Origin of the sequence: Priestia sp. SIMBA_032, from assembly GCF_046535215.1 — a bacterium.
In the GTDB taxonomy this organism is placed as follows: Bacteria; Bacillota; Bacilli; order Bacillales; family Bacillaceae_H; genus Priestia; species Priestia aryabhattai.
In genome coordinates this window covers 288,357-346,027 of record NZ_JAWRXD010000001.1, presented here as the reverse complement: position 1 = coordinate 346,027, position 57,671 = coordinate 288,357, and the positions used below count along the sequence as shown (strand labels likewise).

Annotated in this window: 55 protein-coding genes (1 of these 55 only partly in view); 42 read left to right on the top strand and 13 right to left on the bottom strand. The window is 38.1% G+C overall.

The genetic code is table 11. The features are described from left to right. Nucleotides 1-37 precede the first annotated feature (37 nt). The gene (locus SB717_RS01715; RefSeq protein ID WP_098621427.1) at nt 38-355 is read left to right on the top strand and encodes a hypothetical protein; all 318 of its coding nucleotides are present in this window, start codon (nt 38-40) and stop codon (nt 353-355) included. A 342-nt stretch (nt 356-697) separates the two neighbouring features. Continuing rightward, nucleotides 698-1,222 carry a cupin domain-containing protein gene (locus SB717_RS01710; RefSeq protein ID WP_013056196.1) on the top strand — a complete coding sequence of 175 codons (525 nt, stop codon included), beginning with the start codon at nt 698-700 and terminating at the stop codon, nt 1,220-1,222. A gap of 33 nt (nt 1,223-1,255) precedes the next feature. On the opposite strand, the gene SB717_RS01705 is transcribed toward SB717_RS01710, so the two are convergent. The 3 genes from SB717_RS01705 to desA form a co-directional block, all read right to left on the bottom strand. Then, nucleotides 1,256-1,858 carry a response regulator gene (locus SB717_RS01705; protein ID WP_410903088.1) on the bottom strand — a complete coding sequence of 201 codons (603 nt, stop codon included), beginning with the start codon at nt 1,856-1,858 and terminating at the stop codon, nt 1,256-1,258. Continuing rightward, nucleotides 1,855-2,997, bottom strand: coding sequence for a sensor histidine kinase (locus SB717_RS01700; RefSeq protein ID WP_410903087.1), 1,143 nt, complete (start codon nt 2,995-2,997; stop codon nt 1,855-1,857). The genes SB717_RS01705 and SB717_RS01700 overlap by 4 nt, the downstream gene beginning before the upstream one ends. 112 nt (nt 2,998-3,109) lie before the next feature. Beyond that, nucleotides 3,110-4,153 carry a Delta(5) desaturase DesA gene (gene desA / locus SB717_RS01695; protein ID WP_028414002.1) on the bottom strand — a complete coding sequence of 348 codons (1,044 nt, stop codon included), beginning with the start codon at nt 4,151-4,153 and terminating at the stop codon, nt 3,110-3,112. Nucleotides 4,154-4,375: 222 nt separating this feature from the next. On the opposite strand from desA, the gene SB717_RS01690 reads away from it, so the two are divergent. The 9 genes from SB717_RS01690 to SB717_RS01650 all read left to right on the top strand — a co-directional run bounded on the left by SB717_RS01690 (nt 4,376) and on the right by SB717_RS01650 (nt 13,851). Continuing rightward, the gene (locus tag SB717_RS01690; RefSeq protein ID WP_410903086.1) at nt 4,376-4,771 is read left to right on the top strand and encodes a ribosomal maturation YjgA family protein; all 396 of its coding nucleotides are present in this window, start codon (nt 4,376-4,378) and stop codon (nt 4,769-4,771) included. 157 nt (nt 4,772-4,928) lie between these two features. Further along, nucleotides 4,929-5,480 (top strand): hypothetical protein, encoded by a 552-nt coding sequence (locus SB717_RS01685; protein WP_098621424.1) that lies wholly within the window; start codon nt 4,929-4,931, stop codon nt 5,478-5,480. Nucleotides 5,481-5,740: 260 nt separating this feature from the next. Next, nucleotides 5,741-7,243 (top strand): cardiolipin synthase, encoded by a 1,503-nt coding sequence (cls, locus tag SB717_RS01680; RefSeq protein WP_144645265.1) that lies wholly within the window; start codon nt 5,741-5,743, stop codon nt 7,241-7,243. A gap of 35 nt (nt 7,244-7,278) precedes the next feature. Further along, nucleotides 7,279-8,133 carry a DUF1206 domain-containing protein gene (locus SB717_RS01675; RefSeq protein ID WP_410903085.1) on the top strand — a complete coding sequence of 285 codons (855 nt, stop codon included), beginning with the start codon at nt 7,279-7,281 and terminating at the stop codon, nt 8,131-8,133. A gap of 75 nt (nt 8,134-8,208) precedes the next feature. Beyond that, nucleotides 8,209-8,430: a spore germination protein gene (locus SB717_RS01670; protein ID WP_045294391.1), complete on the top strand. Its 222-nt coding sequence runs from the start codon at nt 8,209-8,211 to the stop codon at nt 8,428-8,430. A 217-nt stretch (nt 8,431-8,647) separates the two neighbouring features. After that, the gene (locus SB717_RS01665; RefSeq protein WP_074678254.1) at nt 8,648-10,093 is read left to right on the top strand and encodes a glycosyl hydrolase family 18 protein; all 1,446 of its coding nucleotides are present in this window, start codon (nt 8,648-8,650) and stop codon (nt 10,091-10,093) included. Between the two features lie 287 nt (nt 10,094-10,380). Beyond that, complete coding sequence (locus SB717_RS01660) at nt 10,381-11,583, top strand: macrolide family glycosyltransferase (protein WP_098621421.1); 1,203 nt, start codon at nt 10,381-10,383, stop codon at nt 11,581-11,583. Nucleotides 11,584-11,627: 44 nt separating this feature from the next. Then, nucleotides 11,628-12,536 (top strand): UTP--glucose-1-phosphate uridylyltransferase GalU, encoded by a 909-nt coding sequence (galU, locus tag SB717_RS01655; protein WP_410903084.1) that lies wholly within the window; start codon nt 11,628-11,630, stop codon nt 12,534-12,536. A 103-nt stretch (nt 12,537-12,639) separates the two neighbouring features. After that, nucleotides 12,640-13,851, top strand: a complete 1,212-nt coding sequence (locus SB717_RS01650) for an MFS transporter (RefSeq protein ID WP_410903083.1) — start codon at nt 12,640-12,642, stop codon at nt 13,849-13,851. A 246-nt stretch (nt 13,852-14,097) separates the two neighbouring features. Here SB717_RS01650 and SB717_RS01645 read toward each other — a convergent pair whose 3' ends face one another. Further along, nucleotides 14,098-15,321, bottom strand: a complete 1,224-nt coding sequence (locus SB717_RS01645) for an MFS transporter (protein WP_074678246.1) — start codon at nt 15,319-15,321, stop codon at nt 14,098-14,100. A gap of 418 nt (nt 15,322-15,739) precedes the next feature. On the opposite strand from SB717_RS01645, the gene SB717_RS01640 reads away from it, so the two are divergent. The 7 genes from SB717_RS01640 (at nt 15,740) to SB717_RS01610 (ending at nt 22,586) form a co-directional block, all read left to right on the top strand. After that, on the top strand, nt 15,740-16,111 hold the full coding sequence (locus SB717_RS01640; protein ID WP_074678244.1) for a thiol-disulfide oxidoreductase DCC family protein: 372 nt from the start codon (nt 15,740-15,742) through the stop codon (nt 16,109-16,111). 154 nt (nt 16,112-16,265) lie between these two features. Continuing rightward, on the top strand, nt 16,266-17,186 hold the full coding sequence (locus SB717_RS01635; protein WP_410903082.1) for an oxidoreductase: 921 nt from the start codon (nt 16,266-16,268) through the stop codon (nt 17,184-17,186). 180 nt (nt 17,187-17,366) lie between these two features. Next, nucleotides 17,367-18,347, top strand: coding sequence for a DUF3231 family protein (locus tag SB717_RS01630; RefSeq protein WP_074678240.1), 981 nt, complete (start codon nt 17,367-17,369; stop codon nt 18,345-18,347). 140 nt (nt 18,348-18,487) lie between these two features. Further along, nucleotides 18,488-19,744, top strand: coding sequence for an alkaline phosphatase (locus SB717_RS01625; protein WP_410903081.1), 1,257 nt, complete (start codon nt 18,488-18,490; stop codon nt 19,742-19,744). 142 nt (nt 19,745-19,886) lie between these two features. After that, a complete protein-coding gene (locus tag SB717_RS01620; protein ID WP_410903080.1) occupies nt 19,887-20,627 on the top strand; it encodes a DsbA family oxidoreductase in 741 nt (246 codons plus the stop codon). Nucleotides 20,628-20,826: 199 nt separating this feature from the next. After that, nucleotides 20,827-21,786: a S8 family peptidase gene (locus SB717_RS01615; RefSeq protein WP_410903079.1), complete on the top strand. Its 960-nt coding sequence runs from the start codon at nt 20,827-20,829 to the stop codon at nt 21,784-21,786. Then, entirely contained in the window at nt 21,783-22,586 is an 804-nt protein-coding gene (locus SB717_RS01610; RefSeq protein ID WP_074678232.1) for an endonuclease I family protein, read from the top strand. The genes SB717_RS01615 and SB717_RS01610 overlap by 4 nt, the downstream gene beginning before the upstream one ends. Before the next feature lie 49 nt (nt 22,587-22,635). On the opposite strand, the gene SB717_RS01605 is transcribed toward SB717_RS01610, so the two are convergent. Then, nucleotides 22,636-23,097, bottom strand: a complete 462-nt coding sequence (locus SB717_RS01605; RefSeq protein WP_016763546.1) for a MarR family winged helix-turn-helix transcriptional regulator — start codon at nt 23,095-23,097, stop codon at nt 22,636-22,638. Between the two features lie 279 nt (nt 23,098-23,376). On the opposite strand from SB717_RS01605, the gene SB717_RS01600 reads away from it, so the two are divergent. From SB717_RS01600 to SB717_RS01585, 4 genes are all read left to right on the top strand, one after another. Further along, nucleotides 23,377-24,015 carry a biotin/lipoyl-containing protein gene (locus tag SB717_RS01600; RefSeq protein ID WP_013082429.1) on the top strand — a complete coding sequence of 213 codons (639 nt, stop codon included), beginning with the start codon at nt 23,377-23,379 and terminating at the stop codon, nt 24,013-24,015. A gap of 33 nt (nt 24,016-24,048) precedes the next feature. After that, entirely contained in the window at nt 24,049-25,674 is a 1,626-nt protein-coding gene (locus tag SB717_RS01595) for a DHA2 family efflux MFS transporter permease subunit (RefSeq protein ID WP_013082430.1), read from the top strand. A 62-nt stretch (nt 25,675-25,736) separates the two neighbouring features. Next, nucleotides 25,737-26,165, top strand: a complete 429-nt coding sequence (locus tag SB717_RS01590) for a MarR family winged helix-turn-helix transcriptional regulator (protein WP_074678230.1) — start codon at nt 25,737-25,739, stop codon at nt 26,163-26,165. A gap of 44 nt (nt 26,166-26,209) precedes the next feature. After that, nucleotides 26,210-26,407 (top strand): helix-turn-helix domain-containing protein, encoded by a 198-nt coding sequence (locus SB717_RS01585; protein WP_074678228.1) that lies wholly within the window; start codon nt 26,210-26,212, stop codon nt 26,405-26,407. A 29-nt stretch (nt 26,408-26,436) separates the two neighbouring features. On the opposite strand, the gene ytzI is transcribed toward SB717_RS01585, so the two are convergent. After that, entirely contained in the window at nt 26,437-26,571 is a 135-nt protein-coding gene (ytzI, locus tag SB717_RS01580) for a YtzI protein (RefSeq protein WP_098621414.1), read from the bottom strand. 128 nt (nt 26,572-26,699) lie between these two features. Between ytzI and SB717_RS01575 the strand changes: the two genes are divergently transcribed. Next, nucleotides 26,700-26,873: a YfhD family protein gene (locus tag SB717_RS01575; protein WP_410903077.1), complete on the top strand. Its 174-nt coding sequence runs from the start codon at nt 26,700-26,702 to the stop codon at nt 26,871-26,873. Nucleotides 26,874-26,969: 96 nt separating this feature from the next. On the opposite strand, the gene SB717_RS01570 is transcribed toward SB717_RS01575, so the two are convergent. The 4 genes from SB717_RS01570 to SB717_RS01555 all read right to left on the bottom strand — a co-directional run bounded on the left by SB717_RS01570 (nt 26,970) and on the right by SB717_RS01555 (nt 30,784). Further along, nucleotides 26,970-27,977 carry a FecCD family ABC transporter permease gene (locus SB717_RS01570; protein ID WP_410903076.1) on the bottom strand — a complete coding sequence of 336 codons (1,008 nt, stop codon included), beginning with the start codon at nt 27,975-27,977 and terminating at the stop codon, nt 26,970-26,972. Continuing rightward, nucleotides 27,974-28,984 (bottom strand): FecCD family ABC transporter permease, encoded by a 1,011-nt coding sequence (locus tag SB717_RS01565; protein ID WP_410903075.1) that lies wholly within the window; start codon nt 28,982-28,984, stop codon nt 27,974-27,976. The genes SB717_RS01570 and SB717_RS01565 overlap by 4 nt, the downstream gene beginning before the upstream one ends. 81 nt (nt 28,985-29,065) lie before the next feature. Next, entirely contained in the window at nt 29,066-29,989 is a 924-nt protein-coding gene (locus tag SB717_RS01560; RefSeq protein WP_410903074.1) for an iron-hydroxamate ABC transporter substrate-binding protein, read from the bottom strand. Then, nucleotides 29,990-30,784: an ABC transporter ATP-binding protein gene (locus SB717_RS01555; RefSeq protein WP_200508092.1), complete on the bottom strand. Its 795-nt coding sequence runs from the start codon at nt 30,782-30,784 to the stop codon at nt 29,990-29,992. A 189-nt stretch (nt 30,785-30,973) separates the two neighbouring features. On the opposite strand from SB717_RS01555, the gene SB717_RS01550 reads away from it, so the two are divergent. The 6 genes from SB717_RS01550 (at nt 30,974) to SB717_RS01525 (ending at nt 36,701) form a co-directional block, all read left to right on the top strand. Further along, nucleotides 30,974-32,023: an NAD(P)/FAD-dependent oxidoreductase gene (locus tag SB717_RS01550; protein WP_410903073.1), complete on the top strand. Its 1,050-nt coding sequence runs from the start codon at nt 30,974-30,976 to the stop codon at nt 32,021-32,023. A gap of 158 nt (nt 32,024-32,181) precedes the next feature. Next, on the top strand, nt 32,182-33,369 hold the full coding sequence (gene megL, locus SB717_RS01545; protein ID WP_043979296.1) for a methionine gamma-lyase: 1,188 nt from the start codon (nt 32,182-32,184) through the stop codon (nt 33,367-33,369). 213 nt (nt 33,370-33,582) lie between these two features. Beyond that, nucleotides 33,583-34,827, top strand: a complete 1,245-nt coding sequence (locus SB717_RS01540; protein WP_144645240.1) for a Bcr/CflA family efflux MFS transporter — start codon at nt 33,583-33,585, stop codon at nt 34,825-34,827. Nucleotides 34,828-34,944: 117 nt separating this feature from the next. Beyond that, complete coding sequence (locus SB717_RS01535) at nt 34,945-35,787, top strand: aldo/keto reductase (RefSeq protein ID WP_410903072.1); 843 nt, start codon at nt 34,945-34,947, stop codon at nt 35,785-35,787. A 141-nt stretch (nt 35,788-35,928) separates the two neighbouring features. Next, nucleotides 35,929-36,414 (top strand): PaaI family thioesterase, encoded by a 486-nt coding sequence (locus SB717_RS01530; RefSeq protein ID WP_050690702.1) that lies wholly within the window; start codon nt 35,929-35,931, stop codon nt 36,412-36,414. A 38-nt stretch (nt 36,415-36,452) separates the two neighbouring features. Then, entirely contained in the window at nt 36,453-36,701 is a 249-nt protein-coding gene (locus tag SB717_RS01525) for a hypothetical protein (protein WP_013082444.1), read from the top strand. Between the two features lie 152 nt (nt 36,702-36,853). Here SB717_RS01525 and zwf read toward each other — a convergent pair whose 3' ends face one another. Beyond that, complete coding sequence (gene zwf / locus SB717_RS01520) at nt 36,854-38,368, bottom strand: glucose-6-phosphate dehydrogenase (protein WP_410903071.1); 1,515 nt, start codon at nt 38,366-38,368, stop codon at nt 36,854-36,856. Between the two features lie 164 nt (nt 38,369-38,532). On the opposite strand from zwf, the gene hxlR reads away from it, so the two are divergent. The 11 genes from hxlR to SB717_RS01465 all read left to right on the top strand — a co-directional run bounded on the left by hxlR (nt 38,533) and on the right by SB717_RS01465 (nt 53,340). Continuing rightward, complete coding sequence (gene hxlR, locus SB717_RS01515) at nt 38,533-38,898, top strand: transcriptional activator HxlR (RefSeq protein ID WP_074678210.1); 366 nt, start codon at nt 38,533-38,535, stop codon at nt 38,896-38,898. A 199-nt stretch (nt 38,899-39,097) separates the two neighbouring features. Then, nucleotides 39,098-39,739: a 3-hexulose-6-phosphate synthase gene (gene hxlA / locus SB717_RS01510; RefSeq protein ID WP_013056245.1), complete on the top strand. Its 642-nt coding sequence runs from the start codon at nt 39,098-39,100 to the stop codon at nt 39,737-39,739. A gap of 362 nt (nt 39,740-40,101) precedes the next feature. Next, on the top strand, nt 40,102-42,525 hold the full coding sequence (locus SB717_RS01505; RefSeq protein ID WP_410903434.1) for a GcvT family protein: 2,424 nt from the start codon (nt 40,102-40,104) through the stop codon (nt 42,523-42,525). A gap of 30 nt (nt 42,526-42,555) precedes the next feature. Beyond that, nucleotides 42,556-43,716, top strand: coding sequence for an N-methyl-L-tryptophan oxidase (gene solA, locus SB717_RS01500; RefSeq protein WP_074678208.1), 1,161 nt, complete (start codon nt 42,556-42,558; stop codon nt 43,714-43,716). Nucleotides 43,717-43,782: 66 nt separating this feature from the next. Continuing rightward, nucleotides 43,783-44,931, top strand: a complete 1,149-nt coding sequence (locus SB717_RS01495) for an aromatic ring-hydroxylating oxygenase subunit alpha (protein ID WP_410903070.1) — start codon at nt 43,783-43,785, stop codon at nt 44,929-44,931. Between the two features lie 80 nt (nt 44,932-45,011). After that, complete coding sequence (locus SB717_RS01490; protein WP_410903069.1) at nt 45,012-46,265, top strand: quaternary amine ABC transporter ATP-binding protein; 1,254 nt, start codon at nt 45,012-45,014, stop codon at nt 46,263-46,265. Between the two features lie 2 nt (nt 46,266-46,267). Next, nucleotides 46,268-47,131, top strand: a complete 864-nt coding sequence (locus SB717_RS01485; protein ID WP_025749272.1) for an ABC transporter permease — start codon at nt 46,268-46,270, stop codon at nt 47,129-47,131. A gap of 21 nt (nt 47,132-47,152) precedes the next feature. Beyond that, entirely contained in the window at nt 47,153-48,034 is an 882-nt protein-coding gene (locus tag SB717_RS01480; protein WP_410903068.1) for a glycine betaine ABC transporter substrate-binding protein, read from the top strand. A 129-nt stretch (nt 48,035-48,163) separates the two neighbouring features. Further along, entirely contained in the window at nt 48,164-49,216 is a 1,053-nt protein-coding gene (locus SB717_RS01475) for a pyruvate kinase (protein ID WP_410903067.1), read from the top strand. 497 nt (nt 49,217-49,713) lie between these two features. After that, nucleotides 49,714-52,467: a CHASE3 domain-containing protein gene (locus SB717_RS01470; RefSeq protein WP_074678200.1), complete on the top strand. Its 2,754-nt coding sequence runs from the start codon at nt 49,714-49,716 to the stop codon at nt 52,465-52,467. 18 nt (nt 52,468-52,485) lie between these two features. Next, nucleotides 52,486-53,340 carry a CheR family methyltransferase gene (locus tag SB717_RS01465; RefSeq protein WP_410903066.1) on the top strand — a complete coding sequence of 285 codons (855 nt, stop codon included), beginning with the start codon at nt 52,486-52,488 and terminating at the stop codon, nt 53,338-53,340. A gap of 29 nt (nt 53,341-53,369) precedes the next feature. On the opposite strand, the gene SB717_RS01460 is transcribed toward SB717_RS01465, so the two are convergent. After that, nucleotides 53,370-54,512, bottom strand: a complete 1,143-nt coding sequence (locus SB717_RS01460) for a SpoIIE family protein phosphatase (RefSeq protein WP_098621396.1) — start codon at nt 54,510-54,512, stop codon at nt 53,370-53,372. Nucleotides 54,513-54,695: 183 nt separating this feature from the next. Beyond that, nucleotides 54,696-55,310 carry a LysE family translocator gene (locus SB717_RS01455; protein ID WP_410903065.1) on the bottom strand — a complete coding sequence of 205 codons (615 nt, stop codon included), beginning with the start codon at nt 55,308-55,310 and terminating at the stop codon, nt 54,696-54,698. Between the two features lie 289 nt (nt 55,311-55,599). Here SB717_RS01455 and SB717_RS01450 point away from each other — a divergent pair, with 289 nt between their 5' ends. Further along, on the top strand, nt 55,600-56,973 hold the full coding sequence (locus SB717_RS01450; RefSeq protein WP_043979177.1) for an amino acid permease: 1,374 nt from the start codon (nt 55,600-55,602) through the stop codon (nt 56,971-56,973). A gap of 164 nt (nt 56,974-57,137) precedes the next feature. Further along, nucleotides 57,138-57,671: the 5' portion of a Crp/Fnr family transcriptional regulator gene (locus SB717_RS01445; RefSeq protein WP_410903064.1), read on the top strand. Its footprint extends 159 nt past the window's final position; the window shows 534 of its 693 coding nt (coding positions 1-534); it begins with the start codon at nt 57,138-57,140; its stop codon lies beyond the right edge, outside the window.

The window sequence follows — 57,671 nt, the reverse complement described above, 5'->3', positions numbered from 1 at the left end:
CGTTTAATGGATTATTAAAATAACAGAGGGAGAGAAAATGAACGATTCTAAAGGTATATTTAACAATAAAGAAAGAAAGCTTGCTCGTTATTTGGAGACGTACACAACCGAGCAGATTTTAAACGAAGCAGGCATGTCTTCGTCTGCTGCGTTATATGAGTTGAAAAAAATAAGCTTACCGCGGGCAGTTGCTAATACGATTGTTTATTACGTACTGGCTACAAATAATCAAAAGCTGGTTATGTACAAACTGCTAATGTTAGCTGGCGTTTGTAAAAAGCTTGGCATTCAAGATGCACACGCAGCCCTCACTTTTATCAAAAAATATTACGTTTGTCATCAGCATTTACACTAAAAAGTACATCTTTCTGAGGGGGAAAAGAGATGAATATTGTCCCGTTTAAGCAGCGTTCATCTGTGGGGATTTATCAAGGTAGAGAAGAGCCGTTTCAGTGTTTCATTGAGGGGAATCGATTTCAGTTAGATTTGTATATGACATATTTATTTCATCGCTGCCATTCTACTAGCAGGTATAGATATAGCCGTGCTAACAGAAAGGGTAGGATGTAATGATAAGATACCAGTGGTAAGCGGCTTCATTTTTCCTCATGGAATAATGAAGCCGTTTGTTGTGTTAGAAAGAATGATTTACTATGATGTAGTTAATGATAAAAGAAAAAGGAAGGGAAGGAACGTAATGGATTTACATAAGTGGGAATATTGGATTTCAAAGCTTGAGCTGCAGCCTCATCCAGAAGGAGGGTTTTATAAACAAACCTATCGCTCCAATGATGAAATTTCTGATAAAGAAGTGTCATCGCAGTTTGATGATAAACGATTTCTATATACGAGTATTTACTTTTTACTAAGGTCTCAAGATGTATCGCATTTCCACCGACTGCAATCAGATGAATTATGGTACTATCATGGGGGAAGTCCTTTAACAATTCATATTATCTACCGCGATGGAACCTATCAAGAAGTAAAACTAGGTACAAACTTAGAAAATGGAGAAGTTCCTCAATTTTTAGTTCCAAGAGATACGATTTTTGGTTCCTCTGTGGCAAATGAGAATACGTTTTCTCTCGTTGGATGCATGGTCGCACCAGGTTTTGATTTCCGTGACTTTGAATTATTCACAAAACAGCAGCTGCTTGATGAATTCCCCGAGCATGTCGTGATCATCGACAAATTAGGGTACGATAAATTGCCAAATGATTAAAAAGCATGCATCGCGGTTTGATGCATGCTTTTTTCATTTAAACCAGCCTTTTTCCTTAAAGCGAGTAATGGCTTCAATGCGGTTCTTTACTTCGAGTTTGTCCAGAATGGTAGAAATATAGTTGCGCACTGTTCCAGTCTTAATAGATAGTTCATCAGCAATTTCTTTTGTGTTTTTTCCATCAGCTACTAGAGCTAATACTTCTTTCTCTCTTGCTGTAAGAGGACTGGTAGATTCACTATATAAGTCATCCACTAATTCTGGAGCATAGAGGCGCCTGCCTGCCATCACGCTTCGAATTGAATTTGCGAGTTCTTCACTTGGACTATCCTTTAGCAAGTATCCACTCACGCCTGCTTTCAAAGCTCTTTGAAAATAGCCGGAGCGAGCGAACGTTGTCAAAATGATGACTTTGCAGTTTAAATCTTTCAGTTCCTCTGCAGCTTCAAGTCCAGTTTTAAGAGGCATCTCGATATCCATTACGCATATATCTGGCTCATGCTGCTTAGCAAGTGATACCGCTTGTTCCCCATTGGAAGCTTTTCCGACAACTTCCATGTCATCTTCTAAATTTAACAAAGAGCCTAAAGCCCCTAACATCATTTGCTGATCTTCGGCAATGACAATTCGAATCATAATTGTTCCTCCTTAATATGTTTGACGATGTTTGGAACTGTAATATGAATAATCGTCCCCCCTTGACTGGAGATATCAAGATGGCCGTTTACAAACTCCAGCCGCTCTTTCATTCCTAAAAGACCGTTTCCTTCCCAGCAGGTTTTTTTCGTATTAATACCCACCCCATTGTCTTCTACCGTTATGCCTACTTCTTTTGCAGACTGATGTAAAGTAATCGTGCAAACGGTGGCTTGACTATGTTTGACCACATTGGTTACTGCTTCTTTTAAGCACATGCTAAGAATATTTTCAATTAGCAAAGACACATTCTCTAATGAAATGTCCTCTTCTCCTACAAACGTAATTTCGGCAGCTTCTAAAAGCTCTTGAACGCGTTTTAGTTCTTCACTAAGGCGGATTCCACGCATTTGAGAAACCATTTTTCTCACTTCATTAAGAGCCGTGCGCGCTGTTTGCTGGACATCTTTTAATTCTGATTTTGCTTTTTCAGGATCTTTTGCAATAAGTTTTCTTGCTAAATCACTTTTTAGACCGATAAGAGACAGCTTTTGTCCTAACGTATCGTGCAGGTCGCGAGCTATACGCTGGCGCTCTTCCTGTTTTACAAACTCAGAAATACGTTTATTTGCATCTTCCAGCTGTTCTTCCAGCCGGTCTCGCTTCTTCCGGTTATAAATGCTAAATGGCAGTACAATCACACTGATGGAAATTACAAAAATGAAAGGCAGCTGTTTTAAAAAGATCTCTTCTTGCATAACAACGTTAAAGTTTACCGAAATAACGGTGCTGATCAAATGAACAGCATACAAAGTGAAGAAAGCGAGCCGTTTTTGAATATTTCCAATAAAATAAGCGATAAAAAAAGCGAAGTAAAAGGCAAAGTAAATATAATTAAAAATGGTTGTTAGGGCTAAGGAAATGACGATTAATAAAGCCGTCCATACGTAAACGGACTTGTCTGTTGAAACAAATGCAAAACGATAGAAAATAAAAAATAAGATGGTGAGTAAAGAGCCAAGAATAATGTGATTCATGGATGAAGACTGTAAGATAAAATAAAATGGTAAAATGGCAAATACCGTCCATATGTAAGGAGATAGCCCAGTGATTTTTTGGAAAAACGTATATTTTTTCATAAAGAACCTCATTTGCTTGTTAAAATACACTATTAGTTTACCACAAAGTAGAATGAAATAAGTTTAGGCGGATAGATAAAACAGTCAAGCTTTTGAAAGCTTGACTGTTTTATTAAAGTTCTGCTTTTGTTTGAGATGAAATTCTGCTTGCTTTTGGTGCAGCTGAACGTTTTTTAATTTCTTTAAAGCTCACAAACATTTTGTTTTCTTCATCCCATAAACGGAATCGAAGAGAGCGAAGGCTTGTTGCGAGTGTAATGGTTGGTACATTTTGAAGAGGCTGTGTGTGTTGATGAACAGCTTCAAGCTTATAGTTGGGCACTCTTGGGCTTAAATGATGTACGTGGTGAAACCCGATATTGCCTGTTAGCCATTGCAATAGTTTTGGAAGCTTGTAAAATGAACTTCCTTCAACGGCTGCTTTTACATAATCCCAGTGCTCATCTTCTTCAAAATAAGAATCTTCAAATTGATGCTGTACATAAAACAGCCAAATTCCAATTGAACCTGAAATGAAGAAAATCGGTCCTTGAATTAATACAAACGCCTGCCAACCTACCAACCAGCAGGTCGCTGCTGCTAATGCAACAATCAATACATTTGTAAGATACGTGTTCATTCTCTCTTTTTTCTTCGCATTTTTTCGATTGAATCGGTTTGTAATCAAAAATACATATATAGGTCCCACACCGAACATAACGAACGGGTTGCGATAGATACGGTAAGCGATTTTTTTCCAAATAGAAGCTTCTTTATATTCTGTTACGGTTAACACCCAAATGTCACCCGTACCTCTTTTATCTAAGTTGCTGCTTGTTGCATGGTGAATTGCATGGCTATGTCCCCATTGACTGTAAGGAAACATCGTTAAGACACCGGTAATTGTTCCGAGAATTTTATTGTGTTGTCTACTCTTAAAGAAAGAGTAGTGACAACAGTCATGAAAAATAATGAATATTCTTACTAAAAACCCTGCTGCGATAACAGTTAGCGGAAATGCTAAAAAATAAGAAATTGAAAGGCTCTCATAAGCGAGAAACCATAGTGTGAAAAAAGGTAAAAAAGTATTAATCAATTGTCTTATGCTGTCTTTCATTACTGCTTTTTCAAAAGGTGCAACTTGTTTTCGTAAATTCTTTTGTTTTTGTATAGTCATATGAAATTCCTTTCATCACCGTATATTATCCTCAGTATAAAGGGATTTTTCTGACTATTTAAGACATACGTGTCATATAGAAACTATGACACTTGTCATATATACGTAGGGGGAAGCTGTAAAAAATGAAAAAAAGCGGTATTTAACAGTCTGCGGTTCTGATAAAATTATACAGTGAAGGCTTATTGTTACGGAGCATTTAAGGAGAAAAAGGAGTTTGAAATGAATAAAAGAAATAGATGGGTATATTTGCTTCTAGCTATTATTATCATAGGAGCAGGCCTTTTATCAAGAAAGCTTACTGCGTATCTTCCTCACATCGTAAATATATATGCGGGAGATTCGTTATGGGCCTTAATGATTTTTGTCAGCGCGGGTTTTTTGTTTCCTACATGGAGAACAAAAATAATTGGTATGTTTGCTATAGTGTTCTGTTACTTCATTGAATTTACACAGCTGTATCACGCTCCGTGGATTGATGACATAAGAAAGACTGCGTTAGGAGGGCTCATTCTGGGGTATGGCTTCTTATGGAGCGATATACTAGCCTATTCGATTGGAGTCGCGGCAGGAATGAGCTGGGAGTATTATAGATATCGATTTAAAAGATCCGCCTAGCAAATACGGTTCAATGAATGTTAGAACTCAGCTGAGGATGGAATAAGCCTTAGGGTTATGAAGCAGGATGTATATACATAAAAATAAACTTATGCATAAAATTTTTTATTTAAAACCTATTGTCTATTCGTTGAACGAGAGGAAGAGAGGGGATTATTTGAATTTAATAGCCTGGATGATTATTGCATGTGAAATCGCTTTTTGGATAGTCATCATTTTAGGATTAGCAACAAGGTATATGTTTAAGAAACAAAAGCTCAGTTTTTTTATTTTAGCTCTAACACCCGTTGTTGATTTTTTTCTTCTGATTGTGACGAGCGTAGACCTTTACGGAGGTGCTAAAGCGACTTATGCTCACGCTATTGCAGCCGTGTATATTGGAATTTCGATTGCTTTTGGAAAAAGTATGATTCAATGGGCAGACGAACGCTTTCAATATTATGTGATGAAAAGCGGTGAAAAACCTCGTAGGCGCTACGGAAAAGAATATGCAAAGCATTATTTTAAGTCATGGATACAGCATGTTGTTGCTTACGCTATTGGAGCAGCTCTTTTAGCGGCGATGATGTATATAGTACCAAACGAAAAAACCGGCGTATTACAAAATATAGTGGAATTGTGGACAGTTATTGTAGGAATTGATTTCTTATTATCTCTTTCTAATTTCATTTGGCCTAAAAAAGACAAAGAGTCCAGTTACACAAGATAACAAACAGGTTATGTGTGAAAAATTATTGAAAAACCTCCGTTATAGGGAGGTTTTTTGTTTTACCATCCAGGGTATAGGTATATAAATGATGCTTGTCTGAGGTAGTTCAGTTTAGTTGCTTAAGCGGCTAAACTGCTTTTTGTGCAAATATATGTACATTTTATGTGGCGTGCATGATAAGAATTCTGTGTATTCCATATACTACCTCATATGAAAGATAGACAAGTGATACAATACAGTTTGTTTTTAGGAGAGCTTTTATGAAAAAACGCCGGTTGGACTTTATTTTTTTATTTATTATTTTACTTTCAATCTATGCTTTCTTTTTTACCTCTATTGATGTTCATTGGAAGTATGCCTTAGTTGGATTATATGGGGTCATCATTTTCATTTGTATGTATTCACTTATGCTTGAAAATCGAACGCCTGAAAGTACGTTGGTTTGGATGTATGTCCTCTTTTTCTTCCCTGTTGCAGGTTTTTTCTTTTATTTGTATTCAGGACAGCTCTATTTAAAGGGGCATATGTTCAAAAAAAAGCGTATGCATAACCGAGAGATGCTTAGAAAGATGGCAGATAAAGAAACGACGCCTGATTTATCGACGCTTCAATCTCATCAGCGTTACTTTGCTCAGTATCTTCAATGTGTATCTTTGACGAAGATGAATGTTCATACAAAAACCTACGTCCTTAAGAACGGGCAAGAAACGTTTAATGAAATCAAAAAGCATTTGCAATCAGCAAAACAGTTTATTCATATGGAATACTATATGTTTCACTCAGATTCTCTAGGAAAAGAAATCATTGATATTTTAATAAAAAAAGCAAGCGAAGGTATAGAAGTGCGCTTTACATTCGATACAATGGGAAGTTTTACACTATCGGGTTCAGATATTAAACGAATGAAAAAAGCGAATATTAAAGTGCATCCTTTCTTACCTATTAAGTATGGATTTTTCAATCAAAAATTTAACTTTCGAAACCACCGTAAAATAGTCGTAATTGACGGGGAAGTAGGTTTTGTAGGGGGATTGAATGTTGGGGATGAGTATTTAGGAAAAAACAAAAAAATTGGTTTTTGGAGAGATACTCATCTGATGCTAAAAGGAGAATCCGTTCAAACCTTGCATTCGATCTTTATGTTCGATTGGGAATACGTTTCTGGAGAATGCTTAATTAACAATGAAGCGTATACAAAGCCTCATCCTGTTGAAGGAGAAGGCTTTGTGCAAGTGGTGGCGACAGGGCCGGATACGCAGGAAAATATGAGTGATTATTACTATACTATGATTACAAGCGCGACGAAATCAATCTGGATTTCAACTCCTTATTTCGTTCCAAATGAAGCCATAAGAACCGCCCTTCGTATTGCGGCTAGAAAAGGTGTAGAGGTACGGATTATGGTACCAGAAATTAATGATGGCTTTCTGACTCAATATGGAACGAGGTCATATTTTGCTGAACTTCTTCGATGTGGAATTGAAGTATATTCGTATAGAAAAGGGTTTTTGCATCAAAAAATTGTGATTATAGACGGAGATATGGCTTCGGTCGGTACTGCAAATATGGATATGAGAAGTTTTCATCTGAACTTTGAAGTTAATGCATTTTTAATTGAAGGAGAGACGATTCAAACGCTCATCAAAAATTACGAAGAAGATATTGAAGACAGTCATTTGATCAAACCAGTAGCATTTTACAAGCGAAGCTTAGTAGAACGTTCGAAAGAGTCATTTGCACGCTTATTTTCAGGTGTTTTATAAAATAAAGTTTGTTTTCAAAAAGCAGGAGGAAACGTATGGGTAAATCTCCATTTGTTAAAAAAGATACGTTTGGTCGAAAGTTACATCGCTTAAAAGAACGTACTAAGCCATTTGTCGTGCGTTTTTCACGGTTTGGTCATGTGGCTCAAGGTGTGGTCTATTTTATCATCGGTATATTAGCGATTCAAACAGCTTTCGGATTAAAAGGCGATTTAGTTACTTCTCAAGGAGCCCTACACACAATTGCAAAGCAGCCGTTTGGATTTTTAATTTTAATTGTTTTGGCAGTAGGTTTAAGTGGATATGCGTTTTGGCAAATCATTTCTGCTATTTTTGATCCTCACCACGTTGGGCATGGGGTAAAAGGCGTTTTCACTCGTTTGGGCTATTTAGTTGTAGCGACGTTTTATATTAGTCTTTGTGTGAGTTCGGTAAAAATTTTGCTTCATGCTCACGTTCATACGTCAGGTAAGCATTATCAAACGGTATCAGCCAAGTTGTTATCTTATCCCTTTGGGCAAACCATCATTGCGCTTACAGGTATCGGCGTTATTATCTTTGGGATTGGACAAGTATATTGGGCTCTTTCAGGACGCTTCCTAAAAAAACTAAAGAAAAACGAAATGTCAAAGGAAGAGTGGCGATGGAGCGGGCATGTTGGAAAAGCAGGTATTATTGCTCGAAGTATCGTCTTTGGCATTATTGGTTTCTTTCTTATTCGCACGGCTCTTCAAGCGGATCCAGACGAAACGAAAGGGTTAGATGGAGCCCTTGCTGAAGTAGCACAGCGTCCTTTTGGGTCTGTACTGCTGGCTATCGTATCAATCGGGCTTATGGCATACGGAGTATATATGTTTGCAGAATCAAGGTATAAACGAATTGATCCTTAATAAAATTAAAAAGCTACTTTTTGGCCTTCTGCTCATATCATATAGCAGATAGATAATGAACAGGAGGAGAGGCAGATGCCATCGGTAGTAGGAGCCGTAAATATCTCAAATGTATTGGTTTCATCTTCAGTGGAGTTTGGTGATTGTCTGGCTATTAAGCCAAAGAGTACAGCTTTTACAACAGTCGGTTCTGGCAGCGGGAACACAGGGAATTTTATGAATATTACAAGCAGTGCCAGTACCGCTAATACAATTGATATGGATATTAAGGATCAAAATGTAGTGGGAAATGCATAAGAAACGAAAGCTTATCGTCATCGGACGGTAAGCTTTTTTATTTGAATTTCACGTATACCCAGACGTTTCTTTACCACAATGTACCTCTAGGATTCTATCTTATAGGAGTAGTAAACTAGACAGGTGATGTCAAAAAGTGGGGAGACGAAATTATAAAATGAAGAAAATATGTATGAGCCTGATCGTTCTCTGTCTTTTCAGTGGAGGATTAGCCCCGATGAGTAAAGGAGCCGCTGCTTCTTCAGTGGGCACTGTCAAAGGTGACAACGTAAACGTATATCGTTCTCCTTCCTTACATTCTTCTGTTATGCAAACAGTGAAAAAAGGAGAAGAATTTCCTGTCATTTCATCTGAAGCTGGAGATGCAGCTCAAGTTACTACTCATACGGTAGTGCCGGGAAATACACTATGGCTACTAGCTAAGCAATACGGTGTAACAGTCAGTGATCTAATAAAACAAAATCAGCTAAAAAAGACGGAGCTGATTCCAGGGCAAACGCTGAAAATACCACCAAAAGGCTTGTTACATAAAGTAGTATCAGGAGATACGCTTTGGAAAGTCTCCGTAAAGTACGGTGTAAAAGCAAATGAATTAACAAAGTTAAATCAGCTATCCTCAACAAATATTAAGCCCGGACAAACGCTTATTATTCCTGATTACTATGTACAAGTACAGCTTTTGGAAGGGAAAAAGGGCTGGATCAAAAAATCTGATTTAGCGCAAAAGAAGCATCAGCCCGTAGTTATGGGTTGGAGCTTTAATGAGAAAACAGCAGGCTATACAGAATCGATGAAGCAAAAGAATTTAGACGTTGTTTCACCTCGTTGGTTTACGCTAACGTCGAATGACAAAGTTGTTTCATCTTCTATAAATGAATCATATGTTCAAACGGCTCATAAAAACGGCAAAAAAGTCTGGCCGCTTATTGGTAACAATTTTGATGATGTACTTACAAGTGATGTGCTAAGCAATAAAGCAAAGCGGAAAAAGCTTGTATCATCAATAGAAAGTTCGCTAGTAAAAACAAACAGCGATGGGATCAATGTTGACTTTGAAAACATTAATATCAAAAACAAACAGGATTTTGTTTTATTTATTAAAGAATTAAAAGCAGCGTTAAAACCTCATGGTATGACTATTTCAGTAGACGTAACAAGAGAAAATAATGATCCTTTTTGGTCGAGAAGCTTTGATAGAAAACAGATTGGTCAAGTGGCAGACTATGTCATTATGATGGGATATGAAGAACACTGGGGAGGAAGTCAGGTTCCAGGATCTGTTGCTTCACTGCCTTGGGTAAAAGAAGGCATACAACTTCTTATGAAAGATGTACCTGCACACAAAATCCTTCTGGGAGTTCCTTTTTATACGCGAGAATGGAAAACGGACCTATCGACCAAAAAAGTTGTCACAAAAGACTTAACGATGAAAGAAGCCGAAGCTGTTATCTCTTCTAAAAAGTTAGCTAAAAAATGGGATAGCCAAGCCTTACAGTACTATGTAGAATACACGGAAAATGGTACGAAGCATCAAATATGGCTCGAAGACAAAGCATCTATGCAGCGCCGGGTTAAATTAATTAATGACTATCATTTAGGTGGGGCGGCAGCTTGGTATATTGGTTCAGAAACCTCAGATATATGGGAGTTATACAACTTTTAAATAAAAAACACACCTCTTGCTTGATTTAGTGAGGTGTGTTTTTTATTTGCATCATAATGAAGCGCATACATCTATTTACAAACAAGATAAATTTTACAATATTTGTTTTTCTTGAGTTAATTTATAACCATATTCCAAAATGAGCCTATTTAACCTTTTTTTAGTTGAAAACGCTTAATGACTTTACGATAAAGATAATTTATAGTAAATTCAGTTTCTATACAATAAATTTACTAAATGAACAATTAAGTAATTTAATTATTAACAAAGTGAAAGGAATGGATGTTATGGGAAATGTATTAGTGATAGGCTTTCCAGGTGAAGGACATGTGAACCCTTCGTTAGGAATTGTAAAAGAATTGATGGCTCAAGGGGTGAAGGTTGTCTATTATGGCATTGAAGACTATGCTGAAAAAATTAAAAAATCAGGAGCGACATTTCGTGAATACGAAGATTTTCGTCCAAGTCTTGATATGAGTAACCGAATGACTAAAGAAGAGTCTTATGACCGCTATGAAATAATGAACTTATTTTTAAATGAATCTGAAAATATTATTACTAAAATTATGAGTGAAACGAAACATGAAACATATGATTATGTACTTTACGATTATCACCTTTTAGCAGGTTCCGCTGTGGCCGACCTTCTTCAGCTTCCAAAGGTTTCTCTTTGTACGACGTTTGCGTTAAATAAGGAGTTAGCAACTTGTATGATGCCAAGTGGTCAAACAGAACCTGACCAATCTTCCTTTTATCCTCAATTCGAAAAATCATTAAATAAGTTCAACAATCGATATAATACTGAGTTAAAAGATTCCATGGACATTATGTCAAATCCAGGGGATATTACGTTAGTATTTACGTCAGAATTCTTTCAGCCACACGTATCTGAATTTACGAATGAGTACAAGTTTATTGGTCCTTCAATTGTTAAACGACTAGATATTGAAGATCCTTCTTACTTACAAAATGAAAATGAAAAGCTTATTTTTGTTTCTATGGGAACTATTTTTAATCAGCAGCTAGAAATCTATAACTTATGTATAGAAGCATTAAAAGATTTTAAGGGTAAAGTTATTTTATCTATTGGTAAAAATACAAAACCTGAAGAATTAGCACACATTCCAGAAAACTTCATTGTGAAACAATACGTACCGCAGCTAGAAATTTTAAAACGTGCGGATTTATTTATTACTCACGGCGGAATGAACAGCAGTAGTGAAGGTTTATACTACGATACGCCGCTTGTCGTTATTCCAATGGCAGTGGATCAATTTATGGTTGGCGATCGCGTGCAGGAGTTAGGAGCAGGTGTAAAATTAGATAAAAATAATGTATCTGCTCAGCTAATCAAAAATACAGTTAACGACGTTTTAACTACTCCCACATATAAACAGCATGCACAACAAATTGGAGAATCACTTCGCTCAGCGGGAGGATACAAGCAAGGAGTGAAAGAAATTCTCAATGTGGTGCCTGTCAAAGCGTAGTAGATGTAAGGCAGCTAGATAACTAACAGAGAGGAGTAAATAATATGAAGACTATAAAAAAAGCAGTTATACCAGCAGCAGGGTTAGGTACTCGTTTTTTACCCGTTACAAAATCTATTCCAAAAGAAATGCTTCCAATTGTAAATAAGCCCGTAATTCAATTTATTGTAGAAGAAGCCTTAAAATCAGGAATCGAAGATATTTTAATTGTTACAGGAAACGGGAAGCAAGCAATTGAAAATCATTTTGATCACAATATTCAACTAGAACACTTGCTTGATCAAAAAGGAAAGACCGAACTATTAGAAGAAATGGAGCATATCTCTGAACTAGCGAATATTCATTACGTTCGTCAAAAAGAAATGAAGGGCCTTGGCCACGCGATTAACTGCGCTCGACAGTTTATTGGAAACGAACCGTTTGCAGTTTTATTGGGAGATGACTTAACAGATCCAGACCAGCCTTGTTTAAAACAGCTGATTGACCAGTATAACCAAACGGGATCGTCGGTTATCGGCGTACAGCGCGTAGAGGAAGAATCCGTTCACCGTTACGGGATTATAGATCCAAAAGTAAATAAAAACCGATTATACGAAGTGAAAGGTTTTGTAGAAAAACCATCAGTCGAAGAAGCTCCTTCTAATTTAGGGATTATTGGACGCTATGTCTTTACACCTGACATTTTTGATTATCTTGAAACGCAGGAAGTTGGAAAAGGCGGGGAAATTCAGCTAACGGATGCTATTCAGCGTATGAATATAGACCGTTCTATTTATGCTTACGAATTCGAAGGCGAACGTTATGATGCAGGGGAAAAATTAGATTTTATTTTTACGACCCTTGCTTTTGCGTTAAAAGATGAAGAATTAAAAGCACCTCTTTTAACTAAATTCAAAGAGCTGATCAACAAGGAAGAACAAAAAGAAAAAATTGCTGTACAAATTGGAAAATAATCTTCATTTACACACCTTTCTTCTGCAGTTTCTTGAAGAAAGGTGCATTTTTTTGCGGAAATTGAACATTTGACAGCTAAATAGAAAGGGTTGAAATAAGTTCATGTCGAAAGCAGAAAATTCATTTGGATCGGGCATAAAGATTGTATTTACAGACCGGGATTTTCGAACAATTTTTATTTCATTATTTATTATCGGATTGTCTGTTGGCGGCTTTATGCCTTATTTAACGGTTTGGGCAACAAATACATTGCATGCCACTTCGTTTCAAGCAGGGTTTTTGTTTGTGCCAATGAGCATTATTGGTTTAGTCGTATCGTTTTATTTAGCTTCATTATCAGACAAATGGGGAAAACGAAAGCCATTTATTATTTGGGCGTTACTGATTGGAACCATTTCAAGAGTTCCCCTAGCGTTTACGCATTCTTATACAGTAGCACTCATTTTACTTGCTATAGGAGGATTTAATGCGTTTTCTTTTTTCTTTGCCCTGCTGAACGACTTTATTGTTAAAAAGGAAGACAGTAAATCGCAGGCAGGTACGATTACTGGTACTGTCCGAATGGCGTTTTCACAAGGCTATATTTTTGGACCTATGCTTGGAGCTTTAATCATTGACCACGGAGGGTATACTCTTTTGTTTTTACTATCAGGGTTGTTATCGCTAGCAACTTTAGTATGGGTTCTTTTTGCGCTTAAAGAAGACAGTATGTCTCAAACTTCAGCTCATGCATCTTTAAAAGCGCCAGTTGGTATACCTTCTGTATTAATAGCTGTATTCGTAGCAGCTCTTTTTATTTTTGCCGGTGATTCCGGGCGTTCTATGTATTTGCCGCTCTACATAACGGATACGTTAAAGCAATCCGTTTCGACTGTAGGGATTCTCTTTACCGTTACGTCTATCTTCGAGCTAGTATTTATGCCGTTAGGGGGCTATTTTTCTGATAAGGTCGGAGTTAAACGATTCTTTATAATTGGAATTTGTTGCCAAGTGCTTTATTTTGTTTTAACAAGCCTTCATTTACCGCTTAGTGGATTAATTGCGCTTCAAGTATTTTATGCTTTTATTCTATCCGCTACGATGGGAGTTGGAATGGTGTATGCTCAGTCAATGGCCCCGCGTCAAATTGGACTAGCCACGACGGCATATATGACAGCTATACAAACTTCAGCAGTTGTCAGCAGCTTAGCTATGGGATCACTAGTTAGCGTGATTCCGTTGCCTTCTACTTTTTACATTTTAGCTGTTTTTGCGGTTATTTCAGGTGTGATGTTTCTATTTATGAAGCAAAAATCAGCTGAGGAAATGAGTTGAAAAGTTAAGAAGAGATTGAGGCATTACTAGATTAATCCAATCTAAAGACGAAGAAATAGTATACATGAGCTGGACTGCTTGTGACACTGCAGTTGATTTCCGTGCAAGTCTTCGCCTTGCTCTCCAATCAACTGCTAAAAGGACCTAAACAAATGACACATACGTTCACCATAACAAAAAAACGAACCATTGATTAATGGTTCGTTTTTTTATTATCTCTAAACTACTTTTGCCCCAGCCTCTTTTTTATGAGGCTGTTTCTTGAATTTGTTCGCTGCGATTTTTATTTAAAATTTTTCGGTAGCGGTAATTAACAAAAGCTGCCGCCGCCATACCTACTACTGAAAGCATGGCATCAAAGATAAAGATAATTGAAATATGTCCCGTTTTAGACATGAGCCCTGTTGCTAAAGGCAATAAAATAGCAGCTAATCCAGCAGCCGTCGCGACAATTCCAGTAACCGTTCCTTTTTTATTCCAGAAAAGCTCAGTCATAACAGTAATCGCTAATTGAAAGACCCCAGCCGTAGAAAACCCCATGAAAAAAGCAGCTGCAATTGCAATAGCAGGTACTTTAACAAATAGAAGCGTAAGTACGGCTATAAGGGTAATCATTGGGTAAACGAGAATAACCGTTACAGGACGAAGCACTTTACTTAATAATACAGCTAATACTAAAACAGAGATTAACGCTCCGATGCTGTAGTAGCTTAAAAGACGAACCGAGCTGCTTTCAGCCATACCTAATACTTGTTGGCCATAAGTAGGAAGCCAAATTTGAGCTACCGTAAAAAGCGCTGTAGAAGTAAATCCAATCACAATAAGAGCAATTCCTTCTTGCTTCATATTAGGAGGAGAGAGGAATTTATTTTCTGCCGCACTTTCATGTTGAACTGTACTCTGTTCGCGTTTATGATTGGGAAAAGGCAGTTTGAACATAAAGATCATATTTAGTAAATAAATAAGAGCCGGAAGAAAAAAAGCATATCCATAAAACAAATCACGATCTGCAAAAAAGGCAATCATAAACGGAAGAAGTGCCGCTCCAGCTGAAATAAATGCTTTTACAAGAACACTGGCTGAGCCTGAAGATTTAGGAAAGACCTCAATCAAAGCAGGGTACGTTCCAGCATCCATAGCAGAGTTTGCAATACCAGCGATAATAGCAAAAATGAAAGCTGTTTGATAATTTGGTGATAATGGAATACCAATTAAGAAAATAGCCATCGTCAGAGACGAAATAATAATCAAAGGCTTTCGGCCGACTTTATCAGACAAGATGCCTGATAGAGAATATGAAAGCAATTTTCCAATTCCGATAGCAGAAATAATATAGCTGATTCCAGCACCGTCGGTATTTAATTGTTTTGTCAAAAATGACATATTTGATGCAAGCATGATATTGACCATGCCAAGTAAAAAGTAGTTAATATACATACCTGAAGCTGACAGCATGTACTTATTTTTCATCGTTTACACATCCTTACGTAAAAAAGCCTATATGAAATGGATAAAAGTAATCACCTGTTCCTCCTTTTTTCTTCGTTATTTATAAACCTACTTCCATGATAAGTTTATGAAGACATTACCTTTACCTTTTATCATTGGATTTATTTAGTTCTTTTTAGTATGCGACTAAATGCGAGCATCTAGTGCTTCAAATCAATATGAAATCTATTCTAACATGTTTTTAGCGCTTTAAACCAAAAAAGTAATATTTTATAAAAAATTCTGTCTTCTTTCACGGTTTCATTAAAGAAATCCTACAAAAAATGTTCGCTTTAAAGCCAGGCTACACAAGAAGTGCCTCTTAATAGTGGTTATTAAAAAGGAGAAAAGGGTATTTATAAACTAAGGAAAAAGAAATAAAGGAAGAAAGGTGGAAACAATGAAGCACAAAGTGTTTTTTGATGCGGAATGTCCTTTATGTTACAACGTGAAAAAAATAATTAAAGCGTTGGACTGGACGAACCAAATTCAGTGGATTCCAGTTCAATACATTGAACGAACTGAGTATAGCTACTTAAAAGAAGAAGGAAGAGACTTATATGACCAAATTCATATGGTGACCAAAAATGGGGAAGTTCTAGCAGGATTTGAAACGGTCAGACGGCTTTTAGCTGTTTTGCCTCTTACATTTCCAATCGGTGTGCTTCTGTATTTACCATTGATGAAAAAAGCGTTTAGTCCGTTATACAAATGGATATCCACAAACAGGTACGATTGGTTTGGGCGCTACGATTTCCCGCGAATCACATAAACATATAAAAGGGACAAGCTTTGAAAAAGCTTGTCCCTTTTGTTTTGAAGACATTATACTTTATACATACTTTAATTTTTTGAAAGCGTAAATTTAGTGTGACTGAGACGCGTAAATTCTAGAAAACAGCTGTAGCTGAAAGGGAGAACTTTATATGAAAACAAAATGGACAGCTGAACGAATGTCCGATGTAACGGGGAAAACTGCCCTTATAACGGGAGGAAACAGCGGTATTGGGTTTGAAGCTGCAAAGGCTCTAGCAGTTCGCGGAGCAGAAATCATTCTTGCTGTGCGTAATGAAGCAAGAGGGAAAGAAGCTAAACAGAGAATTAAAGCGGATAACGAAAATGCTAAAGTGACTATTATGTCATTAGATCTCAGCGACTTGAGCTCTATTCGGCATTTTGCCAATCAATTTCTTCAACAATACTCGTCTTTGGATCTTCTCATTAATAATGCAGGCGTGATGGTGCCGCCTCACAGCAAAACGAAAGACGGATTTGAACTGCAGTTTGGCTGTAATCATTTAGGGCATTTTGCACTTAGCGGTTTGCTGCTTCCTTTACTAATGGCAACTCCACATTCACGTGTTGTAACGGTAAGCAGTATAGCCGCTAATTCTGGAGAAATCTATTTTGATAATCTCGACGGGGAAAAAGGCTACAGTCCAATGAAGTTTTATAGACAAAGCAAACTCGCCAACCTATTGTTTGCTAAAGAACTGCAAAACCGCTTAGAAGCAGCCGGATCAACGACAATTAGTGCCGCTGTACATCCAGGTATTTCAAATACCAACCTATTATCACGCGGTTCAGGTAAAGAACCAAACGGCTTGTTAAAATTTTTAGTCAAGCTATTTAGTCAATCTGCAGAAATGGGCGCGCTGCCTACTCTTTATGCAGCCACTGAATCAATAGAAGGAGGTACATATATTGGGCCAGACGGAAAAAATGCTAAAAAAGGATATCCTGTAAAAGATATGATGGGAGACGTTTTATTTAAACCGGACGTAGCGGAAAAACTATGGAGCGTATCTGAGGACTTAACAGGTGTTGAGTACTCGTTTCGTGCTTAAGATAAAAAACAGTTCTGTAAGTGCGGAGCTGTTTTTTTGTTACCCAAAAGCTATAGGTCAGCGGTTTAAATAAAAAAAAGAATCTTGGATAGCATAATGATAAGTAAACGTACAATGAGTATGTTCTCTTTTGAGAGATAAAAGCACTCAACAAAGCTGAAGAAGCGGAGGGAAGTAACAGTGCCTGACAAACCTAGTATTACCTCAAGTGAAATTGGAACGCTGTGGATGACATATCAGCAGAAAACATTAATTATTTGCTTGTTAGATTATATGATTGAACATGCGGATGATGAAGATGCTAAAACAATTATGACGGACTTGCGTGAGCAGCTTATTATATACATACGAAAAATAAAAACAATATTTGAAAAAGAAGGGGCGGTAGTGCCAACGGGGCTTTCATCTCAAGACGTAAATATACAGGCTCCAAAACTATTTACTAACGGATTTGATATTATGGTTCTTCGTGTTATTAAAGAAATTAGTATGGGGATGTATACATTAAGTTTGGGCAAGGCCTACAGAGAAGATGTGGTGAAATTTTATCAAGATTTAACGAAAATTACGCAAGAGTGCTACGATTCCTGTACGCAGTACTTATTGAGAAATGGAATTTTATCACGTCCACCCTATATTCCAATGCCAACTACCGTTGAGTTTGTTTCGGATAGAAAATATCTAAGCGGCTTAAATGTATTTGCAGACAAAAGAGTATTAAATACGATGGAGCTAGCGCAGATTTATCATGGAGTCGAAACAAACATTGTCGGGATGAAGTTAATGAAGGCTTTTTCTCAAACGGCGAAAGATGCCGAAGTGAAAAAGCATTTTTTGAAAGGAAAAGAGATCAGTAAAAAGATTATTACGCGCCTAGAAGAAATAATTATACAAGACGATATTTCACCTTCTGTTGCCTCAACAGGAAGCATAACGACTTCTGAAACACCTGCTTTTTCTGATCGTTTGATGCTGACATGCGATATTTTACTGAGTAATTTTAGTATTGGAAGTCAGGCATTTGGAGCAGCATTTAGTTTTCGAAGAGATATTGTGGCTAAAATGATGCTGATAGGAGAAGAGGCGTTTCAATATGCAAGCGAAGCGACGGAAATTATGATCAAAAAAGGCTGGCTTGAAGTTCCACCAAGTATTGATTAGCTAAAAGGAAAGTTTCTTATATGCATTGTAAATGGAAGTTTATATATATTTACACACCTTTAACTTTTTATTTAAGTGGATTTAACAGACTGCGTGTACAGTTAAGTTATGTCAATAATAAACAGTAAAGGGTGTAAAAAATGAAAAAACGTGCAATTGGAGCGGCAGTATTATCAGCGGTAACTGTAGCAGCGCTGGCATTTGGAACAAATTCACCAACAGATGCTAAAGCAGCTAAAGGCGTAAATAACCAAAAAGCTAAAAATGTTATTCTTTTTGTTGGAGACGGTATGGGTACTGATCACCGTGACGCAATTCGATTAGCATCTGTAGGAGCAAACGGGAAATTAGCAATGGATGATATGCCGGCAGTAGGGAGAGTCCATACATCTTCAGGAAATTCATTTGTTACGGATTCCGCTGCAGCGGCTACAGCTATGGCTTCAGGAGTTAAAAGCTATAACGGTGCGATCAGCGTAAATATGAAAGGAAAGCCTGTTCAAACAGTTTTAGAAAAAGCAAAATTAGCTGGGAAGACGACAGGGCTTGTGACAACAAGTCAAGTAACAGACGCAACTCCAGCTGCTTTTGGCGCACATGTTAAAGATCGAAGTGCTCAAAGTGACATCGCGAAGCAGTATCTTGAAAATGGTAAAGTAGATGTGATTCTAGGTGGCGGAGAAGATTATTGGTACCCAAAAGGAAATGAAGGTGCACATTCAGATGCCCCGCCAGAAGATAAAACTGAAGGAAGCAAAGGAACGCAAGGGAACTTAGTAAACAAAGCACAAAAACTTGGGTATACGTACGTTAATAACGAAAATGAATTAAAATATGCTAAAGGGACAAAATTGCTTGGTCTGTTTGCTAATGAAGAAATGTTTCAACAAGCTCCTGAAGGCCAAGGTGATGTGTACAAGCCTCGAGTATCTCTAAAAAACATGACAAAAAAAGCAATCGATACACTATCACAAAATAAAAAAGGGTTCTTTCTTGTAGTAGAAGAGGAAGGCATTGATGAAATGGCTCATAATAATAATGCTGAACTTATGATTAAAGCAGGTAAGCAGCTTGATGATACGGTGAAGATGGCAAAAGCGTATGCTAAAACACACCCAGACACTCTCGTATTAGTAACAGCTGACCATGCAACCGGAGGTTTAGCACTTGAAAAAGTAGACAATAAAGATCACGGTGGAGATGAAGCATCAAAAGAAGACGGGCCATTTGCAATCGCTCATTCAAAAGAGCAGTTCGTTGCGGATTGGACAACTGAAGAGCATACGTCATCAGACGTTCCTTTAAATGCAATGGGTGCCGGCTCAGAAAGATTTACTGGAGTGTATGAAAATACGTATTTACATGATGCTCTTCTAAAAGCAATGAATTTAAAATAAGTGAGATAAAAACATGATGTTGATTTAATACACTTAGTATGTAAATCAACACCGTGTTTTTGCTTTGTTTGAGCAAGTTATGATGGAAATTCTTCAAAGGTATGCTACGATAAGAATTATCTTGAATTGAAGAGGTGTCACGATGAAAATAGAAGTTTGGTCAGATTTTGTCTGTCCTTTTTGTTATATTGGAAAGCGTCGATTAGAGCAAGCGCTTCAGCAATTTGCACACAAAGATGATGTGCAGGTTGAATTTAAAAGCTTCGAGCTAGATCCAAATGCCCCAGTTAATACTGGTAAAACGATTAATGAAGCTCTTGCTGCTAAATATGGAATGACGATTGAACAAGCAAAACAAGCAAATGAAGGTATTGGACAGCAGGCAGCTGGTGTGGGATTATCCTTTAATTTTGACGATATGAAGCCAACTAATACGTTTGACGCTCACCGCTTAGCTAAATTTGCAAAAGCTCAAGGAAAAGAAGCAGCCATGACAGAAAAACTCTTATATGCATACTTTACTGAATCAAAACATTTGGGTGAAGAAGAGACGCTGGTTGCTCTTGCAGAAGATGCGGGTCTTGATAGAGAAGAAGCACGTCAAATTCTCGCGGATAAAACCGCATATGCAAATGAAGTGCGCAGTGATGAAGCAATGGCTCAGCAATATGGCATTAGCGGTGTTCCATATTTTGTTGTTAATCAAAAATATGCGATTTCAGGTGCACAGCCAGTCGAAACATTTGTAGGAGCTCTCCAACAAGTATGGGAAGAAGAACATCCGACTCCGGCTTTGAAGAACCTGTCTCCAGAAGGCGCAGATGATGCCTTTTGTGCAGATGGTCAATGTGCCGTGCCTGATTCCTCTAAAAAACCACAATAAATAAAAAGCAGAGGCGGAAAATTCCACTTCTGCTTTATTTATTTATAAAAAATTTAGCAATAACACAAACAAGTGTTCTGTTTTTGTGTTATAATAAGTTTAGAAGCAACAAACCTCGATGAGTGAACTCCAAAAATAAGCGATTAAAAGTGATCCCACCACGAACTAGCTTCCATTTAATCCTGCAGGGGGAATCTAAATGAAGAACAAAGTGCACATTATCCCATTTCAAGTAGTTGAACAATTGAATCAATTTAATGAAGTTCCACAAGGAGTGGCTCTAATTGGAGCAGAGGAAGTATGGAAGCAAACAAAAGGACAAGGAATAACCGTAGCGGTTTTGGATACTGGCTGTGAGATTACACACCCAGATTTGCAGGAGCGAATTATTGGAGGAAGAAATTTTACGCACGATGATCAACAAAATCCTGATGTTTATCAAGACTATAATGGTCACGGCACTCACGTAGCAGGCACAATTGCAGCAGCGCATAATGGAACGGGTGTTGTAGGAGTGGCTCCTGAAGTGGGCTTACTTATCCTAAAAGTACTTGATGGAAATGGTTCAGGTCAATACGAGTGGATTATTCAAGGTATTAACTACGCTATCGAGCAAAAAGTAGATATCATTTCGATGTCGCTTGGAGGTCCGTCGGATGTGCCTGAGCTACATGAAGCGATTCAAGATGCTGTTGATCAGAATATTTTAGTTGTCTGCGCAGCCGGAAATGAAGGAGATGGAGAAGGCTCCACAGATGAGTTTGCGTACCCGGGCTCATATAATGAAGTGATTAGCGTAGGAGCTGTTGATTTAGAGAAACGATCTTCGGTATTTTCTAACTCAAACAACGAAGTAGATGTAGTAGCTCCGGGAGAGAAGATCGTATCAACTTACTTGAATGGAAAGTATGCCGCACTGAGCGGAACCTCTATGGCAACACCTCACGTAGCAGGGGCCTTAGGATTGATAAAAGTTCTTTCAAATGAAATGTTTGGAAGAGAACTTACAGAACCAGAGCTTTATGCACAGTTAATCAGAAGAACCCTTCCATTAAATGAATCACCAAGAGAAGTAGGAAACGGATTTGTGCACTTGACCGTTGTTGAAAAGCTGTTGCGTGAAATTCAACGTCAAATGACTTCAGAGGTGATCGGATGAGAAGCAGTTTAGATATGCTAATGATGGAAAAGCAGCAGGCAAAAGCTCTTTATCACGAATACGCAAACAATCGAAGTTATTATGATGAAAAGACAGATGAAGAAAATAAAAATCTTTATTATCAAGACACGCTCTTTGAAAGAGAAGCCATGCAAACGTTGTTAAAGGAAACGCATCAGCATTTGCTAAGTTATTCCCCGCATAAATATGTATATCCCTGGGTGGATCTACAGGAGAATGGGGAGCTGAAAAGTCTATACTCAGGGAAAGGGATGGATCCGTTAGAAACTATACAGCAAGATATTGATCAACTTCAGTCGCTTAGTAACTCCTCTCTTTCAAGCAATGATATACTGCTAAATTGTGAGCACGTTGTCCCGCAATCTTGGTTTGAGAAACAAGAGCCTATGAGAGGCGATTTGCATCATTTATTTGCATGTGAGCCTTCTTGTAACAGTCGAAGAGGTAATTCTTCTTATAATGACTTCGCGGATTATACGCCGGAAGTAAAGCAATCAGATGTGAAAGAAGGATGCGGCAAAGCAGAAAAAGGTAAGTTTGAACCTGAATATGGAAAAGGAATTGTGGCTCGATCAACTCTTTATTTTTTAATTCGCTATCATAATAAAATTGACTCTTCGCGAGTAGATCTTCCTCTTTTACTAAAATGGCATGAAGAATTTACTGTTTCACTTTATGAAAAACATCGCAATGCAGCAATCTTTGAGTTGCAAGGCAACCGAAATCCTTTTATCGATTTTCCTGACAAAGCAGGTGCGTTAATGAGTTCTGCTTTCTAAAATATCGAAGAGCTCCGCATCAATTCGAAGCGGAGCTCTTTTGGATAATCTAATATGAAAATCCATATTTATCACTTAAAAGGGCGTCCATTTTATTTAATAAGCGAAAATATTCTTCTTGTTCTTCTACACTTAGAGCTGCTAGCATATCTTTTAAAAATCCATTTCGCTTCTCTGTAATCATTGAAACAAGTTTCTTTGATTCATCGGTCAGTGAAACCCACACGACTCTCCGGTCTTTTTCGTCTCGCACGCGCTGAATGAGAGATTCTTCTTCCAATTGATTTAATAAGCTAGTTGTAGCGCCCGAGGTTAAGTGAAGTTTATTTGAAATATCTGCTACCATATACTTTGTGCCGCTGGCAATGTAGTTTAAGATATAAAATTTAGTGGGTGTTAAGTGATAAGGCTGTGTTTTTAATGTTTCTTCGACTAAATGTCGCATATATTGAAAAAAAGATGTGTTAATTTGATAAAGGTGTTCAATTTTTGAATCTAAATTGTTATCCATGCTAGCTTCCATCTCCTTGTACACTACGGACGTATATAAACTAAATCTAAAATAAAATGAAACAATTGTAAAGGATGGCAATGATTATCTTTAACCACCATTATTATTTTTAAATTAATATCTTTACGAAAAAATATCTTTATGATAAAGTTATTTAGGTGGTTAACCAAATAGATGATTGTAAAGAAACATATCTCATAATAGATAGAGATAATATCTTTATGAAAAAGCTATATCGAAAAGTAATTTCATTAGTGAAGTATTAAGGAGGAGTAATGAATGTCTAGAAGTCGCTTAATGGTAACAAATTTTATTGGAATTATCGTTATTTTAGCTTTATTAATTGGAGGAGGATATTATTACGTTCAAAAATCGAACTATATTACAACGGATAACGCTAAAGTATCCGGAGATGTATACAATGTAGTTGCACCTGCAGCAGGTAAAGTAGCAAGCTGGACAGTAGAAGAAGGAAATGATGTATCAAAAGATGCTGAAATTGCTAAAATTCAAGCTGAAAAAGGGTCTGTAGCTGCTAAAGTGCCAGCAGATGGAAAAATTATTCAAACAAACGTAAAAGAAAATCAAATGGTTCAAGCTGGACAGCAAATTGCAACGGAAGTAGATATGAAAGACCTATTTATCGTAGCGAATATTAAAGAAGATCAGCTTAAGGATATTAAAGAAGGCGACGATGTAGATGTAACGGTAGACGGAGACAGCAGTGCAAAAATCGACGGCAAAGTCGAAGAAATTGGATATGCAACCAACTCACTTTCATCTTTAACATCGAACTCAAGCTCAGATGGAAACTACACAAAAGTGTCTCAAACAGTTCCTGTGAAAATTTCTATTTCTAATTATTCAGAGCATGTACTGCCAGGTATGAACGCCGAAGTAAAAATTTCGAAAGACTAATTCTTACTACAACAGTTCAAGAAGGGAGGAAATATGATGACAGCCAGTATAGAAAACACAAGTGATGGATCCATCAAAAAGCATATTCCGCTATTGATTGTTTTAATGCTTGGTTTGTTTCTTGCGATATTAAACCAAACGTTACTGAACGTAGCCATCCCGCATTTGATTACTGAGTTTGGCGTAACGGCAAATACAGCTCAGTGGTTGTTAACTGGATATATGCTTGTGAACGGGGCATTGATTCCGCTTTCAGCTTTTTTAATTGAACGATTTGGTGTGCGTCGCTTGTTCTTATTTGCAATGTTTTGTTTTACAGTAGGGTCATTGATTTGCGGAATTGCACCTACGTTTTCGATTATGCTTACCGGCCGTTTAATTCAAGCTATTGGCGGAGGTGTCTTATCGCCTCTTGTTATGACCATTATTGTGTTTATTTTCCCTCCTCACATGCGAGGAAAAGGGATGGGGATTTTTGGTTTAGCCATGATGTTCGCACCGGCTATTGGACCAACGTTATCTGGATGGGTTATTCAAAACTATGATTGGCACATCCTTTTTAACGGCATGGTGCCATTAGGTGCCATTGTATTAATTATTGCTTTCTTTCAATTAAAAGACATTCAGCCTCCAAAGGATGTAAAAGTTCACATGCCTTCTGTTGTGACATCACTTGCAGGTATGGGATTATTGCTTTATGGATTCAGTGAAGCTGGAAATGACGGCTGGACGGATTCAGTTGTTCTTTCTACAATCATTGGCGGGGCAGTTCTTTTAATTATATTTGTTCTTCAACAAATTAAATCTGAAAAGCCGCTATTGGATATGCGTGTGTTTAAATATAATATTTTTTCACTATCAAATATTATTAGTATTGCGATTACAATCAGTATGTACGCAGGTATGTTCTTGCTTCCAATTTACTTGCAAAATATCCGCGGGTATTCTGCTTTTGATTCAGGACTGCTGTTGCTTCCTGGCGCACTTGTTATGCTGGTTATGTCGCCAATTTCAGGTACATTGTTTGATAAAGTGGGACCTCGTCCGCTAGCAATCGTTGGTATGCTCATTACATCTATTTCAACGTTTGAATTTACGAAGCTGACGATGGATACACCGTTTAATCATATTTTAGCGATTTATATTATCCGCTCGTTCGGTATGTCACTCTTAATGATGCCGATTATGACAGCCGGTTTGAATCAGCTTCCGCAGCGACTAAGCAGTCACGGAACGTCAATGTCTAATACGCTTCGTCAAGTAAGTGGTTCAATTGGTATTAGTTTAATGACGACCATTTTTACGAATCGTACAACATATCATGTAAATGAAATCAGCAGTTCCATGAATACATCTGATCCATTCTTTATGAATAGCTTTCATTTATTTGTACAAAAAGTAGCTGCTACTTTGCATTTATCACAAGATCAGGCCCAACAGCAAGCGCTGACGATTTTATCTGGAAAAATGACGCAGCAAGGTACGATCCAAGGTATTAACGATGCCTTTTACTGGGCAACAGCAATTTCTGTTATTGGTTTAATTTTAAGTTTCTTCCTTCGTGACGTACGTAAAGATAAAGTAGTCGAAGAAAAGAAATCAAAAGCTCAAGAGGAAGATATTCGTATGCTTCCAGCTCCCAAAAGTATAAATTCATAAGGAGCTATAGAAATCTAAAGTTCATCATAAAAATGTTGGAGAGAAAGGGGGCAGTGAGGTGGATGGATCCATTGATATTTAGTAAAGAAATTCAAAGAATTTCAATATCTTTAAACAAAAAAGTAATGACAAATGTAAAAAGCCTTTTACATCATTACGGAATTACCCCTTTTCAATATCATATTTTACTGATTGTTGAACGTGCACGTACAATGCCTGTCACCAAAGTGGCAGACGAGATAAAGGCGAGCCCAAGCGTTATTACAGCATCGATTACACGTTTGTATGAACTGAATCTTGTAGAGCGCTACCATTCAAAAAGAGATCGGCGTAAAGTTATGGTCGAGCTTACAAACAAAGGGAAACAAGTGATTCAAGCTGCTGAGAAAGACATGCAGCAAGGGGTTGAAAAACTGTTTGCTTGCTATAAAGAAGAAGAACAGCAGCAATTTCTCACGCTCTGTCGACAGCTAGATGAACATGTGACTTGAACTTGAGTAAAAAAAGTATATTGAGTTAAGTGGAGTGAGTGTAAATGAATAAAGAAATGGTAAAAAACATTCGGAAAAACTACAATATGAATCAGCGAAACTTCGCTCAAGCAGTAAACTGCAGTTTTTCTTTAATTGCACTGGTTGAAGTGGGGAAGCGAAGAGTAACAAAAAACTTGGAAGACAAAATTAAGCAAGCATTTCAATTGAACGATCATGATTTAAAAACACTGCAAGGGTAATACAAAAAGTAGGTGTGAAACGAGTGCACCTACTTTTTGTCGTCTTGTTTTTTTGTAAGAGGATCTACCGTATGTTTGTAATCATAAGCTTTGGAAGTAGTAACTATGCACAGCAGTAAAATAACAAATACAATGATAATAGAGAGCGTAATAATGATGGTCATATAAAACGTCCTTTCTTTTTCTTATTACGTATGCTTTCGGTCTTATTGGTAAAATTCCTTCTTTCTCCACATAGTGCAGAAACGACAAACGCATACTAGTAACAGTCTAGAATAAAGGAGTGTTTATAATGAATGAAAAAGAGTTAAAAAAACAATTAAAAAAACAATTAAAAAAGGTAGCGGATTATCCTGCATCTAAAGCAGATGGAGTAGACGAAGAGTTTTCTCGTGAATTAGCAGACCAAGATGATTTAGAAGCTCAGGCTAGAGCGAACGCTGCAGATGAGAGACAAAAAGAGTAAAAATAAAGCTGAGATAAAAGTATTTTAGCCCAAATGAAAAACGAACCACTAATTGAAATGTTTGATTAGTGGTTCGTTATTTCTCAGCCTCGTTTATTATTTTTTCAAAAGTAAATAAAGAAAGTAAGGAGCACCGATTACGGCGGCAATAATTCCTGCTGGTACACCGTTAGGATCGGCAATGTTATGTCCTATTGTATCTGCAATCAGCAAGAGCCAGCCGCCAAGTAAAATGGCAACGGGAATAAAAAGCTGGTTTCTCGGTCCGACTAAGCCTTTGGCAATATGAGGAGCAAGAAGCCCAATAAAGGCCACGCCGCCTGTAACTGAAACTGCGGCTGCCGCTAATGCAACCGCGGCTAGAAGCAATGTGATACGCTCTTTCTCCATAGCGATACCGACTCCAATAGCTGCAGCTTCATTTAAGTTAAAAATGTTTAATGAATTTGCTTTGTACAATATAAAAGGAATCAAGACAAGCAGCCAAGGTAGAAGTGCCCATATAAAAGGCCAGTCTGTCCCCCAAATGTTTCCTGCAATCCATTTAGCAATAAAATCAACTTTAGCACGATCAGCTGATGACATAATCACCACCATCATTCCAGAAAGAGCCATCGAAAAACCTACGCCTGTTAAAATAAGTTTTACAGGCTGCAGCCCTTGGCTTTTACTATATGCACAAAGGTAGATAAGACCAGCTGTAAACAAGGCACCGATGAACCCTACTAACGGAAGAGCATACACGAAAGAGCCAGATTCAATCGGAAAAAATAAAAAGAATACGGCAATTGCGACGCCTGCTCCCGAATTAATTCCTATAATTCCAGGTTCCGCTAAGTCATTGCGCGTAACACCTTGTAAGATAGCGCCTGATAAAGCTAGAGCCATTCCTGCTAAAAGAGTAATGGTAATTCGCGGAAGTCGAATTGAAAAAAGAACAAACTCATCTGCAAAATTCCCTTTGGCAAAAAGAGTAGGAAACACTTTATTATAAGGAAGGGAGGCATCCCCAAGCCCCATTCCTATCACAATCGTTCCAAGAATCAAAACAGTGAGCAGCATCATAATTATTCGTTGTTTTCTAATAAGCGCTGGGTGGATCATGAGAATGCTTTTCCTCCTTTACGAACAATGACTAAAAAGAAAGGTAAACCAATCATGGATACAACTGCTGCTATCGGTGTTTCATAAGGCGCACTTACGGTTCGGCCCAATGTATCAGCGAGCAGCATAAACGCTGCGCCAGTGACAGCGGACATAGGAATAATATAACGATAGTCGGTTCCTACAATTCCTCGTACAATATGAGGAATCATCAAGCCGATAAACACCATGTTTCCGACTAGCGCAACAGAAGCACCTGCAAGAAGAATCATGACAACAAATAAAATGGTTTTGACCTTTGTTGTTTGCTGACCTAACCCCACAGCGACTTCTTCGTTTAAGCTTAAAATAGTAAGCTGCCGAGAAAGCAAAAGGGCAATGAATATACCTCCCACAATAAAAGGAACAATGATTTGAAGCTGTCCCCAAGAAGTGCCTACTATTCCGCCAGCAGTCCACATCGATACATCTTTTGAAATTTTAAAATAAATACCGAAGCCTTCTCCGATCGCATAAAGAAACGCTGAAACGGCAGCCCCGGCTAGTACAATTCGAAGCGGAGAAAAACCGCCTCTTTTTATAGCAGCAATTCCAAACACCAAAATTGCGCCAACCGCTGCTCCGATAAAGCAAGCAATCGTAATACCTAAATAATTTACAGAAGGGATAAAGGCAATGGTTACAGCTAAAGCTGCATTTGCGCCAGAAGTTAAGCCTAAAAGTCCTGGATCTGCAAGAGGATTTCTTGTCATACCTTGCATAATCGCCCCTGATACTGATAAAGCAGCGCCGACAAAAACAGCGGCGATTTCACGAGGTAAACGAATATCTCGGATGATCGAAATCTGTTCGTTTACACTGCTTGATGAAAGTGCTAGCCACACATCTTTTATCGATATATCAGCAGCGCCAAAAATCATCGAATAACCAAACATTATGATGAATACGAGCAAGGCACCTATTAGTTTATATAAAAAAGGAATGAAACGCTGATTGTCTATTTTCATAAAACACCCATCTTTTCATGTAAGAATAAATTTAGTAAAACAAAGCAAGAGGAATTCTAAAAAGAATTCCTCTTGAATGAATTATTTGCCAAGAAATTTTTGAGTAAAGAAATCTAGTTGATAATCTAATGTGATTGGATCATTAAAATAAAATTCTTTTGCATTTGCTTCAAATACGTGATTATTCTTTACAGCAGGAATATTTTTGAACGTATCTGTTTTCTCAAATGATGTATCTCCATCTTGGTTTTTGCTGAAGATTAAATAATCTCCGGCATATTCAGGAAGAACTTCTGGTGAAATTGCATAGTAACCATCTTTCAAAGCCATGTCTTTTACTTTCCCTGGCATTTTTAATTTCATTTCTTGATAAAGAATCTCCGTGCCGCGTCCCCAGTTATCGCCAAATACATAAAGCTGCTTGTCAAAGTTCTCAATAACTGAAACCGTGGTATCGTCGCCAATTTTAGCTTTGATGTCAGAACCAGCTTTTGCCGCACGCTTTTTAAAATCGTTTACCCATGACTGTGCTTCTTTTTCTTTATTTAATAGTTTTCCGATTTCTACATGCTGAGTAAGGTAGTCTACTTTATCGTATGTATACGTGACGGTAGGAGCAATTTTTTTCAATTTATCAACGTTTTTTGTAGTAGATAAGCCAATAATTAGGTCAGGCTTTAATTTAATGATCTTTTCTAAATTTTCATCTGATACTTCTTCAACGCCTTTTAATTTCTTTTCAAAGCGGGGATTCATTTTAGACCATGAATCAACTCCGACAATATTGACACCTAACGACATGACGTTACCTGCGTAGGAGCCTAACACTACAACACGTTTCGGGTTAGCCGGAACTTTTACAGGGCCGTCTTCAGATTGATATGTGATTGTCTCCGATCCGCTGTTTCCTTTACTAGAATCGTTTTTGCTTTCAGTTGAACCGCTGCTGCAGGCACTAATAAGTAGTACGAATATGAGCATGAATGGAAGCAGTAATTTTTTCATTTAGTTATCTCCTCTTAATAAGTTATATGTGATGCACATTGGTTTGTTGGTTCTCGGGTCTCGTCCGATTTCAGCGTCGATATGAAACACTTTTTTTAGAACGTCATGCGTAATGACTTCGTCACACGTTCCGGCTTTAACAATCTCTCCATCTTTTAAAGCGATAATATAATCTGCAAAACGAGCGGCTTGATTTAAATCGTGAAGCACCATTACGACGGTACGTTCTTGCTCTTTGTTTAGCTTTTGAAGCAGCTCAAGCACTTCTAACTGATGAGCCATATCCAAGTAGGTAGTCGGCTCATCGAGGAATATAATATCTGTTTCTTGAGCTAAAGCCATTGCAATCCACACTCGCTGACGCTGACCGCCTGAAAGAGAGTCAACGAGACGAAATTTGTAATCTTTTGTTCCGGTTACTTCAAGCGCCCAGTCAATCGTTTGATAGTCTTGTTTCGACAGACGCCCAAACCCTTTTTGATAGGGAAATCGCCCATAAGATACGAGTTCTCCAACAGTTAAGCCGCTGGCACTTTCGGGGGTTTGAGGGAGAATGGCCATTTTTTTAGCGAGTGCTTTTGTATGTTCTGTTGAAATATTTTCACCATCTAAAATAACGGAACCGGATTGATGAGAAATAATGCGGGTGATGGCTTTTAAAAGCGTTGATTTGCCGCATCCGTTTGAACCAATAATCGTGGTAATCTTTTTGTCTGGAATGTTAACGCTTAAATCTTTTACTATTAGACGTTCACCATAACTAATATGTAATTCTTCTGTATATAGGCGAACCATATCTGAACCTCCGTTTATGTTTAATACAACAAATATATGATAATGATTATCAATATCGTTTTCTTTACATACTATAATTCGAACGTTTTCGTATGTCAATAGTTATTTTTATTGTCAAAACGTTGAAGAAGATGTATATTTAAATGAGAATGATAATCAATAACGGTTGATTGTAAGGAGTGAACGTGCATGACACAACATAAACTTTTTGATGTGACAATTATCGGTGGGGGACCAGCTGGCCTTTACTCGGCCTTTTACAGTGGACTAAGGGAAATGAAAACAAAGCTGATTGAATACCAGCCAAAGCTAGGCGGGAAGCTTCACGTTTATCCAGAAAAAATGATTTGGGATGTGGGCGGACAAACTCCTGTTGCTGGTGCAAAGCTTATTGAACAGCTTGTCGAACAAGGGCTGACGTTTGATCCAGCTGTTGTTTTAAATGAGAAGATTGAATCGATTTCTCGCTTAGAAGATGGTATTTTCCAGCTAACGAGTTCTTCAGGTGAACATCATTATTCTAAAACCATTATCCTTGCTGTCGGAGGAGGTATTTTAAATCCGCAAAAGCTCAAAATTGAAGGGGCAGAACGATTTGAAATATCAAACTTAAACTATACGGTTAAATCTTTGCAGCATTTTAAAAATAAAACGGTGATTGTTTCCGGGGGAGGAAATTCAGCCATTGATTGGGCAAATGAGCTAGAGTCCGTTGCTAAAAAAGTATATATTACGTACCGAAACAGTGAACTAAACGCTCATGAAGCACAAGTGAGACAATTAATAAACAGTTCAGCTCGGTGTCTGCTTAACACATCTATTACAAAATTAGTGGCTGATGCGACGCATGAATTTATTGAAAAAGTTGAGCTGACTAATCATCAAACCGGTGAAATTTCTTATTTACCGATTGACGAAGTCATTATTAATCACGGTTATGAAAGAGATACAGAGCTGTTAAAAAACAGTGAATTACATATTAAAACCATTGATGACTGCTATGTTGCAGGTAACGCAGCAAGCGAAACGTCGGTAGAAGGCGTGTATGCAGCGGGAGACATTCTCATGCACGAGGGAAAAGTCCATTTGATTACAGGTGCTTTTCAAGACGCTGCTAATGCCGTAAACAAAGCAAAAAAATTCGTTCAGCCCTCTGCTGCTAAGGCGGCTATGGTTTCTTCTCATAATGAAGTATTCAAAAAACGTAATTCAGCACTAATTAAACAAATGATGAAGTAAAGCGAGGTGCAGGGTGCATGTCGCTTCTTTCTCTACGGTGGAATTATCTCCATGGAGAGGCAGGGAACGAAAAAAGAAAAGAGAAATATAATAAAAGAAAACGCTTACATTTTTTTAAAAAAATGACATAGTGCTTGTGTGCATAAGGGGGAAGCCGTATGAACGAAAAAGAGAAATATCAGTTTGAAACAAAAGCCATTCACGCAGGGTATGAATCAAAACATCATTTTGATAGCTTAGCTCCGCCTATCTATCAAACGTCTACATTTACATTTTCATCTATAGAACAAGGTGCAAACCGGTTTAGCGGAGCAGAAGATGGTTATGTATATTCCCGGTTATCAAATCCAACGGTCACCATTTTAGAAGAGCGTATGGCACAGCTTGAAGAAGGAGAAGCCGCTTTGGCATTTGGATCAGGAATGGCTGCAGTATCGGCTGTATTGATTGGACTTACAAAAGCAGGCGATCATATTTTATGTTCTAAAGGAGTGTATGGATGCACGTTTGGTCTCTTAGAAATGCTTGAGGAAAAATATCAAATCCATCATTCTTTCTCCAACTTGGAAACTGAGGAAGAAATTCTTGCTGCTATCAGAAAAGATACAGCATGTATTTATATTGAAACACCGATTAACCCGACTATGACTTTAGTAGATTTAGAGTTAGTTGCTTCTATCGCCAAACAAAAAGGAATTCCTGTGGTAGTAGACAATACCTTCTCAACTCCTTATTTGCAACAGCCGCTGAAGCTTGGGTGCGACTTAGTCATTCATAGCGCAACAAAATTTATTGGTGGACACGGAGATGTTGTCGCAGGAATTGTAGTAGGGAACAAAGAGGTTATTTCCGTACTGCGCAAAACGACGCAAAAAGATATCGGAGGCATTCTTTCACCGTTTGATGCGTGGCTGTTACTCCGAGGCTTAAAAACGCTGGCCGTTCGAATGGATCGTCACTGTGAAAATGCTGAACACATAGCAAAACAATTAAGTCTCCACCCCAAGGTGAAAGCCGTTTATTATCCAGGTGATAAAAAAAGCACTGCTTATTCTCTCATGCAAAAGCAAATGAGAAAAGGAGGGGGGCTTCTCTCCTTTGAAGTGAAAGGAGGTTATGAAGAAACCGTAAAAGTGGTTAATCAGCTTAAGCTCATTTCTATTGCGGTGAGTCTTGGAGATGCTGAAACACTTATTCAGCATCCTGCCTCGATGACGCATGCAGTTGTGCCGGAAGAAGCTCGAAAAGAAATGGGAATTTCAAACGAACTCCTTCGCTTATCGGTTGGACTGGAAGCATGGGAAGATATTATGAGAGATTTACAGCAGGCATTAGATAGTATATAACAAACGCTTAAACAACGCTTGAAGTATCTTAAGGATATTTCAAGCGTTGTTTTTTGAATATCAACCGTATGTCATCAGTCATACATCCTTTTTGGCGAATGGAACTTTACCTACATCTTTAGACAAATGTCCTAGACAGAAGAGATGCCTTTCAATAGACTAAAGGTTATCTGTGAAAATACAATATTTAGGTAAGGAAGGTGCTCTGCTATTATGCTTCATAACCCAACTGGAAAAAAACGTCTAGGATTGGCGTTTCTTCTCAGCACGCTTGCGATATTAGGTCCGCTTAATATCGATATGTATTTGCCAAGTTTCCCTGCTATTGCTGATCATTTAGATGCGCGAGCTTCACTTGTTCAGCTTAGTTTAACATCGTGTTTACTAGGCCTTGCCATCGGTCAAATCGTCATCGGTCCAATCAGTGATGCGAAGGGACGAAAACGACCTTTACTCATCTCCATCTCTTTATTTATGATATCGTCCTTGCTCTGTGCTTTGGCTCCTACTATTACAGCTTTAGTCATCGCACGCTTTTTACAAGGGTTTACGGCTTCGGCAGGAGTTGTTCTTTCTCGAGCCATTGTCAGAGACGTTTTTAGTGGAAGAGAGCTTACGAAATTTTTTGCTCTGTTAATGGTTATTAATGCCTTTGCACCAATGATAGCACCAATGGCCGGAGGTGCTATTTTACTTCTTCCTTTTGCAAGCTGGCATACTATTTTCTTGTTTTTAAGTTTAATAGGTCTTTTAATTGTTTTAACAATCTCAATGCGTTTAAAAGAAACTTTGCCAATTGAAAATAGAACGTCAAGTTCAATTGGTCATTCCGTTCGCACGATGGGCAGTTTATTACAAGACCGCTCTTTTATTGGGTATGCCTTAATTGTCGGACTGGTCCACGGAGGAAGCTTTGCTTATGTATCAGGCACTCCATTTGTCTATCAAGGGATCTATCATGTTTCTCCGCAAATTTTCAGCATTTTGTTTGGGATTAACGGCTTGGCCATTGTGACTGGAAGCTTTATTATAGGGCGCTTTAGCGGAATTCTTCATGAAAGAAGCCTGCTTCGCATTGCCGTGATTACGGCTGTAAGTGCTACTAGCGTACTTCTTATCATGACCATGCTTAAAGGGCCGCTGGCTACGATTGTTATTCCCATTTTTATTTACATGATCTCTATAGGAATGACGATCACAGGCTCGGTGACATTGGCAATGAAAAATCAAGGACATAGAGCAGGAAGTGCGAGTGCCGTGTTAGGCATGCTTCCACTAACTTTAGGATCTATTGTTTCTCCTTTAGTGGGTATTAACGAAACCACAGCGATTCCGATGGCTGCTATTTTATTTAGTACGGCGCTTTTAGGTTTTGTAGCTTTCTTTACGTTAACTAAAAACAAGAAAGAAACAGAAAAGTGCGAAGTTAATGAGTTTAAAACGGAGGTTTCTCCGTAATTACTTTTTTGATTGTTTGAAAGCACCACTCCTTTATGAAAATGAGTGGTGCAAATTTATTCAAGTATTGGATAATATATGCTAACCTTAGGGCATGATCGAAAGGAGTGGATAATAATGAGTAAAGTAATTCCTGAAATAACCCTTAATGACGGGGCAACCTTGCCTGCTATAGGTTTTGGTACATATAAGCTTAACGGAAATGAAGGAGTCAACGCTATAACGAGTGCGATTGATGTAGGGTATCGTCTAATTGATACGGCTTATAATTACGAAAATGAAGGCACTGTGGGCCAAGCTCTTCGAAGAACATCGGTTTCTAGACAAGAACTATTCGTTACGTCTAAACTCCCAGGGCGCTACCATACGTATGACAAAGCAATTCCTACTATCCAAGAATCTTTATATCGCGCGAATTTAGACTATTACGATTTGTATCTTATTCATTGGCCTAATCCTAAACAAAATCATTATGTAGAAGCTTGGCAAGCATTGATTGATGCGAAGCGCTGGGGCTTAATTCGTTCAATTGGTGTTTGTAATTTTCTTCCCGAGCATGTTGAGCGCTTGGAAAAAGAGACCGGCATTTTACCAAGTATCAATCAAATAGAACTGCATCCTTTTTTTAATCAACATCAATATCGAAATTGGTATCAGGAGAAAAACATTCAAATTGAATCTTGGAGTCCGCTAGGGCGAGCAAGTGCTGTTTTAGAAAATGAAACAATTAAACAAATTGCCGATCGTCATAATAAAACAGTTTCACAAGTAATTTTGCGATGGCATTATCAGCTAGGGGCGATTTCAATTCCAAAATCGTCATCTCGCAAGCGGCAGCTTGAAAATATATCCATTTTTTCATTTTCTTTAGATGAAACTGAGATGAATATGATTTCAGAATTAAATCGCGAGGATGGAAGACTTAATAATCAAGACCCCGCTGCTTATGAAGAATTTTAACTATAAAGCCTCACTTATTTTTTAAGTGAGGCTTTTCTTCTATTATGATTTTTAGTTATTTAAGCTTGAAAATAGTCCTTTTAGTTCTAACGATTGTAGGAGGAAATGTGTTAAAATATTCCGAAAAAGGAGTGGTGAACCATGGAAAAAGTAGTAAAAGCGATTCAAGACGAATATCCGGATGATTTTGCATGGTGTTACGGCTGCGGCCGATTAAATCAGGACGGCTATCATTTTCGGACAGGATGGCTAGGAGAAAAAACCATTACCCTTTATACACCTAAGCCTGAACATACAGCCATACCAGGATTTGTTTATGGCGGACTTCTTGCCTCACTGATTGATTGCCATGGAACAGGCTCTGCATCTCTTGCTCTATACCGTAAAAATGGCTACGAAATAGGAGATTCAGCAGAGCCGCCGCGATTTGTTACCGGTTCTCTCCACGTGGATTTTAAAAAGCCAACGCCGCAGGGTGAAGTACTAAAAGCAATAGGAACAGTTGAAGAAATTCACCCGAAGAAATGGAGAGTTAAAACAGAAGTATACGCGAGTGACATCATTGTTGCGACCGGAGAAGTTGTAGCAGTTGTTATGCCAAGTACGTTTAAACGAAAAGAAGACTAAAAAATGCAAAACAGTTACATAAAAAGGGAGGAAAAGGTATGGGGAAATGTAATTTAGACCACTCGGTAGAAGATGTACAGCAGAAGTTTAACTCGCAGTCACAGTGGCTGCCAGAAGATATTCGCTCGTTATTTCATGAGTTTCTCGTACGAAATCCTTCGCAAACAACATTAAACGAGATGTTTCACTTGCTGAAGAAATATGATTTGGTTGATGAACAAGAAAGAAAAGAGCGAGATCGAAAAATCAAATGGCTGATATTAAATAAAGAAAATACGAACAACTAGAAGCAACTACATACAGTAAACCTACGTTTACGACTACAATGAAAAAATCCGAACGAGTTGGATTCTTCATCAAGAATCTCGCTTCATCGTTCGGATTTTTCTTCAAATAAAATGCTTTTACCCCAGCCTCTTTTTAACGAGATTAAAAGTAATCACCACCACTTAAAACCGTCCTCTTCTAACAAATGATTTGAAGCCGCTGGTCCCATCGTACCCGCAGAATAAAAATGAAGAGGAAAGCGTTCATCATTAAAAACTTCTAAAATAGGTTGCACCCATTTCCAAGATAATTCAACTTCTTCCCAATGAGCAAAAAATGTGGAGTCTCCCTGTAAAGCATCAAATAACAGCAGTTCATAAGCCTCGGGTACTTCTTGTTGATTTGTTGAGAAATTAATAAAAATAGGTTCGATTTTATTATCATTCAAAGGGTTTTTGCTGTTTAATTGCAGTGATATACCTTCATTTGGGCTGATTTCGACAACCAAAAGGTTGGGAATAACCTCTTCGTCTGTATAAATATCCTTTAAAGGATGTTTAAATTCAATGACGATACGCGTGCATTTTTTACTCATTCTTTTTCCTGTGCGAAGATAGAAAGGTACTCCTTTCCAAAGCTCATGATCAATCCATACCCGCACTGCTATAAATGTATCATTAACGGAAGCAGCATTGATGCCGAGCTCATCTTTATATCCTATAACGGAACCATTTTGGATTTTTCCCGCTTCGTATTGACCTCTTATGACGTTCGAATGGATAAACTCTTTTTGTAGAGGGCGAAGGCTTTTCATAATTTTTATCTTTTGTTGGCGAGTCTTTGCGATGTTAAGTGTCTTTGGCAGCTGCATGGCAGTCATCATAAGCATTTGAAGCATATGGTTTTGGAACATATCCCTAATTGCACCGGACTGATCATAGTAAGGCGCTCTTTCTTCTACACCAACTGTTTCACTAGCTGTAATTTGGACATTTGCAACGTAGTGATGATTCCATAGTGCTTGTAAAATAGGGTTCGCAGATGCTAAAGCCTCCAAATTTTGAATCATTGGTTTTCCCAGATAGTGGTCGATACGATAAATCTCTTCTTCATTGAACGTTTCAGTAAGCTTTTGATTTAACACTTGAGCAGATTGTAAATCGTGCCCGAAAGGCTTTTCAATAATAAGACGTTTCCAGCCTTTTGTAGATCCCAATCCGCCGCTATTTATATTTGAAGCAATAACGTCTACAAATTCAGGAGCCACTGATAAATAGAAAAGACGATTTTCAGGAATATTTAATTCTGCTTCGCCTTTTTGAATAGCATGCAGCAACTGGTCATATCCATCACTATTGGTAACATCCATTTTATGATAGCCAACTGTCTTAAGAAATTCTTTTATCTTGGATTCACCTTGGCTAAAGCGCCTTGAAAAAGTCTTTACTGATTCTTCTACATATATTTGAAAGGCATCATTAGACCAGTTGCTTCTACCCGTACCAACAATAGAAAAGGAAGAAGGCAGCTTTTTATCTAAAAATAAATTATATAACGCAGGAAAAATTTTTCTTTTAGCTAAATCTCCTGTTGCTCCAAATAAGATAAAGGTCATGGAATCCACTTCTAGCGCTTGTGGTGAATGAGACTTGAGACAATTATCACGTGAACGAGCTACACTGCCCAATTAATCTCCTCCTTTATTTTAACGGTCTATTACAGTGAATATAGTCTTTTACCACCTTTACATATTACAGTATAGCAGGTACAATTTTCCTTTATAAGTAGACACTTTATTTTCATATAGTGTCTAAAACTATACTATTACGCATAAAAAGGGAGGAAAAAGGATTGAGCAGACTTTTTAGCAAAACGTTTAACTGTGAAAAGGAATTAACGTTAACGATTATTGGAGGCAAGTGGAAAATGTTGATTATGTGGCACCTAGGAAAAGAAGGGACGAAACGATTTGGGGAGTTAAAGTCCATGATGCCGGGAATTACTCAGCGAATGTTAGTAAGTCAGCTACGAGAATTAGAAGAAGATCAAATCGTTCACCGCAAAGTCTATCCGGTTGTCCCTCCAAAAGTTGAATATTCCTTGACCGAACACGGGAGAAGCTTGATGCCCATCCTTGAGAGCCTGGATGAGTGGGGAAAAAATTATATGGAAACCGTTATAGAGCCTGAAATGAATAATTCCAGCCATATGGGTTAAAATCTTTTGTTGAAAAGAATAAAAACACCCTTATTATTCAGAATTTTCTAAAAAACAAGAATAATACGCTGCATTGAAGCGTCCATAGTATATTTTTAGTGACTATATGTTTTAAAAGTGCCTACTTTTTTTTTGAAAGTAACGGTTTTACAATGAATTCATGCTAGACAACCCCATTTAACGAAGGAGTGAAGTAAGTATGGAACTTCAATTAGCATTGGATCTTGTAAATATTTCAGAGGCAAAAGAAGTAGTGCAGGAGGTTCAAGAGTATATCGATATTGTAGAAATTGGAACTCCAGTTGTAATTAACGAAGGGCTAAAAGCAGTCAAAGAAATCAAGGAAGCCTTTCCGTCTTTAAAGGTATTAGCTGATTTGAAAATTATGGATGCAGGTGCTTACGAAGTAATGAAAGCTTCTGAAGCGGGTGCTAGTATTATTACGATTCTTGGCGCTACTGATGATTCGACTATAAAAGGCGCTGTAGAAGAGGCTAAAAAACAAGGAACACAAATTCTTGTTGATATGATTAATGTAAAAAACCTTGAGCAACGTGCAAAAGAAGTCGATGCACTCGGTGTTGACTATATTTGTGTACACACAGGGTATGATCTTCAAGCTGAAGGAGAAACCCCGTTCGAGCAGCTTCAAACGATTAAACGAGTTGTGAAAAATGCAAAAACAGCGGTGGCAGGAGGCATTAAACTGAATACACTTCCTGAAGTCGTGCAGTCACAGCCAGATCTTGTGATTGTAGGCGGGGGGATTACAAGTGAAAAAGACAAAAGAAACGTTGCAGAAGAAATGAAAAAAGTAGTCAAACAAGCAACTTTGGTCTAAAAATAAGCAAAAGTATTTAAGCTTTCAAAATTAATTAATCGGTAAATGGTTTAAAAAGAAGATAGCTAAGTTATTTTAGCTATCTTCTTTCCGTCATTTTTGGTATAACCATTCATTGATAAGTGTCATTTTGACAGATAGATAGTTTCTTTAAAATTCGTTATTCGAAAGAAAAAGACGGCAGTTTTTCTGATATTTTAAAGTTAAGAAAGCGTTATCCGAACATTAGCGGAAGAAAGTCTGAAAAAATCTATGTCACACTTTTTGACAAAATACTTTGAAAATTATGAATCTTAAAAATATAATTAACTATCGACAATATTTAACATCTTCAAACCAAAAAAGGAGGGAGATATAAAGTGATGGAACATAAGAGGATAGTAGTGATAGGAGCTGGAATTGTCGGGTGCAGCATTGCCTACTATTTAAGTAAAATGGGGCAAAGAAACATAACAGTGATTGAGCAAGGCCCTTTGTTCGAAACGGGAGGATCTACTTCTCACGCTCCGGGGCTTGTATTTCAGCTTAGCTTTTCAAAAGTTCTGACAACACTAGCTTCTCAAACAGTCGAGACCTTTAAAGAGTTGAGTACAGATGAACAGCGCTCGTTTTATCCTGTCGGCAGTTTAGAAGTTGCCCGTACACCAGAGCGATTAGAAGACCTAAAGAGAAAGGCTGGTGTTGCCAGCTCATGGGGAATCGAAGCTTTTCTTCTTTCACCGCAGGAATGCGCGGAAAAAAATTCGCTGATTTGTCCTGATCGTATTTGCGGAGGTCTCTATGTTCCTTCAGACGGTATTGCCAAACCTTTGCATGCCGTTGATAAAATGACTCGTTTTTCTAAAGAGTGCGGAGTAGAATTTTACGGTCATACAGAAGTGACAAATATCGAAGTGACAAATGATCAAGTAAAAGCAGTGTATACGAGCGCTGGAAAATTTGAAGCAGATGTAATCGTGTGCTGTGCCGGATTTTGGGGACCTCGCATCGGAGAAATGGTCGGTGTAACGATTCCTCTTCAGCCCATGGCTCATCAATATGTGTTTACAAATGATTTACTTGAATTAAACGGAGAAACGGAAGAAGTCGCGACTCCTCTTATTCGAGATCAAGATAATGCAATTTATTTTCGTCAGGTAGACAAAGGGCTTGGGATTGGATCATATCAGCATGAGCCGTTTCCAATCGAACTCAGTGACGTTACAAAATACGGAGAAACAAAAGAAATGCCTTCTGTTAAACCTTTTACACCAAAAGATTTTGAAAAACCGTGGGAAGATGCATTGGAACTAATTCCGGCATTAAAACAGCCAGGAATAAAAAAAGGAATGAACGGCATTTTTTCCTTCACACCTGATGGAATGCCGCTGCTTGGCGAATCACAAGCAGTAGGGGGATTTTGGGTAGCCGAAGCCATATGGGTAACGCACTCTGCAGGTGTCGCTAGGCAAATGGCTGAATGGCTGATGAATGGTGCACCGACTGTTGATTTGGAGCTATGCGATATTAATCGTTTCGATACGTATGCATGCAGCCCTGTTTATTACAAACAGCGGTCTATTGAAGAATATGAAGAGGTTTATAGCATTCATCATCCATTTATGCAGCGAAAAGTATCGCGAAACATGCGCGTGAGTCCATTTTATATGCGTCAGCAAGAACTAAAAGCGTATTTTAACGAAAAAGCAGGGTGGGAGCAGCCGCAGTGGTATGAAGCTAACCATCCGCTTATATCCACATATGAAAAGAGGATGGTTATAAGAAAGGGGTGGTCGGCTGAATATTGGTCACCGATTATCGAGGCTGAACAGTTGCATACTCGTCAGTACGCGGCGATTTACGATACAACGGCAGCAAAGAAAAGGTTGGAAATTAAAGGGGAAGGAGCTCTCCAGTTTTTACAGAAGCTAACGACAGGAAATATAGACATTAAAGTAGGGCAAAGCATACGTACATGTATGTTGCATGAGGGAGGCGGCATAAAAGATCAAATAACGGTTATTCGCAAAAATATATCCACTTTCTTGATTGTTTGTACGGGAGCTGTAGAAGCAAGCTGGATTCAAAAACACGTGCCTCAAAACGGTCAAGTTATTTTTCAAGATGTAACGTCAGGGACATGCAGTATAGCATTAATTGGTCCTAAAGCTACAGGAGTAATGAAGTCCGTGGTTCAATGCTCAGAACTTAGCAGCACTTGGATTGAAGGGCAAGCGAAAACCCTGTTTATTGAAAAGAGTTCAGTTCTTGCTCTGCGTGATTCCTACGGGGGAATGGAGAGCTGGGAGTTGATTACGACTTCTGATCAAGGTCTGAATTTATGGGATGTATTAATTGAACAAGGACAGCCTTATCAGCTGATTGCCGCGGGAGACCGAGCTCTTGAAAATCTTCGAATTGAATCTTTTTCGTTAAAAAGCGGGAAAGACTTTTGGAGCGAGCATCATCCATATGAAGTTAACCTTCATGAAATGGTTGATTTAACAAAACCAGTTTTTATTGGAAAAGAGGCATTGCTTGATCGTCAGCGAAAAGATTCTGAAACAGTATTAGCGACGCTCATATTAGATGATCCTTCAGCGATAGTAATGGGATATGAACCGGTCTTTTATGGAGAAACAGCCCTCGGATTTGTGACAAGTGCCGGCTATTCATACAGCTTAGGAAAAGGAATTGTACACACTTTATTATCTCAAGCTGTACATGAAGAAATGGTTTTAGAAGTTGAATACTTCGGTCAGCGTTATAAAGCAACAATGATGACACACTCCCCAGCGGTAGTTTAATTGATCAATCGAAAGACAGGAGGAATGCAGATGTCAACACATTATGATGTCATTATTATCGGATTAGGAGCTATGGGGAGTACGGCTGCTTATCAGCTCGCCAAAAAAGGTCAGCGGGTATTGGGGTTAGAACAATACGGTCCCGCTCATGACCTAGGATCGAGTCACGGCGGTTCTAGAATCATTCGACAGTCGTATTTTGAAGACCCTGCTTACGTTCCATTATTGCTTCGCGCCTACGAATTATGGAATGAAATTGAAAGAGAAAGCGGTCAAGAAATTCTTACGGTTACCGGTGGACTTATGATGGGACCTCCTGATAGCTTGACGGTTTCTGGAAGCATCGAAAGCTCTAAACAGTGGAATCTTGCGTATGAGATTCTAGAAGCAAAGGATATTTACAAACGGTTTCCGGCGTTTACACCTTCACCTGCTACGGTTGCTCTATATGAAGAAAGAGCTGGATTCGTTAGGCCGGAAGCGAGCGTATATACTCACCTTCTTCAAGCAGAAAAGTACGGAGCTGAGCTTCATTTTTTTGAGGAAGTGGTGTCGTGGGAAGCTCATCCTTCTGGTGAAGGCGTGCGCGTTGTAACAGCTAATGGAATATATGAAGCTGGAAAAATCATTATTTCTACAGGCGCTTGGGCACCTGATTTATTACGGGATTTGGGTGTTAGCTTACAAGTAGAGCGTCATGTGCAAATGTTTTTTGAACCAACACAAGGAATGGATATTTTTTCAGTGGGAAAACAGCCGATTTATATTTGGGAAGCAGATGATTATGTACAGTTGTATGGTTTCCCTTCTTTTGGATTAAAGGCTGAAGGAGCAAAAGTAGCGTTTTTCCGAAAAGGAACAGCGTGTACGCCAGAAACGATTGATCGAAATATATATGAAGACGAAGTGAACATGATGCGGCACTATCTAGCTCAAGGTATTCCGCAGCTTAACGGTCGATTTTTACAAGGGAAAACGTGCATGTATACCAATACACCAGATGAACATTTTGTCATTTCACTGCATCCTGAATATCCTCAAGTAGCGATTGCAGCGGGATTTTCTGGACATGGTTTTAAGTTTGCAAGCGTAGTAGGAGAAATTTTAGCAGATTTAGTGATAGAGGGAAAAACTAATCACCCAATTGATTTGTTTACTCCGCAGCGATTTGCGGCGAATAAAATAGTATAAATGGTCGTCAGCTCTTGCGAATAGTTCTATTTAAATGTTTCTAAAAAAGCGAAGGAGGAATAGTGGATGGTTATGGAACATGGTTTAGTGAATGATAATGGGAGACTTGAGCCCACGTTGAAAGGGGAGTTGTATACATCTTCGGACATTTTTAAGTTAGAAAAAGATCATATATTTTCTAAATCATGGAGTTTAGTTGCATTTGAATACGAAATAGCGGAACCAGGACAATATATTACGACGAGAGTTGAAGGCGAAAATATTTTAATTACTAGAGGAAAAGATCACGTGCTGCGTGGATTCTTGAACGTATGTCGGCATCGAGGAGCTAAGCTGTGCAGCCAAGCATCCGGTAAAGCAGGTGTTATTCGCTGTCCATATCATTCGTGGAGCTATAGCTTAGATGGTGATTTAGTAGGTGTTCCTAACACAAGCCACTGTCGAGAAGAACTCGTGCATAATGAAAATTACGGACTAACATCCGTTCACGTTGAAGTGTGGCACGGTATGGTTTGGGTTAATTTATCTGACAATCCTATGTCTGTTGAATATCAGCTAGACGCACAAATTTTTGATCGTTTTGGAGAACTTTATACGTTTGCTAGATATGAAATTCAAAACTTGAAATCCGCTCATCGTGAAGAATATGAAGTCGAGGCAAACTGGAAGCTTATTGTAGAAAACTTTCAAGAGTGCTATCACTGTTCCTCTATTCATCCTGAACTTACGGCAACGCTGCCTGAATTTCGTTCGGGAGTCGGCACTCAAAGTTCCGTGGGGGGCGGAGCTAAGTTTGGGAATGAATTAGAAGCTTTTTCAATCAGCGGGAAAGGAAGCCGTCCTATGCTAAAAGGATTGCTTCCTGAAGATGACCGCACGTATTTTGGCATTACCGTTCTGCCGCTTGTATTTATCAATTTAACACCGGATCACGTTATTATTCATCGTATTATTCCAATTAGTGCGGAAAAGTCTAAAGTGATTTGTGAATGGTTATTCGACCCGGAAGAAATGGCTAAGCCTGATTTTGATCCAAAAGATGCCGTGGAATTATTTCACCGCGTTAATTTACAAGACTTTGAAGCGTGTGAGTGGTGTCAAGAAAATATGAGCTCAAAATCTTATAAAGAAGGAGGTATTTTAGTACCTATCGAACAGCACGTTTCTCATTTTTACAATTATGTATTGGAAGCAATCGGTATGAAGGTCAAATAGTAAGTAGAAGTGGTCTGACACGTTACCTTGAGGTGTCAGACCACCTCTAACAATCTACTTTAAAATAAGGGGGAAATAAATTGAGTACAAGCTCTAAACTAACAGAACCCATTATCCGCGTTACCGATGTTTCAAAAGTATTTGGTCGCCAAAAAGAACAGGCTCTTAAGCTACGAGAAGCTGGAGAAAGTAAATATGAAGTCGAACAAGCTACTAAGACAACCGTTGCTATTTACAATGCTCATTTCGAAGTGAAAAAGGGAGAAACCTTTGTGCTAATTGGATTATCAGGAAGCGGGAAATCTACTTTACTTCGATGCCTGAACGGGCTTGTAGAACCGACAGAAGGGACGGTATATCTAGAAAACACAGATATTTCTCATATGCCAAAAAGACAGCTTCAGGAAGTCCGGAGAAATAAAATTGGGATGGTCTTTCAAAATGTGGGCCTCCTTCCAAACCGCAACGTGATTGACAACATTACGTTCGGTCTAGAGATACAAGGTGTATCAGCAAACGAAAGAGAAAAGCGAGGGAAAAAGGCGCTTGAAATGGTGGGCTTAAATGGACAAGCTTATAAAAGAATTTATGAATTATCAGGAGGTATGCAGCAACGGGTTGGATTAGCGAGAGCTCTTGCTTCTGAACAGGAGATTTTGCTGATGGATGAGCCTTTTTCAGCTTTAGATCCTCTTATTCGAAGAGATATGCAAAAGCTATTTCTTGATATTCAGGGAGAAGTACAAAAAACAGTTATTTTTGTGACGCATGATTTAGATGAAGCATTAACTTTAGGCCACCGGGCTGCCGTGATGAAAGACGGGGAAATTGTACAGCTTGGAACCGCTGAAGATATTTTAAGCCAACCGGCAACCGATTATGTAAAGCTGCTTGTTCAAGACGTTAATTACGGCAAAATTCGCCTTGCTAAAGACGCGGTGGTTCCGGTAGAAACGGCTGCCTATGAGTATGAATCACCGCAAGTCGTATTAAGAAGAATGAGAACCAATCATTTATCTACTATTTTTGTTCTTGATAGTGCTGACCGCTTATTGGGCTTAATGAGCGTTTATACGGTGATGGAGCTGATAGAAGCTCATAAGCATGATTTAAAAGGAAAAGAAATGAAACAGCCGCATTGTGTTAATCCGGATATGTCTTTACAAGAAATGATTCCTTTATTTACAGACAGTCATTCGCCTGTAGTCATTGTTGATAATCATCATCGCCTACAAGGTATGATTTCCCCACACACTCTTATTGCAAATTTCACTGAACGTACTGCAGTGACCGAGCAACAAGAAGTTAAGTCATATCAAATGGAGGTCCGATAAATATGATGGTAAATTCTGCGACGATTCCTCGTATCCCTTTAGATAAATGGGCAAACTCATTTGTTGATTACATGATTGATAGTTTTTCAGGTGTATTTACTGGAATCAACCAGATAATGACCAGCTTAATAAGCAGTCTCGAATGGGTATTGACCGCTTCTCCTCCGCTAGTAACGGTCGTTGTTTTTGTTCTATTAGCGCTATGGTTAACAGATTGGAAGATAGCTGTATTTACGTGTTTTGGTTTACTTCTTATTATTAGCTTGAATTTATGGGAAGCATCGATGCTGACCTTATCTCTCGTTTTAGCTTCTACTATTATCTCACTTCTATTTGGCGTTCCTTTAGGCATATTATCACACCGCTTTAACAAAGTTGGAGCAGTGATAAAGCCCATTCTTGATATTATGCAAACAATGCCTGCTTTTGTTTACTTAATTCCGTCCGTACTTTTATTTGGATTAGGGAATGTTACAGCTCTTATTGCTACTTTTATTTTCGCAATGCCGCCTGCCGTTCGTCTGACGCTGCTTGGACTTCAGCAAGTTCCCCAAACCACTTTAGAAGCAGCAGAAGCTTTTGGAGCGACGGAATGGCAAAAATTAATTAAAGTCCAGCTGCCGCTCGCTTTGCCTATGATTATGTCGGGTGTAAACCAGGTTATTATGCTATCTCTTTCGATGGTTGTTATTTCTTCAATGGTCGGTGCAGGGGGCTTGGGTGCTGAGGTATTAAGAAGCATCAGTATGTTGGATGTAGGCTTAGGATTTATCGGTGGGATTGCGGTTGTCATTATTGCCGTTATTTTAGATCGTCTGACGCACCTTTCTACTCAAAAAAGAAAAGATATTCAATCAAGTAAATAAAATGAATAAAGGTGGGAGTATATGAAACAATCAAAAAAATTTTCTATTATTATGCTAGCAATCGTCATTATGCTGCTTGCCTCCGCATGTGGCAATAGTCATACAGCAAGCGGAACGACGACTAAAAAAGAAATTACAATTGGATACATACCATGGGACGAAGCCGTAGCTGTTACGTTTCTATGGAAGGAATTATTAGAGAAAAAAGGCTATAATGTTAAAGCGGTTCAAAGCGACGTAGCTCCGCTTTTCTCAGGAGTTGCTCAAGGGAACATTGATTTATTTTTGGATGTATGGATGCCGACCACCCATAGTTCTTATATGGAAAGATTTGGAAAACGAGTTGACGTGCTCGGTACTTGGTATGATCAAGCAGATAGTGGATTGGCCGTTCCCGACTACGTAGACGCGCAGTCACTGGCTGATTTAAAAAATAAGAAAGATGAGTTTAACGGAAAGATTATTAGTATTGAATCAGGATCTGGAATAAACGGTCTTACTAAAGATCATGCGATGCCAAGCTATGGGTTAACAGATTGGAATTTAGTAGAAAGCAGCACAGCCGCCATGTTATCGGAATTAGATAAAGCCATTGCTAATAAAGAACCCATTGTTGTTACGTTATGGCGCCCGCACTGGGCTTTTGAAAAGTATAATCTCAGATACTTAAAAGATCCGAAAAATACGATGAATCCAACTGGACCTGAAAAAATACAGTCGATTAGCAAAAAGGCATTTAAAGAAGATTATCCAGAAGCAGCAAAGTGGCTGAAAGATTTTTCTATTAGTGCCGATCAACTAGCATCTTTAGAATCAGAAATTAACAGTGCAAAAGACGAAACAAAAGGCGTGAAAAACTGGATTTCTAAAAATAAGAAAGTGACGGAAAGCTGGGTAAAGTAATAAAAGGGCTGTCTCTTAGGCAAGTTATTGACTAAGAGGCATTTTTTTGTGTTGGTATACCTATTTTTGTATAAAGCTTATCTCTTTTATGAAAATGGGCATCCTACATTAAAAGGATGGTGAAAGGCAGTGGCAATCGATAGAATCTGTACAATTGGACCTGCTAGTAATAAAAAAGATGTACTAGAGAGACTGTTGGGAAAAGGAATGACAATTGCTCGACTGAATTTATCTCACGGGTCGCATGAAAGTCATAAAACAATTATAGATACGTTAAGGTCTTTAAATTCCTCTGTTCAAATTTTAGGAGATTTACAAGGTCCTAAAATTAGACTTGGAGTGATAAAGTCAAAAGAAGTAGTGTTAAAAGAAGGCGCATCGTTTATTTTATATACAGAGCAGGTGTCAGGAAATGAAAAAGGAGCCAGCGTTGACTATAAGAGTATCGTAAAGGATGTTCAAACAGGAAGCAAAATCTTAATGAATGACGGTCAAGTAGAACTGGTTGTTGAAAGAGTAGAAGAAGATACCCTTGTCACAAAGGTAAAAAAGGGCGGATCTATTTCTTCTCATAAAGGAGTAAATTTGCCAGGTGCTCGCGTTCGTTTGCCAGCCATTACTGAAAAAGATAAAAAAGACATCGTATTCTTATTAAAAGAAAAAGTAGATTTTCTTGCTTGTTCGTTCGTAAGAACTCCTGAACATTTAAAAGACATCAAAAATTTTATCTATTTAAAACATCTAAATGCACCAAAGCTGATTGCAAAAGTGGAAACAATGGAAGCTATAGAAAATTTCAAGAAAATATGTGAAGAAGGCGATGGAATTATGATTGCACGGGGAGATTTAGGAGTAGAGCTGCCTTATGAATGGATTCCTTTGCTCCAAAAAATATTAATTCATGAATGCCGGATGCAAAACAAGTATGTGATCACAGCGACACAAATGCTTCAATCAATGGTGCGCAGCGCAATTCCTACAAGGGCTGAGGTGACAGATGTATTTCAGGCAGTACTTGATGGTACCAATGCAGTGATGCTTTCTGGTGAAACTGCCGCTGGAAAATATCCGATTGAAAGTATGGAAACGCTTTATAAAATATCACATTTTGCTGAAACTCTTCAAAATAAGAACCTAGCGAGTCTCTCAAAGATTTTGGCAATGTTAAAGAGCTCGAGATAAAAAGTACAGCAAGTAGATATGTAAGTTTAAAAAATATATTTAAATTAAAAAAAGTGGCAAGGCCTTCTATTCTCCAAGTACAATTTAAATAATGAATGCTTTACGTTTCGCAAGTAAGTATTTATTTATACCTATGTTGTCATAATTTATGTGATTCCCCAGAGCATAAATTACTTTTCATTACCTTATTGTGTACAAAAATATTGTAAGATAGGCTCATGCTTTTAACAGCATGGGCCTATTTTTATAGAGAGCTTGAAAATAGATATTTGCAAACTGGAAAATTAATCTTTCCCTCTTGTACAATAAATATTTTTCTGTACAAAAATAGAGTGTATAATAGGAATGTTGACTAGATAGGAAAAAGAGAGAGGCCCTATCAAGCAAAGAAAGATGGAGTGGAGAGTGTGTACTGAAAGTGAAATTGTCCAGCGGCAAAAATAAACATGTTTTTCGAATGCTTCTAGAAGAATATCTAGAATGAAAGTAGGAACATTATGGAAAAGAAAATGAGGTTTGGCATCAAATCCAAAATTATTATTGGATATTTAATTGTTATTATCTGTTTATTTATTGCATTTATTGTTTTAAACAGTCAAATTTCATCTTTGCAAAAAGAGCGAAATTTCATCATTGATCATGATATTGAAGTCCATGATCTGACCAATCGAATTGAAAAACACCTGCTCGATATGGAAACCGGACAAAGAGGCTATATTATTACAGGAGAAGCGAGTTACTTAGAACCTTATAACAGCGCAGCATCAAGTTGGGAAAAAGATTATAATGCGTTGTATCAGCTTCTAAATAATAATCCAAATCAGCAGGAGAAACTGGAGAAGATTAAAGGAAGCATTCAAGACTGGATTGAAGCTGCTGGTGAACCGACCATTGCATTAAAAAAAGAAAATAATACAAAAGAGCTTCAGCAATTTTTTGAGAAAGATCCTGGGCGCCAGTATATGGACGATATACGCAGCCAGTTTACTTCTTTTCGAAATGTAGAGAAGAAATCCACTGAAACAAGAGCAACAGAGTTAGACGAGAAAAATCAAAAAATTAAAATCGGTCTTTACGGTTTGCTGTTTTTTGTTACGCTTATTTCACTTGTTATTGCTGTTGTTTTGTCCAATTCTATTGTGAATACGATTAAAGAAGTTACGCAAACGATCAAACGAATTACGGCTTCAAAAGGCGAGTTAAAAGGAAGAATTAAAGTTAGATCTAATGATGAAATTAAAGATTTAGGGCTAGCTACGAACGCGCTGTTAAAAAATATCGAAGAGCGAAACTGGCTTCAAACGAACCTTGCACATGCTGTAACAATGTACCAAGGCATAGCATCCGTAGACAAGCTCGCGGAAAAATTTCTCTTTACGATTTCAGAAATGACAGGAGCTTCTTTCGGGGCATTTTATGTTCGAGAGGAAAATGATAAAGGAAACCTATTCGTCAAACAAGCTGCTTTTGCAGATCAAAAAAGTGAAGCGGGAAGAGCGAGCTTTTTGATAGGCGAAGGGCTTATCGGACAAGCTGCTTTAGAAAAAAGAACCTTTGTCATAAATGATGTACCTGACACGTACCAGCTCATTGCTTCAGGATTAGGAGACGTAAAACCTAAGAGTATTTTTATTGTACCCGTCTTGTTTGAAGATGAAGTAATTGCTGTTATTGAGCTTGCATCGCTGCACGAATTTACAGCTTTAGAGCAAGAACTTATTAGTCAAGTGATTGAAACGTTTGGTCTGACTATCAATGGTGTAATCAGACGGATGGAAATTGCTCGTCTATTAAAGGAATCTCAGGCGATGACAGAAGAGCTCCAGGCTCAGTCTGAAGAACTTCAAACACAATCAGAGGAACTGCAAATGCAGTCTGAAGAGCTTCGTATGATTAATGAACAGCTAGAAGAAAGAACAAAAGATGCAGAAGAAAAATCGTTTGAATTAGAGGCTGCAAAGGAAGATTTAGAAGAAAAAGCGCATCAGCTGGAATTGAATTCTCAATACAAATCCGAATTCCTTGCTAATATGTCGCACGAGCTTCGAACACCGCTTAACAGCATTCTTATTCTGTCTGAAATGCTTGAAGAAAACGCGGCTAAAACGCTATCTGAAGATGAAGAAGAATATGCTCGTATTATTCATTCTTCAGGAAAAGACTTGTTGGCATTAATCAACGACATCTTGGATTTATCAAAAGTAGAGTCTGGAAAACTAGATGTTTTGCTTGCCGAGATGAATATGAGTGAGCTTCCAGATCAAATTGAACGTAATTTCAGCCATGTTGCTGAACAGAAAAAAGTACAATTGAAAATTAATAAAGCACAAGATGTACCGGACATCATTCACACAGATGAAAAGAGATTCCAACAAATTGTGAAAAATCTTTTATCAAATGCATTTAAATTTACGGAATCGGGATCTGTCACAGTATCCATTCAACGAGTAGCTGACCATCGTCTTACAACAGCTATGCGTACAATTGATACGGATTGCTGGCTAGAAATAGCTGTAGCTGATACAGGGATTGGTATACCAAAAGAGAAGCATCAGCTTATCTTTGAAGCGTTTCAGCAGGCAGATGGAGCTACGGTTCGCAAATACGGAGGAACGGGACTTGGCTTATCTATTTGCAGTGAGTTTGCAAAATTGTTGGGCGGCTGGATTTCACTGAGCAGTGAAGTAGGAAAAGGAAGTACGTTTACACTCTATCTCCCTAGCCTTTCTAACGGTCTTATTGACTATGAAAAAGTGAATTTTGCATACGAAGAAGTAGCGGTATCTGTAGAAGAAGCTGAACCTGAAGCAGAAATAACTGAAATTGACCATCCTGTACAACCAGTTGAACCTTCATTGCAAGATGATGAAAATGTGTTTCAGGATAAGCGAGTGCTCATCGTAGATGATGACCAGCGCAACATTTTTGCCTTAAAGACTGCGCTAGCTAAACAAGGTATGACCATTATGACAGCTCATAACGGAATAGAGTGTCTTGAAATGATGAAGAATAGTGAACCATTTGATCTCATTTTAATGGATATTATGATGCCGCAAATGGACGGATATGAAGCGATGCAGAAAATTAGAGGAGAGCTCAAGCTTGTTGATTTGCCTATTATTGCACTAACCGCTAAAGCAATGAAAAACGATCGTGAAAAATGCTTGGAAGCTGGAGCATCAGATTATATCAGCAAACCTTTAGATTTAAATCAGCTGTTCTCCGTTATGCGTGTATGGCTAGTAAATTAAGCGGGGTATGAAACATAAATGGATATGAAGCACCTAGATTTAAGTGAAGACTTAGTTATGAATAAAAAAACAGATTTAGAGATTGATTTACTGCTGACGGCTATTTATCGATTAACAGGATTCGATTTCAGACAGTACGCTAAATCTTCTATCTGTCGCCGAGTCTATAATCGAATGAAAATTGAACGTATTCCAACCGTGTCTCGATTGTTAGAAAAAGCGATTCACGAAGAAGAATTTATGAATCAGCTTTTAAATGATTTTTCGATAAATGTAACAGAGATGTTTCGCGATCCAAGCTTTTTTAAAGCATTTCGCACAAAAGTGATTCCCGTATTGAAGGATTATCCGGAAATTCGCATTTGGCATGCTGGCTGTGCAACGGGCGAAGAGGTATTTTCTATGGCGATTCTTTTAGAAGAAGAAGGGTTAATGGATAAAACGGTCATTTACGCAACCGATATGAACGAGGATGTATTAGAAAAAGCAAAACAAGGTGCCTTTTCTTTACGTAAAATGAAGTCATATACAAAAAATTATATTCAAGCCGGTGGAAAGAACGCCTTCTCGGAATATTATCAGACGGATCATCACTATGCATATTTTCATCCGTCGCTGCTAAAAAATATTATCTTTGCTCAGCATAATTTAGTCACGGATCAGTCATTTAATGAATTTCACGTCATCATTTGCCGAAACGTCCTTATTTATTTTACAGCTCAGCTGCAAAATCAAGTGTATAATTTATTTTCAGAAAGCCTGTGTTCAAAAGGATTTCTTGGACTTGGTGATAAAGAAACGCTTCGCTTTTCTGAAGGGTCCGCTTCTTATATAGAGTTTGCAGGTAACGAACGAATCTATCAAAAGCAATAAGAAAAGGACCTCATGGTGAGGTCCTTTTCTTACTGTGCTTGCGCTTGAATCATGAGTACACACATATCATCAGGCTGATTTAACTTTTGTTCTTCTGAAAAAATTTCATTCATGAATGTTTTTGGATTGGTCCACTTTTGTTCGGTCAATTTCTGCAGACGAAGAGCGGATTCAATTTCGCAAGGACCCATTGATTCGAGAGCTCCGTCAGTAAATAGTAAAATTTGCACATCGTTTTCAAAGCTGACAACAGATTTCTGCACGTCCATTTCTTCAAAAAAACCTACGGGGCAGCTGCCGCGCTGAAGAGGAACAAGCGTATGTTCATCTACTAACATATAACCTTCCGGGTGCCCGGCATTCACGTATTCTACCGTTTTAGCTTCCGTATCAATAACTAAATAAATAGCAGTGAAATAGTATGGAATTTCATCTTTTTCACTGTGCAATAGTTCCATGTAGCGATTTAATTCTGTAATAACCTGCTCAGGGTCTACAATCGATTTAATGGCTTCTCTAAGCACAGAAGAAATGAACATACAAACGAGCGAGGCAGAGATGCCGTGCCCCATCATATCAAAAAGAATAATTCCGTACCGGTGCTCGTCAATTTTGTGCCAATAGTACATATCACCCGCTAATTTAAAAGAAGGATAGTATGAAACTTCCATTTGAATATCTTTTTCTCGTAAAGGGGGACTGAGTAAGTTTTGCTGTACGTGTGTAGCTAAATCCAACTCATTTTGAATTTTCTTTTCATGTTCCGTGTGCCAGTCAAGTTCTGCTTTAAGGCGTAAAGCTACCCGCATACGAGCCAGTAGTTCCACTTTATTAATCGGCTTTGTTACATAATCTGTTCCGCCGGCGTCTAGAGCTTCTACTAATTTGCTGCTGTCTTCTAGAGCTGTGACAAAGATAATTGGAATATGTTTCAAGCGTTCTACCTGCTGAATTCGCCTGCACGCTTCAATTCCATCAATTTCGGGCATCATAATGTCAAGTAAAATCAAATCGACCGAATTTGTTTTTAAGTTCTCATCGTTCAGGTTAAGATAGTCGAAAAGGGCATGGGCAGATGTAAGAGATACGCAGTTATCATAGCCAGCGCCTTTTAAAATTTTTTCAATCACAAATAGATTGACTTGATTGTCATCTACTAGAAGAATGGTCATGCTTTATTTCCCCTTATTATGTTTGAAGACTAATGATTGAGTATGTAGTTTTCAAGCATTTTTATACTTTTCTGTTTTTCTATTTATCTATTATACAGAAAAGACAGCGTTTAGGGTATTTTTTAAGATTATTCTTTTCTATTAAACAAATCACTTGTCCCAGAAAAGGAGACAAATGACTTCTTATAGCAATTTGTATAACGCAAATATCCCGAAAGTCAGTACAACCGCTCCCGAAATACGATTTACCCAGACCAAGCTGTTATTCGTAAACTTCGACCGAGCAAGACTAATAGCAAAACTGAGCGAAAGCCACCAGCAGGCCGATCCTAAAAATACGCCTGTAACCATTGTCAACGCAGAAGCAACATCAAATGCCGATTTACTAATGCCTACACCAGAAAACACGCCGATAAAAAATAAGATGGTCATTGGATTCGTCACGGTTAAAAAAAGAACGGATGTATAAGAATGAAGCAAACCCCCTCCTTTAGCAGCGGCAGCGTGCTCTGCAGGTTGAGAACGGAATGTTTGAACACCTAAATAACATAAAAATAATCCCCCAATCAGCTGAAGCCAAATCTTTTGGGTTAATAAAAAAGTTGTAATGAACGTTAAGCCAAACGCAGCGATGCATCCATAAAGAGCATCTGCTGTAGCTGCTCCCAGCCCGGATACAAATCCGTGTAATCGCCCTTTAGATAACGTGCGATTGATACATAAAATACCAATGGGACCGACGGGAGCAGCAACGGAAAAACCGATCACTAACCCCTTTAGAAAATAAAATAAGTTCATCTTTTACGTTGCTCCTATGAAGTTTTTCTTTAGTATAGTACAAAAGCAACTGTGAATGAAGCCAATTTTGAGAAAGTTGTTAACACATATTTTTAGTCTGTTCGGGTACATTGTAATGGTGTTATAAAAAACATCGCTAGTAAATTTATTTTAGTCATTAAAAAGTTCAAAAACTAAATTATTTTACACAGAAAATTAAATGTAGTAAAATAATTCACTGTTACATATATAGAAAGATCTACCACTAAAAAGTAGCCATTCGTAATGAGATGAAGAGAGGTTAGTCATCATGAGTAATCTGTTTGCAAAAAAAGATGTTAACAAGCTGCTAGAGGAAAATGCAGCAAAAGAATCAACCAAGACACTAGGGTTATTTGATGTTATTTTGATGGGAGTAGGAGCAACTATTGGGACAGGAGTTCTGGTAATAGCTGGGCTAGTTGCTGCGAGGGATGCAGGGCCCTCGGTCTCCATTTCCTTTGTTATTTCTGCAGTAGCCTGTATTCTTGTAGCGCTGTGTTATGCAGAATTTGGTTCAGCTATTCCAAGTTCGGGAGGCGCATATACATACATATATGTTTCACTAGGGAAATTTGTAGCGCATTTAATAGGGTGGTCCATCGTAGGCTGCTATACGGTATCTTTAGCTTCAGTAGCGGGCGGATGGTCATCTTATGTGAATAATGTGCTTACTGAATTTGGTATTAGACTTCCTGAATCGTTCACGGCCATACCAAGCGGTGGAGGTATTATTAATCTTCCTGCGGTATTTATTGTCCTGTGCATGTCGTTTTTATTAACAAGAGGGGTAAAAGAAAGTAAAAAAATAAATAACTTAATGGTTTTAATCAAGATAGGTATTGTTCTTTTATTTGTAGCCGTCGGCGTTTTTTTTATTCATACAAATAACTGGCATCCATTTACGCCTTTTGGTGTGAAAGGAATCTTTGCAGGCGCAGCTTCCGTCTTTTTTGCTTATAACGGATTTGATGCCATTTCTACTTCGGCAGAAGAAGTGAAAAATCCGCAAAGAAACTTGCCGCTAGGCATTTTGATTGCACTGAGTGTTTGTGCAGTCATTTACGTAGTAATTGCATTAGTATTAACAGGAATGGTTTCTTATAAAGAGCTAAACGTAGGCGATGCGTTGTCATATGCGCTCAATAGTGTAGGACAAGAATGGGCAGCGCTCATTGTATCTATAGGAGCGGTTATTGGTATTATGGCCGTCGTATTTGCTTATTTGTTTGTCGTGCCTCGCATACTGATGTCAATGAGCCATGATGGATTATTGCCGTCTCTTTTTGCGAAAGTAAACCGAAAAAACAGCGAACCTGTCATATCCACATGGCTTGTGGGCGCGTTAGGCGCTGTTGTAGCTGGTTTTGTTGATTTAAAACAGCTGGCAGATTTAGCGAATATGCTAGCGATTGTCACGTTTGCTGCCGTTTCATTTTCGATTTTGGTTCTGCGAAAAACTCAGCCTAACTTAAAGCGCGGTTTCAAAGTACCTTTTGTACCGTTCATTCCAATTATTGCTATTCTGTGCTGTATCTTTCTGATGTTTAACTTATCAATGAAAACGTGGATGTATTCAATCGGCTGGATGCTGATTGGCGTCTTTATTTACGTTGGATACGGTAGAAATAAAAAGAGCGTTTAGCAAAAAAAGACTCTAAGCGAACAAGCTAGAGTCTTTTTATGTATATATTTATCTTGAAAGTGAGCTATGAATATAACGTAAAAATTTATTTGAGACATATGTCCTTTTTATTTTAGGAAATGTTATTGTTTAATAAAAGAAACCGTTATGATGGAGAGGAAAACATGAGGGAAATTACGAGTGAGAAACAGCTGATGGAGTATATAAATACTTATAAATTAGAGTCGGTTTTCAAAAAAGAGTTACTACCGCATTTGTCACTGTATGATGTTGAGGCAGGAGAACGTCTTTGTTCTCAAGGAGACGCGTCTCACTGTTTGTACATATTGGTGAAAGGCAAGGTTAAAGTTTATACCATATCGCCCGAAGGCAAGACGCTTGTTCTTTCCTTTAAACAGCCCCTTGAAGTAATAGGCGATATTGAGTATGTACAAGATGTTGATATTATGAATACGGTTGAAGCCGTTTCACCTTTAGTTGTGATTGGTATACCATACAAACGATTAAAACAGCATGCGAGCAATGACCCACAGCTGCTGACGTTTTTACTGGAAATGCTCACAAAAAAGTTTTGCGCAAAATCGAACTCGCTCAGTTTTAATTTAATGTATCCAGTTGAAGTGCGGCTGGCTAGCTATTTACTTTCTATTTTTTGTGAAGAATCACATTTGGTTATGAACCAAAAAACAGAAAGCTTA

Coding starts and splice junctions, on each gene's coding strand:
- SB717_RS01640 (WP_074678244.1), top strand. CDS start 15,740: ATGAAGCACAAAGTGTTTTTTGATGCGGAATGTCCTTTATGTTACAAC.
- SB717_RS01480 (WP_410903068.1), top strand. CDS start 47,153: ATGAAACAATCAAAAAAATTTTCTATTATTATGCTAGCAATCGTCATT.
- SB717_RS01670 (WP_045294391.1), top strand. CDS start 8,209: ATGCCATCGGTAGTAGGAGCCGTAAATATCTCAAATGTATTGGTTTCA.
- SB717_RS01620 (WP_410903080.1), top strand. CDS start 19,887: ATGAAAATAGAAGTTTGGTCAGATTTTGTCTGTCCTTTTTGTTATATT.
- SB717_RS01460 (WP_098621396.1), bottom strand. CDS start 54,512: ATGACCATTCTTCTAGTAGATGACAATCAAGTCAATCTATTTGTGATT.
- cls (WP_144645265.1), top strand. CDS start 5,741: ATGAAAAAACGCCGGTTGGACTTTATTTTTTTATTTATTATTTTACTT.
- SB717_RS01700 (WP_410903087.1), bottom strand. CDS start 2,997: ATGAAAAAATATACGTTTTTCCAAAAAATCACTGGGCTATCTCCTTAC.
- SB717_RS01605 (WP_016763546.1), bottom strand. CDS start 23,097: ATGGATAACAATTTAGATTCAAAAATTGAACACCTTTATCAAATTAAC.
- SB717_RS01450 (WP_043979177.1), top strand. CDS start 55,600: ATGAGTAATCTGTTTGCAAAAAAAGATGTTAACAAGCTGCTAGAGGAA.
- SB717_RS01535 (WP_410903072.1), top strand. CDS start 34,945: ATGAGTAAAGTAATTCCTGAAATAACCCTTAATGACGGGGCAACCTTG.
- SB717_RS01710 (WP_013056196.1), top strand. CDS start 698: ATGGATTTACATAAGTGGGAATATTGGATTTCAAAGCTTGAGCTGCAG.
- SB717_RS01595 (WP_013082430.1), top strand. CDS start 24,049: ATGATGACAGCCAGTATAGAAAACACAAGTGATGGATCCATCAAAAAG.
- SB717_RS01495 (WP_410903070.1), top strand. CDS start 43,783: ATGGTTATGGAACATGGTTTAGTGAATGATAATGGGAGACTTGAGCCC.
- SB717_RS01485 (WP_025749272.1), top strand. CDS start 46,268: ATGATGGTAAATTCTGCGACGATTCCTCGTATCCCTTTAGATAAATGG.
- SB717_RS01540 (WP_144645240.1), top strand. CDS start 33,583: ATGCTTCATAACCCAACTGGAAAAAAACGTCTAGGATTGGCGTTTCTT.
- desA (WP_028414002.1), bottom strand. CDS start 4,153: ATGACTATACAAAAACAAAAGAATTTACGAAAACAAGTTGCACCTTTT.
- SB717_RS01585 (WP_074678228.1), top strand. CDS start 26,210: ATGAATAAAGAAATGGTAAAAAACATTCGGAAAAACTACAATATGAAT.
- SB717_RS01560 (WP_410903074.1), bottom strand. CDS start 29,989: ATGAAAAAATTACTGCTTCCATTCATGCTCATATTCGTACTACTTATT.
- ytzI (WP_098621414.1), bottom strand. CDS start 26,571: ATGACCATCATTATTACGCTCTCTATTATCATTGTATTTGTTATTTTA.
- SB717_RS01675 (WP_410903085.1), top strand. CDS start 7,279: ATGGGTAAATCTCCATTTGTTAAAAAAGATACGTTTGGTCGAAAGTTA.
- SB717_RS01610 (WP_074678232.1), top strand. CDS start 21,783: ATGAGAAGCAGTTTAGATATGCTAATGATGGAAAAGCAGCAGGCAAAA.
- megL (WP_043979296.1), top strand. CDS start 32,182: ATGAACGAAAAAGAGAAATATCAGTTTGAAACAAAAGCCATTCACGCA.
- SB717_RS01635 (WP_410903082.1), top strand. CDS start 16,266: ATGAAAACAAAATGGACAGCTGAACGAATGTCCGATGTAACGGGGAAA.
- SB717_RS01690 (WP_410903086.1), top strand. CDS start 4,376: ATGAATAAAAGAAATAGATGGGTATATTTGCTTCTAGCTATTATTATC.
- SB717_RS01615 (WP_410903079.1), top strand. CDS start 20,827: ATGAAGAACAAAGTGCACATTATCCCATTTCAAGTAGTTGAACAATTG.
- SB717_RS01645 (WP_074678246.1), bottom strand. CDS start 15,321: ATGAAAAATAAGTACATGCTGTCAGCTTCAGGTATGTATATTAACTAC.
- SB717_RS01625 (WP_410903081.1), top strand. CDS start 18,488: ATGAAAAAACGTGCAATTGGAGCGGCAGTATTATCAGCGGTAACTGTA.
- SB717_RS01660 (WP_098621421.1), top strand. CDS start 10,381: ATGGGAAATGTATTAGTGATAGGCTTTCCAGGTGAAGGACATGTGAAC.
- SB717_RS01565 (WP_410903075.1), bottom strand. CDS start 28,984: ATGAAAATAGACAATCAGCGTTTCATTCCTTTTTTATATAAACTAATA.
- galU (WP_410903084.1), top strand. CDS start 11,628: ATGAAGACTATAAAAAAAGCAGTTATACCAGCAGCAGGGTTAGGTACT.
- SB717_RS01555 (WP_200508092.1), bottom strand. CDS start 30,784: ATGGTTCGCCTATATACAGAAGAATTACATATTAGTTATGGTGAACGT.
- SB717_RS01575 (WP_410903077.1), top strand. CDS start 26,700: ATGAATGAAAAAGAGTTAAAAAAACAATTAAAAAAACAATTAAAAAAG.
- solA (WP_074678208.1), top strand. CDS start 42,556: ATGTCAACACATTATGATGTCATTATTATCGGATTAGGAGCTATGGGG.
- SB717_RS01525 (WP_013082444.1), top strand. CDS start 36,453: ATGGGGAAATGTAATTTAGACCACTCGGTAGAAGATGTACAGCAGAAG.
- SB717_RS01650 (WP_410903083.1), top strand. CDS start 12,640: ATGTCGAAAGCAGAAAATTCATTTGGATCGGGCATAAAGATTGTATTT.
- SB717_RS01505 (WP_410903434.1), top strand. CDS start 40,102: ATGGAACATAAGAGGATAGTAGTGATAGGAGCTGGAATTGTCGGGTGC.
- SB717_RS01470 (WP_074678200.1), top strand. CDS start 49,714: ATGGAAAAGAAAATGAGGTTTGGCATCAAATCCAAAATTATTATTGGA.
- hxlA (WP_013056245.1), top strand. CDS start 39,098: ATGGAACTTCAATTAGCATTGGATCTTGTAAATATTTCAGAGGCAAAA.
- SB717_RS01550 (WP_410903073.1), top strand. CDS start 30,974: ATGACACAACATAAACTTTTTGATGTGACAATTATCGGTGGGGGACCA.
- SB717_RS01465 (WP_410903066.1), top strand. CDS start 52,486: ATGGATATGAAGCACCTAGATTTAAGTGAAGACTTAGTTATGAATAAA.
- SB717_RS01570 (WP_410903076.1), bottom strand. CDS start 27,977: ATGATCCACCCAGCGCTTATTAGAAAACAACGAATAATTATGATGCTG.
- SB717_RS01530 (WP_050690702.1), top strand. CDS start 35,929: ATGGAAAAAGTAGTAAAAGCGATTCAAGACGAATATCCGGATGATTTT.
- SB717_RS01455 (WP_410903065.1), bottom strand. CDS start 55,310: ATGAACTTATTTTATTTTCTAAAGGGGTTAGTGATCGGTTTTTCCGTT.
- SB717_RS01590 (WP_074678230.1), top strand. CDS start 25,737: ATGGATCCATTGATATTTAGTAAAGAAATTCAAAGAATTTCAATATCT.
- SB717_RS01600 (WP_013082429.1), top strand. CDS start 23,377: ATGTCTAGAAGTCGCTTAATGGTAACAAATTTTATTGGAATTATCGTT.
- SB717_RS01705 (WP_410903088.1), bottom strand. CDS start 1,858: ATGATTCGAATTGTCATTGCCGAAGATCAGCAAATGATGTTAGGGGCT.
- SB717_RS01715 (WP_098621427.1), top strand. CDS start 38: ATGAACGATTCTAAAGGTATATTTAACAATAAAGAAAGAAAGCTTGCT.
- SB717_RS01665 (WP_074678254.1), top strand. CDS start 8,648: ATGAGTAAAGGAGCCGCTGCTTCTTCAGTGGGCACTGTCAAAGGTGAC.